The 51,526-nt window shown below is 36.8% G+C and carries 49 protein-coding genes, 1 pseudogene and 2 riboswitches; of the genes and pseudogenes, 25 read left to right on the top strand and 25 right to left on the bottom strand.

Going from position 1 to position 51,526, the window contains the following annotated elements; all coding sequences use genetic code 11:
* From CIL05_RS20110 to CIL05_RS20095, 4 genes are all read left to right on the top strand, one after another.
* A partial coding sequence (locus tag CIL05_RS20110; RefSeq protein WP_133065313.1) for a Cna B-type domain-containing protein occupies positions 1-2,197 on the top strand: 2,197 nt, incomplete at its 5' end.
* Between the two features lie 245 nt (positions 2,198-2,442).
* On the top strand, positions 2,443-3,150 hold the full coding sequence (locus tag CIL05_RS20105) for a response regulator transcription factor (protein WP_095657325.1): 708 nt from the start codon (positions 2,443-2,445) through the stop codon (positions 3,148-3,150).
* Between the two features lie 45 nt (positions 3,151-3,195).
* Entirely contained in the window at positions 3,196-3,360 is a 165-nt protein-coding gene (locus CIL05_RS20100; protein WP_095657324.1) for an aspartyl-phosphate phosphatase Spo0E family protein, read from the top strand.
* Positions 3,361-3,408: 48 nt separating this feature from the next.
* Entirely contained in the window at positions 3,409-3,987 is a 579-nt protein-coding gene (locus CIL05_RS20095; protein ID WP_095657323.1) for a hypothetical protein, read from the top strand.
* 207 nt (positions 3,988-4,194) lie between these two features.
* On the opposite strand, the gene CIL05_RS20090 is transcribed toward CIL05_RS20095, so the two are convergent.
* From CIL05_RS20090 to istA, 4 genes are all read right to left on the bottom strand, one after another.
* The gene (locus tag CIL05_RS20090) at positions 4,195-4,644 is read right to left on the bottom strand and encodes a YndM family protein (RefSeq protein WP_165769183.1); all 450 of its coding nucleotides are present in this window, start codon (positions 4,642-4,644) and stop codon (positions 4,195-4,197) included.
* Positions 4,645-5,086: 442 nt separating this feature from the next.
* Positions 5,087-5,392, bottom strand: coding sequence for a hypothetical protein (locus CIL05_RS20085; RefSeq protein WP_095657321.1), 306 nt, complete (start codon positions 5,390-5,392; stop codon positions 5,087-5,089).
* A gap of 361 nt (positions 5,393-5,753) precedes the next feature.
* On the bottom strand, positions 5,754-6,518 hold the full coding sequence (gene istB, locus CIL05_RS20080; RefSeq protein WP_095657320.1) for an IS21-like element helper ATPase IstB: 765 nt from the start codon (positions 6,516-6,518) through the stop codon (positions 5,754-5,756).
* Positions 6,515-8,101, bottom strand: a complete 1,587-nt coding sequence (gene istA, locus CIL05_RS20075; RefSeq protein ID WP_095657319.1) for an IS21 family transposase — start codon at positions 8,099-8,101, stop codon at positions 6,515-6,517. The genes istB and istA overlap by 4 nt, the downstream gene beginning before the upstream one ends.
* A 171-nt stretch (positions 8,102-8,272) precedes the next feature.
* On the opposite strand from istA, the gene CIL05_RS20070 reads away from it, so the two are divergent.
* The 3 genes from CIL05_RS20070 (at position 8,273) to CIL05_RS20060 (ending at position 11,162) form a co-directional block, all read left to right on the top strand.
* Positions 8,273-9,196, top strand: coding sequence for a DUF3231 family protein (locus tag CIL05_RS20070; protein WP_276245358.1), 924 nt, complete (start codon positions 8,273-8,275; stop codon positions 9,194-9,196).
* 141 nt (positions 9,197-9,337) lie between these two features.
* On the top strand, positions 9,338-10,183 hold the full coding sequence (locus CIL05_RS20065; RefSeq protein WP_095657318.1) for an MBL fold metallo-hydrolase: 846 nt from the start codon (positions 9,338-9,340) through the stop codon (positions 10,181-10,183).
* 238 nt (positions 10,184-10,421) lie between these two features.
* Positions 10,422-11,162 carry a pirin family protein gene (locus CIL05_RS20060; protein ID WP_095657317.1) on the top strand — a complete coding sequence of 247 codons (741 nt, stop codon included), beginning with the start codon at positions 10,422-10,424 and terminating at the stop codon, positions 11,160-11,162.
* A 135-nt stretch (positions 11,163-11,297) separates the two neighbouring features.
* Here CIL05_RS20060 and CIL05_RS20055 read toward each other — a convergent pair whose 3' ends face one another.
* Entirely contained in the window at positions 11,298-11,546 is a 249-nt protein-coding gene (locus CIL05_RS20055) for a hypothetical protein (RefSeq protein WP_095657316.1), read from the bottom strand.
* Positions 11,547-11,715: 169 nt separating this feature from the next.
* Between CIL05_RS20055 and CIL05_RS20050 the strand changes: the two genes are divergently transcribed.
* Positions 11,716-12,012 carry a hypothetical protein gene (locus tag CIL05_RS20050; protein WP_133121096.1) on the top strand — a complete coding sequence of 99 codons (297 nt, stop codon included), beginning with the start codon at positions 11,716-11,718 and terminating at the stop codon, positions 12,010-12,012.
* Positions 12,013-12,072: 60 nt separating this feature from the next.
* Here CIL05_RS20050 and CIL05_RS20045 read toward each other — a convergent pair whose 3' ends face one another.
* The gene (locus tag CIL05_RS20045; protein ID WP_095657314.1) at positions 12,073-12,435 is read right to left on the bottom strand and encodes a hypothetical protein; all 363 of its coding nucleotides are present in this window, start codon (positions 12,433-12,435) and stop codon (positions 12,073-12,075) included.
* A complete protein-coding gene (locus CIL05_RS22370; RefSeq protein WP_165769182.1) occupies positions 12,432-12,584 on the bottom strand; it encodes a hypothetical protein in 153 nt (50 codons plus the stop codon). The genes CIL05_RS20045 and CIL05_RS22370 overlap by 4 nt, the downstream gene beginning before the upstream one ends.
* Before the next feature lie 157 nt (positions 12,585-12,741).
* On the opposite strand from CIL05_RS22370, the gene CIL05_RS20040 reads away from it, so the two are divergent.
* Complete coding sequence (locus CIL05_RS20040) at positions 12,742-12,987, top strand: hypothetical protein (RefSeq protein ID WP_095657313.1); 246 nt, start codon at positions 12,742-12,744, stop codon at positions 12,985-12,987.
* Positions 12,965-13,375 (top strand): AbrB/MazE/SpoVT family DNA-binding domain-containing protein, encoded by a 411-nt coding sequence (locus CIL05_RS20035; RefSeq protein ID WP_095657312.1) that lies wholly within the window; start codon positions 12,965-12,967, stop codon positions 13,373-13,375. Before CIL05_RS20040 ends, CIL05_RS20035 begins: the two co-directional genes overlap by 23 nt.
* A 72-nt stretch (positions 13,376-13,447) precedes the next feature.
* On the opposite strand, the gene opp4C is transcribed toward CIL05_RS20035, so the two are convergent.
* The 8 genes from opp4C to CIL05_RS19995 all read right to left on the bottom strand — a co-directional run bounded on the left by opp4C (position 13,448) and on the right by CIL05_RS19995 (position 22,482).
* On the bottom strand, positions 13,448-14,371 hold the full coding sequence (gene opp4C / locus CIL05_RS20030) for an oligopeptide ABC transporter permease (protein WP_095657311.1): 924 nt from the start codon (positions 14,369-14,371) through the stop codon (positions 13,448-13,450).
* Positions 14,372-14,382: 11 nt separating this feature from the next.
* A complete protein-coding gene (locus CIL05_RS20025; RefSeq protein ID WP_095657310.1) occupies positions 14,383-15,351 on the bottom strand; it encodes an ABC transporter permease in 969 nt (322 codons plus the stop codon).
* Positions 15,352-15,516: 165 nt separating this feature from the next.
* Positions 15,517-17,352 carry a peptide-binding protein gene (locus tag CIL05_RS20020; RefSeq protein WP_095657309.1) on the bottom strand — a complete coding sequence of 612 codons (1,836 nt, stop codon included), beginning with the start codon at positions 17,350-17,352 and terminating at the stop codon, positions 15,517-15,519.
* A 135-nt stretch (positions 17,353-17,487) separates the two neighbouring features.
* Positions 17,488-18,501, bottom strand: a complete 1,014-nt coding sequence (locus tag CIL05_RS20015) for an ABC transporter ATP-binding protein (protein WP_095657308.1) — start codon at positions 18,499-18,501, stop codon at positions 17,488-17,490.
* On the bottom strand, positions 18,498-19,487 hold the full coding sequence (locus CIL05_RS20010; RefSeq protein ID WP_095657307.1) for an ABC transporter ATP-binding protein: 990 nt from the start codon (positions 19,485-19,487) through the stop codon (positions 18,498-18,500). Before CIL05_RS20010 ends, CIL05_RS20015 begins: the two co-directional genes overlap by 4 nt.
* A gap of 458 nt (positions 19,488-19,945) precedes the next feature.
* The gene (locus tag CIL05_RS20005; protein ID WP_095657306.1) at positions 19,946-20,443 is read right to left on the bottom strand and encodes a hypothetical protein; all 498 of its coding nucleotides are present in this window, start codon (positions 20,441-20,443) and stop codon (positions 19,946-19,948) included.
* A 7-nt stretch (positions 20,444-20,450) separates the two neighbouring features.
* Complete coding sequence (locus tag CIL05_RS20000; protein WP_095657305.1) at positions 20,451-21,455, bottom strand: DUF3231 family protein; 1,005 nt, start codon at positions 21,453-21,455, stop codon at positions 20,451-20,453.
* Positions 21,456-21,459: 4 nt separating this feature from the next.
* A complete protein-coding gene (locus CIL05_RS19995; RefSeq protein WP_095657304.1) occupies positions 21,460-22,482 on the bottom strand; it encodes a DUF3231 family protein in 1,023 nt (340 codons plus the stop codon).
* Positions 22,483-22,646: 164 nt separating this feature from the next.
* Between CIL05_RS19995 and CIL05_RS19990 the strand changes: the two genes are divergently transcribed.
* The 4 genes from CIL05_RS19990 to CIL05_RS19975 all read left to right on the top strand — a co-directional run bounded on the left by CIL05_RS19990 (position 22,647) and on the right by CIL05_RS19975 (position 28,431).
* Positions 22,647-24,206 (top strand): spore germination protein, encoded by a 1,560-nt coding sequence (locus CIL05_RS19990; protein ID WP_095657303.1) that lies wholly within the window; start codon positions 22,647-22,649, stop codon positions 24,204-24,206.
* On the top strand, positions 24,203-25,321 hold the full coding sequence (locus CIL05_RS19985) for a GerAB/ArcD/ProY family transporter (RefSeq protein ID WP_095657302.1): 1,119 nt from the start codon (positions 24,203-24,205) through the stop codon (positions 25,319-25,321). The genes CIL05_RS19990 and CIL05_RS19985 overlap by 4 nt, the downstream gene beginning before the upstream one ends.
* Positions 25,302-26,480 carry a Ger(x)C family spore germination protein gene (locus CIL05_RS19980; RefSeq protein ID WP_095657301.1) on the top strand — a complete coding sequence of 393 codons (1,179 nt, stop codon included), beginning with the start codon at positions 25,302-25,304 and terminating at the stop codon, positions 26,478-26,480. Before CIL05_RS19985 ends, CIL05_RS19980 begins: the two co-directional genes overlap by 20 nt.
* Positions 26,481-26,934: 454 nt before the next feature.
* Positions 26,935-28,431: an amidase gene (locus tag CIL05_RS19975; RefSeq protein ID WP_095657300.1), complete on the top strand. Its 1,497-nt coding sequence runs from the start codon at positions 26,935-26,937 to the stop codon at positions 28,429-28,431.
* Between the two features lie 381 nt (positions 28,432-28,812).
* Here CIL05_RS19975 and CIL05_RS19970 read toward each other — a convergent pair whose 3' ends face one another.
* Complete coding sequence (locus CIL05_RS19970; RefSeq protein WP_439144851.1) at positions 28,813-29,754, bottom strand: nuclease-related domain-containing protein; 942 nt, start codon at positions 29,752-29,754, stop codon at positions 28,813-28,815.
* 596 nt (positions 29,755-30,350) lie between these two features.
* On the opposite strand from CIL05_RS19970, the gene CIL05_RS19965 reads away from it, so the two are divergent.
* The 5 genes from CIL05_RS19965 (at position 30,351) to guaA (ending at position 38,570) form a co-directional block, all read left to right on the top strand.
* Positions 30,351-31,889: an AbgT family transporter gene (locus tag CIL05_RS19965; RefSeq protein WP_095657298.1), complete on the top strand. Its 1,539-nt coding sequence runs from the start codon at positions 30,351-30,353 to the stop codon at positions 31,887-31,889.
* 183 nt (positions 31,890-32,072) lie between these two features.
* Entirely contained in the window at positions 32,073-33,032 is a 960-nt protein-coding gene (locus CIL05_RS19960) for an AAA family ATPase (protein ID WP_439144852.1), read from the top strand.
* Positions 33,032-34,300, top strand: a complete 1,269-nt coding sequence (locus CIL05_RS19955) for a DUF58 domain-containing protein (protein WP_095657296.1) — start codon at positions 33,032-33,034, stop codon at positions 34,298-34,300. Before CIL05_RS19960 ends, CIL05_RS19955 begins: the two co-directional genes overlap by 1 nt.
* Entirely contained in the window at positions 34,297-36,495 is a 2,199-nt protein-coding gene (locus CIL05_RS19950; protein WP_095657295.1) for a DUF4129 domain-containing transglutaminase family protein, read from the top strand. Before CIL05_RS19955 ends, CIL05_RS19950 begins: the two co-directional genes overlap by 4 nt.
* A 52-nt stretch (positions 36,496-36,547) precedes the next feature.
* A riboswitch (purine riboswitch) is annotated at positions 36,548-36,651 on the top strand.
* Between the two features lie 383 nt (positions 36,652-37,034).
* Entirely contained in the window at positions 37,035-38,570 is a 1,536-nt protein-coding gene (guaA, locus tag CIL05_RS19945; RefSeq protein ID WP_095657294.1) for a glutamine-hydrolyzing GMP synthase, read from the top strand.
* Between the two features lie 55 nt (positions 38,571-38,625).
* Here guaA and CIL05_RS22715 read toward each other — a convergent pair.
* The 6 genes and pseudogenes from CIL05_RS22715 to CIL05_RS19920 form a co-directional block, all read right to left on the bottom strand.
* Positions 38,626-38,922 (bottom strand): annotated as a pseudogene (locus tag CIL05_RS22715) (site-specific integrase); the annotation flags it as partial.
* Positions 38,923-39,134: 212 nt separating this feature from the next.
* Positions 39,135-39,575, bottom strand: coding sequence for a hypothetical protein (locus CIL05_RS19935; protein WP_095657293.1), 441 nt, complete (start codon positions 39,573-39,575; stop codon positions 39,135-39,137).
* Positions 39,563-39,706 carry a hypothetical protein gene (locus CIL05_RS22365; protein ID WP_165769181.1) on the bottom strand — a complete coding sequence of 48 codons (144 nt, stop codon included), beginning with the start codon at positions 39,704-39,706 and terminating at the stop codon, positions 39,563-39,565. The genes CIL05_RS19935 and CIL05_RS22365 overlap by 13 nt, the downstream gene beginning before the upstream one ends.
* A gap of 416 nt (positions 39,707-40,122) precedes the next feature.
* Complete coding sequence (locus tag CIL05_RS19930; protein ID WP_095657292.1) at positions 40,123-40,575, bottom strand: hypothetical protein; 453 nt, start codon at positions 40,573-40,575, stop codon at positions 40,123-40,125.
* On the bottom strand, positions 40,576-41,637 hold the full coding sequence (locus CIL05_RS19925; protein WP_095657291.1) for a hypothetical protein: 1,062 nt from the start codon (positions 41,635-41,637) through the stop codon (positions 40,576-40,578).
* On the bottom strand, positions 41,624-42,559 hold the full coding sequence (locus CIL05_RS19920; RefSeq protein WP_240510246.1) for an MvdC/MvdD family ATP grasp protein: 936 nt from the start codon (positions 42,557-42,559) through the stop codon (positions 41,624-41,626). The genes CIL05_RS19925 and CIL05_RS19920 overlap by 14 nt, the downstream gene beginning before the upstream one ends.
* 285 nt (positions 42,560-42,844) lie before the next feature.
* Between CIL05_RS19920 and CIL05_RS22965 the strand changes: the two genes are divergently transcribed.
* Positions 42,845-42,985 carry a transposase gene (locus tag CIL05_RS22965; RefSeq protein WP_107505462.1) on the top strand — a complete coding sequence of 47 codons (141 nt, stop codon included), beginning with the start codon at positions 42,845-42,847 and terminating at the stop codon, positions 42,983-42,985.
* 120 nt (positions 42,986-43,105) lie between these two features.
* Here the strand turns inward: CIL05_RS22965 and CIL05_RS19915 are convergent, their stop codons facing one another.
* Positions 43,106-44,569 (bottom strand): SMODS domain-containing nucleotidyltransferase, encoded by a 1,464-nt coding sequence (locus CIL05_RS19915; protein WP_095657290.1) that lies wholly within the window; start codon positions 44,567-44,569, stop codon positions 43,106-43,108.
* A 4-nt stretch (positions 44,570-44,573) separates the two neighbouring features.
* Positions 44,574-45,302: a DUF6602 domain-containing protein gene (locus CIL05_RS19910; protein ID WP_206207816.1), complete on the bottom strand. Its 729-nt coding sequence runs from the start codon at positions 45,300-45,302 to the stop codon at positions 44,574-44,576.
* Between the two features lie 161 nt (positions 45,303-45,463).
* On the opposite strand from CIL05_RS19910, the gene CIL05_RS19905 reads away from it, so the two are divergent.
* The 5 genes from CIL05_RS19905 to CIL05_RS19880 all read left to right on the top strand — a co-directional run bounded on the left by CIL05_RS19905 (position 45,464) and on the right by CIL05_RS19880 (position 50,059).
* Positions 45,464-46,051: a superinfection exclusion B family protein gene (locus CIL05_RS19905; RefSeq protein ID WP_206207815.1), complete on the top strand. Its 588-nt coding sequence runs from the start codon at positions 45,464-45,466 to the stop codon at positions 46,049-46,051.
* A gap of 700 nt (positions 46,052-46,751) precedes the next feature.
* The gene (locus CIL05_RS19900) at positions 46,752-47,036 is read left to right on the top strand and encodes a type II toxin-antitoxin system Phd/YefM family antitoxin (RefSeq protein ID WP_095657289.1); all 285 of its coding nucleotides are present in this window, start codon (positions 46,752-46,754) and stop codon (positions 47,034-47,036) included.
* Entirely contained in the window at positions 47,026-47,334 is a 309-nt protein-coding gene (locus tag CIL05_RS19895; RefSeq protein WP_095657288.1) for a type II toxin-antitoxin system RelE/ParE family toxin, read from the top strand. The genes CIL05_RS19900 and CIL05_RS19895 overlap by 11 nt, the downstream gene beginning before the upstream one ends.
* Before the next feature lie 470 nt (positions 47,335-47,804).
* Positions 47,805-47,905, top strand: a riboswitch (purine riboswitch).
* Between the two features lie 222 nt (positions 47,906-48,127).
* The gene (locus CIL05_RS19885) at positions 48,128-49,432 is read left to right on the top strand and encodes an NCS2 family permease (RefSeq protein ID WP_095657326.1); all 1,305 of its coding nucleotides are present in this window, start codon (positions 48,128-48,130) and stop codon (positions 49,430-49,432) included.
* 123 nt (positions 49,433-49,555) lie between these two features.
* On the top strand, positions 49,556-50,059 hold the full coding sequence (locus tag CIL05_RS19880) for a hypothetical protein (RefSeq protein ID WP_095657286.1): 504 nt from the start codon (positions 49,556-49,558) through the stop codon (positions 50,057-50,059).
* 43 nt (positions 50,060-50,102) lie between these two features.
* On the opposite strand, the gene CIL05_RS19875 is transcribed toward CIL05_RS19880, so the two are convergent.
* A complete protein-coding gene (locus CIL05_RS19875) occupies positions 50,103-51,278 on the bottom strand; it encodes an MFS transporter (RefSeq protein WP_095657285.1) in 1,176 nt (391 codons plus the stop codon).
* Positions 51,279-51,526: the final 248 nt, after the last annotated feature.

The following is a 51,526-nucleotide window of genomic DNA, read 5'->3' as shown; positions in this document are numbered from 1 at the left end:
AGTAAATGACTATACTACTGAAATTGATGGAACGAATATTATCAACCATCATACACCAGAAGTAACAGAAGTATCTGGCATAAAAACATGGGATGATTCAAATAACCAAGACGGTGTTCGTCCAGAGTCAATCACAGTAAATCTCTTAGCGAATGGTGAAGTAGTTGATTCGATTGAAGTAACAGAAGAAGACGAGTGGACGTATAGCTTCACTAACTTAGCGAAATTTAATGCAGGAGAAGAGATTGTTTATACAGTAACTGAGAACTCAGTAAACGACTATACTACTGAAACTGATGGAACGAATATTATCAACCATCATACACCAGGAAAAACAAGTGCAACAGTCACGAAGAATTGGCAAGATGCAAATAATCAAGATGGTAAACGTGTAGATGTTATAGAAGTTCAACTAACTGCTGAAGGAGAAGCGTATGGTGATCCTATAGAGTTATCTTCAGAAAATAAATGGACTTACACATGGGATGGTCTAGACGAAAAAGCAACAGGAGAAACAATTAAGTATTCAGTAGTTGAATTAACAGAAGTACCAGAATATGAAACAACTGTAAATGATACAGATCATGGTAACATCATCATCACAAACGCATATACACCAGAAGTAACAGAAGTATCTGGCATAAAAACATGGGATGATACAAATAACCAAGACGGTGTTCGTCCAGAGTCAATCACAGTAAATCTCTTAGCGAATGGTGAAGTAGTTGATTCGATTGAGGTAACAGAAGAAGACGAGTGGATGTATAGCTTCACTAACTTAGCGAAATTTAATGCAGGAGAAGAGATTGTTTATACAGTAACTGAGAACTTAGTAAATGACTATACTACTGAAATTGATGGAACGAATATTATCAACCATCATACACCAGAAGTAACAGAAGTATCTGGCATAAAAACATGGGACGATACAAATAACCAAGACGGTGTTCGTCCAGAGTCAATCACAGTAAATCTCTTAGCGAATGGTGAAGTAGTTGATTCGATTGAAGTAACAGAAGAAGACGAGTGGACGTATAGCTTCACTAACTTAGCGAAATTTAATGCAGGAGAAGAGATTGTTTATACAGTAACTGAGAACTCAGTAAACGACTATACTACTGAAACTGATGGAACGAATATTATCAACCATCATACACCAGGAAAAACAAGTGCAACAGTCACGAAGAATTGGCAAGATGCAAATAATCAAGATGGTAAACGTGTAGATGTTATAGAAGTTCAACTAACTGCTGAAGGAGAAGCGTATGGTGATCCTATAGAGTTATCTTCAGAAAATAAATGGACTTACACATGGGATGGTCTAGACGAAAAAGCAACAGGAGAAACAATTAAGTATTCAGTAGTTGAATTAACAGAAGTACCAGAATATGAAACAACTGTAAATGATACAGATCATGGTAACATCATCATCACAAACGCTTACACACCAGAAACGGTTGATATTAATGGTGAGAAAACGTGGAAAGACGCTGATAACCAAGATGGTATTCGACCAAATTCAATTACATTGAATCTTTTTGCAGATAATGAATTTGTTGAATCAGTAGAAGTAACAGAGGCAGGCGATTGGAGCTTTAGCTTCACAAATCTACCAAAACATAAAGGTGGAAAAGAAATTGAGTATACAATTTCAGAAGAAAAAGTAGAAGGTTATAAAACAACAATCGATGGCTTTGACATCACCAACGTTCGAGTTGGCACAACATCAGTAGAAGGAACAAAAACGTGGAAAGATGATAACTCAAAAGATCGTCCAGATTCCATCGTTGTAGAACTCCTTCAAAATGGTAACAAGATTCAAGAAGTGAAAGTCTCAGCAGCTGATAGTTGGGCATATAGCTTCACGAATTTACCGGAATTTGACGAGGATGGCGTAGCTTATATTTACACAATTGAAGAACAAGTGGTAGCAGGATATATTTCGACAGTAGAAGGTTATGACTTAATAAACACCCTAATACCTGTCATTTCGGAAGATGAAGTATCAGAAGGAACTACACCTGATTCAAAAGACGATCAAAATGGTCCTGCAAAAGAAGTATCAGGTACAACTGATTCAGGCAGTAAATTACCATCTACAGCAACAAATATGTATAATTTACTTGCTCTTGGAGTTGGATTGTTAATTGTTGGATTTGCTATATTACTAGCTTATCGAAGAAAAAGGGAAATATAGTAGAGGTGCAATGTTATTTATATTTATAAATAATTTATTGCACATGTAAAAATAAGGGGTTATAAAGAGCTTTCGTATACAAATAGGTATGCGAAAGCTCTTTGCTTTGTGTTAATTAGATTGAAGTTATGAATTGTATGGAAATTGTTGAGTTGAAACAATTATACTATTTTACTAGGTACAATTATCCAAAAGTTGATGTTGGAGTACTAAACAGTAGACACAAGGCAACTGGATGATGGGAGTTGGAAGGTATTATAAATATTATTATTGTAGACCAATTGAATGTTCATAGTGAAGGTTTACAATTAATCATTAATAGTGAACAAGACATGAAGGTAATAGATATAGTGAATAACCAAAATGATTTATTTAACAAATTAGTAAAGTCAAATCCAAATGTAATATTATTCCATACCCAATTGATGAATTCAAAAATTGGCGATAGGATCCACGATTTTAAGAAGGAAAATCCTGATGTTAAGTTGCTTTATTTAACTTTTAATTATGATAAATATGTAATCTACGGTGGTATAGAAAATAGAGTGGATGGATTTTTGCTATATAGCTTACCACCAAAAAAGTTCATTAGTGTGATTAGAGATGTTTATAATGGTCAATATGTTCTATCCGGAGAAATTGCCAAAGTTATAGTAAAGGAAATTAAAAATACCAGGTTTTCAGTTAAAGAAGTTTTAAAAGAGAGACTGAATGAACATAATATTTCAGTGTCCCAGCGGGAGTTAGATATTTTATACTTATTGTATCTTAATAAGAAAAATAAAGAAATTGCAGATACAATCCAGGTATCAGAGAAATCGGTGCGAGGCTATGTAAGCAGGGTTTATAAAAAAATAAAAATTAATAATCGAAAACTGGCAATAGAATTTCTCAAAGAAATTGTAGAAAGGAAAGAGGGTGTATATCCAGTATCTCCTAGTATTGATTTTTAATTATCAATACTAACAGTTTTCATTAAAGAAAGGACGTAAAATGGTTTGTCTGATAGCAATGATTTAATAAAAAGGATAGAAGAAACTAGAAAGATAATGTATGAAACCTACGATAGAAGACCGAATGACCCACAACTATTGGATATTTCACAAAAGTTAGATATACTTTTAAATGAGTATGTTCTAGTTTTAGGAAGTTTAAACAAATGATAGGTTGTACTGAAATAAATTATATATATTTAAAGGAAAGGTGTTGCTATGAAAAAAGAAGTAACTTTTAAAGAGAGTCGCATTATTGGAACGACTATTTTGTTAATAGGTATGGGCTTTTTGATGAGTTTTGTACCAGAGGGAAATGTGTTGTTACTACTGTTTAATTCTATATTAGCTTTAGTGTCTTGTCTTTTATTCTATTTATTTTGGAAAAAGACGAGACATAATAGTAAACGATATTTCTCCTTGCTTTCGTATGTAATGGTAAATACATTATCGATTTATTTCGCAATCCCATTACTGCGGATATATTTTTTAACCATAACATTTTGGATTGGCATTATTATGTTGATTGTAATGGTTATATTACCTTATTTATATTCCAGAGAAATAGCTTTTGGAGTCCAAAAACCAAGTAAATCAAAATTAGGGAGAATTTATTTTGTTTTTGCAATACTAATCATTGCTTTTGGTTCAACAGTTTTTATGGGTTCCTTGTACACTTCGAATCCTGATGCTATAGTTTTTGCTGTACTTGGATTTGTAATGGCACTTTTATTTTTATTCATCTCTCCTGTATTTCTAATTAAACCAAAGGAAATGAACGAAATTACTAATACATAATAAGTCGTTACTTGGCGAAGTCAACCTTACAGATAAAAAAAAGGGAACAGACCAATTGAGCATCAAAAAATTTGTTCTCCCTCATGCCGAATTATTTAACCTTCAATGTTGGTGGTGTGTAATGGTGAAGAAACAGACCAGCCTTTATCTAGTTTAACATCTTATATTGACTCACTATAAGATGCAGAGCATAGAACGGTTGAAAAATTATTTGTCCCCGTATTCCTTTTTACCTGCAATCGTTTGTGCATCTGTTTCCTCTGCAAATTCGGTTTGTAATTGCTTTTTAGTTCCAAAGCCTCTTTGATGATCATCTGAAAATTGATTTTGTATATAGATATGAATTAAAGGTTCACCACAGGTCATAAAGAAAGCTGCCGTTAAGGAAAGGAGAATTACAGGCATACCTTCCGCAAGAAATAAATTTCCCAATAGCCATATGGAAAGGAATGCTAAACCAAAATCTGCAATGGTAGCTGTAACATTGCCAAACCTCCGTAGTATAAACAAATCACCAATAAGGTAGGAAATACCTGTGACAAGTAAACTAATCCAGAACAAATTCAACAAAGTAGCATTATAAATAATCCCGAATAAGGAGAAAACCAGAATAGCAATTACAATAAATTTAATCCCTAATACTTTTAAATGAGCCATGAAACTCATCCTTTCTTATTTATTATTAGTAGTATTTGTTAGTTTAGCTAAAATATCATAATTTTTATGTAAGCAACCGAAAAGCTCAACCCTCTCGTCTATTTAACATCCTTATTATTTTCAAATCCCAATAAAGAATTAACAAAATAAACGGGTGAAGCAAAGCCGAATAGCCTAATGCCCAACCATTATAATAAAAATAGTCAATCCATATTTTAAGGAATGAGGTTTTGTTTCCGAAGTTTTTCTTGGCAGATAAGAAAGATAAAATACTTTCTTACTGCATAAGTGCGGGCTTTGAGCTGTCACCTAAAGGCTGGTGACAACCAAGTTTTCTAAAAATAAAAAGGAACCCATTTTGAAGAAAGCTTGACCAAAATGGGTTCCTGTTCATATTTAACTTTAAACCACATGAAGTCCCCTTAAAACAGGGACATGCCTATTATTGATTATTTTGCTGATTTTGAGCTTGCTGGGCTGCTTGGGTCGCTTGAGTTGCTTGTTGTACTTGCTGTGTAGCTTGTTGCAATTGTTGCTGTGCTTGCTGAAGTTGCGGGTTTTGCTGTGCACTTGCTCCAGCTTGCGTTTGCGCACTTTGTAAACCTTGTTGCGCTTGTTGAAGTGCTGCCTGAGCCTGTTGCAACTGCTGCGGATCAGCACTCGCTTGCGCCTGTTGTACCGCCTGTTGTGCTTGCTGAGCTTGTTGCACAGCCTGTTGTATCTGTTGCTGAGAATCTTGTTGTGCCATAATAAAAACCTCCATTTATTTAAATCTATGTTCAGCACTTACACTTCCCTTGTTTCTTTTAATTATGTATTCTAGCTAAACTTATTGTAAAGCTACAGAAAGTTCCCCAGTTACTACCTTATTAAAATGGCATCAATTCTCACTGCTTTATTCTCATATTTTTTCCAAAAAAGGGCATATTATTCTTGGTATATTAAATAGGAGGTTGTTCACATGGAAGATAAAACAAGCATTCGGTTAACGGCTGCAGAAATGTCCACCTTATGGACTCAGTATGTAAATGACACACTAGCAGTCTGTGTTAATACATATTTCTTAGAGAAGGTGTAACCGTCAAGTAAAAAGTTACAGTTTTCGCTAATTAATTTGTTACACTTTCTTCTTCAAAAATAGATGATCTATGTTTCATCCGATAACTATCCCCATTTAAGTGAATGATCTCTGCTCGATGAATAATTCGATCCAATATAGCTGTTGTTATAGCCGGGTCGCCTAACAGCTCTCCCCACTCCTTCGGAGCCTTATTGGAAGTTAGGACAATACTGGCGTTATTATACAAGTCATTAATTAAATGGAAGAATAAGTTTGCTTCGTGTGGGTCCATTGCCATAAACATCAGATCATCAATAATAACGAGATCAGCGTTTCGTATACGCTTCATTCTAGTTTGCGATTTGCGTGTAATTTCCTCGGTTTTCAAGGCATGAATCAGATCTCCCATGGAGGTGAATATAACCTTATAACCTTGATTAATGGCCTGCATCCCCAGCCCAATCGCCAGGTGTGTTTTGCCAACACCCGGCGGTCCAAGCAGGATAATGTTGAATAGCTGCTCAATCCACAATAACTCCTTCAATTTATTAAATTGCTTTTTGCTTATGGACTGTTGCTCACTTACATCGAACGAATCCAACGTTTTCTGATAGGGAAATGTTGCCCATTTCAGTCGTTTTTCTACCTGTTTTTCGTCACGTCTTAGTTGTTCGTAATCCACCATTTTCATAAGCATGCTCGCATATGTTTCATCATTTGACTCAGCCTCCTGTAAGAGTACTGGTAAATGATCTGCCGTTTCCGCAAGGCGAAGGGACTTCAATTTACTCTGTAATGTCGTTAACTGAATCATCGTTTATCCCCCTCTAAAACGGATACGTATTCATTTATATCCCTTATTTGTGTATTTGTTTGAACAATTGAATCACCCAAAGGGTGGAGTGGCCTTGGCGTATTCCCTCGGGAATATATTTTTTCTTCAGTAACTGTTACTCCCCGTTGTCGTTCAAGATAGTGAATGACATCGCTAAAATCTGTTGCACTAAATAGTTGTTTCTTCATACACTCTTCCAAAGCCAAGTCTAACAATCGATGTTCATATTTCTTAATTTGTTTGGCTATCATCTGGAGTTGATCACGAATGTAACGTTGCTTTCGCGTATAGATTTCGTTCAAATACAATCTTGCTTTTTCCTCATCTGTGAATCCTGCTATAACTGTTTCAATAAATGTATCGATACCTTTGGTGCGATCACGCTTATGCTTGTTATTCTGAATCAGTTCTCCTTTTCCAGGGTCTATTTTATGCTTTGCGATGATCGGCCCGCCTTTTGATTCTCGTATACAAAGGTACGCATCATCAGTTGTTTCAATATAAACCTTTTTTGTCTTATGAAATGTCCCTAGAGGGACGCTGTATCGATTGGAATCATACCAAATGACATTGTCCTTACGAACATTTCTTGTTATACTTGATTCATAGTGGTTATCGGCATATTCGTCGATACGTTGAGAGATTGGTCGCAAGTGTTGCTTTTCGAGGGTGAACACTTCTACCGGTCTCTTTTTTGTTGTATGATGAATTTTGTAATTACCAGTGCGCTCTAACCAATCCCAACCTGCTTCATTCCATGCTTCAAGTCCATAATATATTCGGTTTTTCGCAAAGTTATATTTGATATACTTAATTACATTTTCTATTTTTCCCTTGCTCTGCGGATCAGCTTTCCTACACATTCTTATCGTCAAATCTCTATCTTCTTTATAAGTCTGGAATTCATACGTCAGGATTAAGTCCCCACTATTTTCACTGACAAGGATCAGCGCATCCTGGTCATAAACAATCTCGTCTGGAATTCCTCCTTCAAAATAGTGAAAGGCATTCTGGTGGGCACGAACCACATCCCTGGTAGTAAAGGGTCTATCCAACCACTCTTTATATTTATACCGTGAATTAGATAGGACAAACGCTATCACATAAAGTTTTACCTTTTTGCCATCGGGAGTTAATTGCTCCGTTTGCCCAAAATCGACCTGCATTTGTTTTCCCATCGGCAACTCCGGTACAGCCTCATAAGATCGAGGGTTCGATTCCTTTTTAATATCATATTCCCTGCGTAGTTCCCTTACATAGAGTCGTACCGTACTTTCAGCTACTTGCAGCTCCTGATATTTCTCCATAAGCCAATCAAATACTTGGGCAGCTGTCAGGTCAGGGTGTTCACGTAACCAGGAAAGAATCAGTTCTTGATATTCATCCAATTTCTTCTTTCTAGTTTTTGTTTGTGTAACCCATTTCGCCATATCCTGGGGATTACGTTTTAAGTAACGGTATACAGTTACCCTGGATATACCAAGTTTTTCAGCCACCTTTACTTTACTAAAACCTTGTTTTAATAATTGCTTAATTTCCATATACATTTCCCACTTATCCACCTTTTTTGCCTCCATCACTGTTGTAGTCTATCAAACTACCATTATAGCAGTGATGGTTCTTTTATTTTATGCCCATTTTCGCGCCGGACAGTTTTTATATGGCTGCCCTCGGGCAGCCATATAAAAACTGCACTAACATCTGGAAAAGTGTAAACTTTTATCTAGCGGAAACTGTATACTTTAGTTTATCAGTCACAGAAGGTAGAAGATGAAGAAGTACGTCCTATTATTGAATCAACATTGAATGTGGCAAAGAACAATATTTTAATAATGAGCGATATTTTTACCAAGGAAAAATTCCCTATACCTATAGGATTTACGGAGCAAGATGTAAATCCACAAGCCCCAAGATTATTTTCAGATACTTATGTACTCATGTATTTACGGGAAATGTCCATTCTTGCAATGGCAGCAAGTAGTGCAGCATTGGGATTGGTAACTCGATCTGATGTAGTTATATTTCATAAAAGGGTGTTAAATGAAGGGGTTGAATTGCAGGATAAAACACGGGATTTGATGTTAAAACAAGGTACCTATGTAAGACCTCCTTATATATCTATTCCAGATAAAGTGGATTTTGTAGAAAAGCAGCAATTTTTGGCTGGTTTTTTTGGAAACAAAAGAGCAATTACCTCTGTGGAAGTTACTCATTTGTTTTTAAATGTCCAGACTAACTCTATTGGAAAAGTTCTAATGATGGGATTTGCGCAGATAGCCAAAAATGAAGAGGTTAAGCAATTTTTACTAAGAGGGAAAAAAATATCTCAAAAGCATATGGATATATTTAGAAAGTTTTTAACAAATGAGGACTTACCTGCTCCAATGAGTTGGGATTCTGCCGTTTCAGATAGTACAGAAAATGTATTCTCGGATAAGCTAATTATGTTTCATGTATCAGCAATGATAGCAGCAGGTATTGGAAATTACGGAATGGCTATGGCAGCAAGCCCAAGAAGAGATTTAGGATTAAGGTATGCGTCTTTAGTTCCAGAGATTTCCCTTTACGCCGAAGATGGAGCCAATATTATGATTAAACACGGCTGGATGGAGGAACCACCACAGGCAGATGACCATGAAGGTTTGACGAAGGGGTAGAATCAAAAGCTCTTTTCCATATTTTCGAATATGGTCCCAATTTTCCCAAACCGGCTGAATGCCAGTTTTTTCATGCTTTATTACTTTTAAAACAAGGGAAACTATAAAGGTAAAGTTTATGAAGAAAGCAGGTTTTGATCGATGGAAAAAGATATGAACTATGGAAGTGATTATAAATTTATTCCAGCCACTTCAATCGGAACTGGAGTTGGAATGGAATTATTGCCTGATTTATATCAGCATACGATTCAGATTGTTAATATTTGCCTATATGGTGATCCTGATTCGGATGAATTTGTGTTGGTTGATGCAGGAATGCCTGATTCAGCAAATGAAATTATTTCTTTGACGGAAGATCGCTTTGGAAGTAATAGCAAACCGAAAGCAATCATTTTAACACATGGCCATTTTGATCATGTTGGGGCAATTATAGAATTAGTGGAGCATTGGAAAGTCCCTGTTTATGCACATTCGCTAGAGATTCCATTCTTAACTGGACAGAAAAGCTATCCGGAGCCTGATGCAACGGTGGAAGGTGGTATGGTTGCAAAAATGTCCCCATTGTTTCCAAATGAGCCAATTAATTTAGGAAACCATATACAGACTCTTCCTTCAGATGGCACTGTTCCATATATGCCAGGATTTCGTTGGATTCATACTCCAGGACATGCACCTGGTCACGTATCTTTTTTTAGGGACGAGGATCGCACTTTAATAGCTGGTGATGCATTCGTTACTGTAAAACAAGACTCCCTTTATAAGGTATTTACACAGGAAAAAGAAATAAGTGGACCACCAAGATATTTAACGAATGATTGGCAAGCAGCCTGGGATTCAGTAAAAAAATTAGAAGCATTACAACCAGCTATAGCAGTTACTGGACATGGATTACCAATGAATGGTGAAGAATTAACAGATAATCTGCAGAAACTTGTTCAGGAATTTGATAGCATTGCTATCCCTGATTACGGAAAATATATAAATTGATTGAGTAGTAGCAAAGTGACTACCAATAAAAGTAAACCTAAACCCACTTATTTTAAATTGAAGTAAGTGGGTTTTAGACATATTCCTGTAATTTTATAATCAACTAAACTGTGGATTCGAAAGAAATACTAATTGTTCATAGTATGTTAGAATTTACATATAAAAGAAATGAAAGAACAGTTAAAGACTGACCGCTAAATATAGAGATGAATTTTGAAATGAAAAAGGAGAATCTACCATGCTACAAAAACTCCAAGCAGGAAACCACCCACAGCCTTTCAAAGGTCCATTTTCCATTACCAGAATCCAGCCAAGTGATATTTTGAAAGAAGATACAGGTGATACTGCGTTCGGACCGTTAAGTAATATTGATCATGCGGTGATGAAAAAAGGGTTGACAATAAAAATGCATGAACATGTTAATGATGAAATTTTCAGCTATGTGTGGAAGGGAATATCCTATCACAGAGATTCAGCTGGATTTGAAGCACCTATTGCACCAGGTAAGCTGATGATGATGAATGCCGGCTATAGCTTTTGGCATGAGGAAAAGGTTAAAAAAGATGAAGTTGAAATGCTTCAGATTTTCGTTAGACCACGTGAGACGGATCTCGAACCAGCTATCCAATTCCGTGATAAGCCAGTAGATAACAGAGACTGGTACCTTATGGTGGGACCAGAAGAAAGTGATGCGCCTCTTTATGTTAGGCAAAATGTTTTCATTTATGATGCACATCCGAAAGCAGGAGATGAACTGAATATCCCTGTTCATGAAAGCTTAAAACCTTTTCTATATGTCCTGGATGGTGAAATTATCATTGAAGAATTAACTATAAATAGGCTAGAAGCTGTGACCGATTTAGAAAATAAGATGCCTTCATTTACTGCGAATGCTGAGTCAACGGTTGTTTTGTTTTTCGTAGATATGGACGCTCCAATGTCTATAGCGGGAACAATTAGTGGGTTGGGGAGAAAATAAAGCTAATGAAAAAGAATCCAATTCGGTATAGATTCAAATTGGATTCTTTTTGACTCTTTCATTCTTAGTTTATATATTATTGTCCATTCAAATCAATTCCCAGTAAAAATAATTGCACCAATTAATATATCATATTCAGGAAGTAATTTCCTCCAATGTAACAGTTTCGATTGTCTTTATCTTCTCTGCCTCTACTAATAACTGTTTTACAAAAGTACCTAATTCCATTGGCGAAAATGAATCTTGTACTCCCTTAATAAGTTGCAGCATTTCAGCATCTATTCGCTTATCTCTTTCAATATAGTTCAGGTTTTCACCCTTTTCATTATGTACAGCGTTTTCTTTTTTTAATACTTTCACTGCTTGCATTAGTATCTCTTCCATTTTATCCCCCCTTTATATATCCCACTTATTCATATACCCAATTTCGTTTATCCTAAAACGAGTTTTTCCAAAATTACTGCGATTATTAAATTCTATTCTGCCGCTCCTAGATTATTGCAGGTGGCTTTGGGATAGAAGTACTAAAAAATTGGCAGGCTTTTAGACTTATATGATACGAAATTTTAAAACGTTAGGATCAGATAAAGAAGTAATTAAAAGGGGAAGAAAACAAATGTGGGTAAGAAGTCAAAATAAAAAAGAACTAATTAACTGTACATCATTTTCAGTAACAAAAAATATCGGTGGCAGGAAAAAAAGTGCTGTTACTGGTTCGATTTCCAATGGTATTTGGGGGCGAAGAGAGATTCTGCTGGGGTTATATGACACAAGGGATAGCGCGCTAAATGAATTAACCATGCTGCAAGAAGCGTTGGTTAATAATACAAAGGTATATGAAATGAGCTAATTCATTTAAGCGTGGCACAGGGATCACAATGTTGTGACCCCTTTTTATATAGGCCCACTTCTATAAAAATGAAGATTGGCTTCCATTAGATGAGTTACTGTTTACATTTCTTGGTAATTGATGTGTTTTTTCCATGACGAGTAAATAATTTCTATCGATTGCTTTTTTCAATCTGAATAAAATAAAGACTCCAAATGATAGTTGGATAATAGCTAAAGGAATAAGTAGGATGTTTTCAGCGAATTTATCTAAAATAAAAATAGAAATAAACAATACGAGTTGAGTAATAATTACTTTTTTTGATCGTAAAATGATTGATCCGACAAGCGATAAAATAGCGATAATAAAAATAAAATTAAAATCATGAATAAAGTTACTGAATAACAGCTGCGTTGATGAAAATAAAATTGGATATATACTCATGAGTTAACATTTCTTTCTGAAACAGCTTCCCTTTGCTCCAATTTTTCTGCATCATAGTCATAAATGATAAACCCTCCACCAAGACCTTCGTTAATCATTTCATCTATTCCATTGCGACAGCTACAAGCTTCCATTGATTGCTTTTCCATATAAATCTCCTCCTTACTTTCAGTATCCTTCTTTTTAAGTTGTAATTCCTTGACGTACGTCAATTTTTATTACTTTTTTTCATTTTAAATAAGTTAAGGGATGATTGCCGTTACACAAAGGACAAGGCGCTCGTAAACTATTATGGAGGTGTTATTCATGTTTACGGTTTACGATGCTGCTTTAATTCCCTTAATCGTAGGGCTGGTAGAGGTATTAAAAAGGTCTGGACTTCCCAAAAGGTTACTTCCCATTGCAGCATTACTTTTTGGGGTGGCTGCAGGAATATTCTACGTATTTCCCAACGACCTGAAAAGTGGAATAATTGCTGGAATAGTGATGGGGCTTTCCGCAAGTGGATTATATTCGGGAAGTAAAAATATTGTTGAAAAAGAAAAAAAATAATTGCGAAATTGTTGTTTTCTTTTCCGGAAAAGATGGAATACGTATTGGTGAGGTGAATAAAATGTATTGCCTGGAGAATTACAAAACGATAGGCAAGCACGGAATGATAAATTTGCCCAAAAAGTGGCGTTTGAAACTGGGATTTAACTATGGGGAATTAGTCGAGATTCGTCTCCATAACAGGGAAATATGGATCTGCCACACCCAAGAGGAAAACACAGAAAATCAAAGATATATATCTACTAAAGGAACCGTAAATATTCCATCAGAAATTAGAAAACTACTGGAGATAGGGGCAGATACCAGGTTTCGTTTTTATGTGACCCCGGAAGAGAATGCATTCGTGCTTGTACCTATCCACCAAACGAGTGAAGCTCCCGTTCGTTGATTGAAGGGGAGGGACGCTGTTTCATATCATAAGCCTCTCATCGAGCTTTTTTTGAGAGGCTTTACTATAAATTCATCGCCGGTTACTCTTCGGATCAAATGCATCCCTTAATCCATCCCCAATAAAATTGATAGCCAGAACAGTTACCAGTATTCCTAACCCTGGTGGGATCCATGCTTCTGGGTGATTACGTAATATTCTTATGTTTTGAGCCTCAGAGATCATATTACCCCAGGTCGGTGTTGGCTGTGGAATACCAAACCCGATAAAGCTTAAAGCGGATTCAGCAATAATCATGGTTGCCATCATTAAGGTGGCATTAACGATAATTGGGCCAATAGCATTTGGAATAAAGTGTTTGAATATTATTCTAAAATCGCTCGCACCAATCGCCCGTGCGCCAAGAACAAACTCCTGTTCACGCAATGATAAATACATTCCGCGAATAATCCGGGTTAAATTTGGCCATGCCGTTAACGCAATAATCGCTACGAATAAGCCAATTGTCACTTTATCTACAATTGCCATTATCGTCAAAGCAAGCACGAGAAACGGCAGCATCAGCATAATATCTGTTGCGCGCATGATAATGTTATCGATTATTCCACCATAATAACCACCAATTGATCCAAGCACAACACCAATAACCAGTGTGAAAAACATGGCACTTAATCCAACAATTAATGAAATCCGGCCACCATATAACAAGCGGGAAAAGTTATCCTGCCCCATTCCATTTGTACCTAAAATATGCTCCTCACTTGGTCCTTTTTCAATCAATAAAAGATTAGTCTTCTCCGGATCCAGGTCTGTAAATACCGGTGCGAGGATACATAGGATAATAATGATTAACAAAATAAATACACTGATTAAGGCCATTTTATTTTTTAAAAACCTGCGTAATGCTAATTGAAATGGACTATTGCTTTTTTCCTTATTTGCATTCGGATTTGTTTCCGGATTTTCAGGTTGTATTTCCTGTGGATTTGATTGCATATGATTTCACCTCAATCGTATCGGATTCTTGGATCAATAATACTGTAAAAAATATCGGCCAGTAAATTACCTATCAGAATAAGTATGCCAAGTATCATGGCAATCGCCATAACTACCGGATAATCACGGTTTGTGACTGAACTTAAAAACAAGGTTCCAAGCCCCGGATATTGAAAGACTTGTTCAGTAATTACTGCGCCGCCCAGCAATACACCAATTTCAAATCCCATTAATGTAATGATTGGAATAAGCGCATTGCGAAGTGTGTGTTTGTAGAGGACACTGCTGTCAGACATGCCTTTAGCTCTTGCTGTTCGAATATAGTCACTTCCAAGCACATCAAGCACTTCTGAGCGCATGTAGCGCATATATGTTGCTGTACCAGCTAATCCAAGTGTTATTCCAGGTAAAATCATATGGTGAATACGATCAATAAATGCTTCAAAACCAGTGACACCAGGGGCAGACATTGTTCCTTGTGCAGGGAACCAGCCTAATTTAATTGACAGGATATAGATAGCAATCAGTCCAAAAAAGAAATTTGGTATTGCGAGACCGAGAAAGCCAAAACCGGTTGCGCCATAATCCAGTAGAGAATAAGGACGTTTGGCTGAATAAATACCAATCGGAATAGACACGAGAATGGTTATACATAATGAAAAAAATCCTAAATAAAGTGTGTTTGCAAATCGGGATTCAATTAATTCAGCTACAGAACGTCCGTTAAAAACTAATGAATTACCTAAATCTCCTTGTGCAACAGAACTGATCCAGCGACCATATTGAACAGGTATTGGATCATTTAATCCCAAGGCTTCCCTTTGTTGCTCGTATACTTCAGGATCAACATTCGGGTCAGCAAGTGATTGCCCTGTTAAAGCATCCCCTGGGGCTAATTGTGCAAGCCCGAATACCATAATCGTCAAGATAAAAAGCATTGGAATAAAGACAAGAATGCGGCGAATGATATATTTGTACATTTTCTCCCTCCCTTTGGTGATAGGTGTTGGATTGTCTATTCTCTATATTTGGTGAAAAACCGGTGAGAATTCCGGGAAGAGTGCTTCTCTAGGCCCGAAAGCCTGTCAACTACCATTTTAAAAAGAAAGAGCATGCGCCAGAAACGCACGCTCCTCCATCAAAAGTTACTCAGATACCCACCATAAGTGAGGGTCGTTTATGAACCCATATGGCATTGGAGCAACGCCATTTAATCGTTCGTTGAAACCGTAAATTTTATTTTGTGCATACAGGAGAAGTGCTGGTAAGTCTTCAGAGAAGACAGACTGCCATTCACTGTATTTCTCTGCACGGTAATCCTGGTCAAAGGCTTCCGGTGCCTGCATGGCTTCAAGCATTAATTGATCAGATTCCGGATTGTTCCAGCGGCCAAAGTTATAAGCTGCTTCAGATTTCCATAATCCTGATGGATCCGGATCGCCACTACCTAGGCTCCAACCAATCAAGTAAATATCCCAATCGGTATTATCGTTTGTCAAATCTTCCACATATGCTGTCATTTCTTTTGGCTGTCTCAGGTCAACCTGAACCCCGACTTCTTCAATAAACTGTGCAAGAATTGGTGCAGAAGCTTCACGAAGCTGGTTCCCCGTTGGATAGTTAATGTTTACAACCCATTCTTCTCCATCGGGTGTTTCTCTTAATCCATCATCATTTGTATCGACATAGCCTGCTTCATCAAGCAGTGAATTCGCTTTTTCAGGATCATATTCATATGCGGTTACCGCACTTTCATCATATGCCCAGAACTGCTGTGCAATTGGTGCGTTAATCACAGATCCATGTCCGTATAATAAATTATCAACAATCGCCTGACGGTCAATTGCATAGGCAAAAGCCTGCCTTACAAGCTGTTCACTCATATCCTCATTTGGTACCCAGTTATCCGGTTCAATTGTTCCACTTTCAACATCCGCATCTGTTCGGTGATTTGTTTTAAAGCCCATCAACTGATAACCAAAATCGGTTTGCTCAATGATCTCGATATGATCAAGTGCCGCTACTGTTTCATAGTCAGCTGCTGGAACACCATTTGGATCGGCAATAAAGTCAATTTCACCGTTTTCAAGCAGACCGAGCATGACAGACTGATCGACAATACGCCAGACAATCTGATCCAGGTATGGCTCTGCTTTCCAATAATCCGCATTCTTTGTTAGTACATACTGCTCCCGTTCAAGCATTTCTGAAAATACAAATGGCCCTGTTCCGATAACTTCACCGGCATTTAATGTTGCCGGATGTGAAGGTATTTCAGCGACTGGAACGTCTCCAAAGATGTGTTCAGGAATAATCGGGAAGGCTACATCTTTTAAAATAGTAACGTTCGGTTCAGTATATTTAAAGGTAACGGTATAATCATCTTCTACCACAACGCCTTCAAATTCATCTGTCTCTCCACTATTAAATGCTTCATATCCAACTAATCGAACAACATATTCAGTTCGAACTCCACCTGCTTCAACATATCCCGGACTTGCCATAGCTTTATACGTATAAACAACGTCTTCAGCTGTAAAAGGTTCACCGTCATGCCATGTGACACCCTCTTCAAGTGTTAGCGTTATCTCCGTATTATCATCATTAATGGTCCAGTCCTTTGCCAAATTTGCTTCGAATCCAAGGTTTTCGTTTTGACTAAGAAGTGATTCATGGGTAAAGGCTAAAATATTATCTTCATAAGCTTCCTCGTAAAAGATTGGGTTAAACACACCGGCAGGAGCTGTGTCCATTGCCCCTGTGAGTGTGCCGCCTGATTGAGGCTCATCACTTGCTGGTTCTTCTTCCTCTTCCTCTGCACCATCATCTGTTTCTTCTTCAACAGGGTCTTCCGTTTCTTCCGTATTATCAGGTTCCTCTGACTCTGCCTCATCTGTATCACTATTACAGGCTATCAGGACAACACTAAGCAAAAACAACAAAATGAGAATAGCTATACCATTTTTATAATGCTTAAACAAACTATTTCCCCCTTTAAATTTAATATGAATTTTAATTTTAATACAGCCTGCTACGCATTGATCACCTCCTAAATCTATTAGTATATATTCCGAAGCTCCTTGAATTATTCTTTGAAAGGGAATTGCTTATAAACCTTACTTTTCCTGTGTATAGAGATGACAGGAAACAAAATGCCCCTTTTCTAATTCTGTTAATTCAGGGCGTTCCACTGCACAACGATCATGTGCAAGGGGACATCTTGTTCGGAATGTACATCCTGATGGTGGGTTGGCCGGATTTGGCAGATCTCCGGTCAGCTTGATTTTCTCTTCTTTAGGTGCTGGATTTTCATCTGTATCAATGACAGGGATGGATGTAAGCAATGCTTGTGTGTATGGATGAAGGGGGTTGCTGTATAAGGAATGTTTATCGGCAATTTCTACAATTCTCCCTAAGTACATCACAGCCACACGATCACTAATATGTTTAACAACACTCAGGTCATGGGCAATAAATAAATAGGTTAATCCTAGATCTTCCTGCAAATCTTTCATAAGATTTAAAACTTGAGCCTGGATGGAAACATCGAGTGCTGAAACAGGCTCATCACAGATGACAAACTTTGGATTTGTGATCAGTGCCCTGGCTATGCTGATACGCTGTCTTTGTCCTCCTGAAAATTCATGTGGATATTTCAGACGATCTGCAGCACGAAGGCCAACTTTTTCAATGATTTCAATTGCTTTTTCCTTTCTTTCCAATCTAGTAAGAGAGGTTTGCACGAGTAATGGTTCCTCAATTAGTTCTGCAACACTCATTTTTGAATTCAATGAAGCAAAAGGATCCTGAAAAACAATTTGCATATCACGTCTGTATGGACGAAAATGCCTCCGTTTTAAATGGGAAATTTCTGTTCCGCTAAACTGAATGCTTCCTTCAGTTGGATCAAGTAAACGGAGGATAACCCGCCCAAGTGTTGATTTTCCTGAACCTGATTCACCGACAATTCCGAGCGTTTCTCCTTTATGTATATGAAAGGAAACATCATCAACTGCTTTTAAATGGCCGATAGTTCGCTTCAAAATGCCACCTTTGATCGGGAAATATTTTTTAACATTTTGTACATCTACTAGTACATCCTGAGCCGATTCCTTTGAAAGAATAGTCATTCCTGTTCCCCCTCATTCTCATAAAGATAGCACCGGACAAAATGATCTGTTTCAATTTCTTCCAGCTCCGGGTTTGATTGTTTACATTTTTCCATGACAAAAGGACAACGTGCGGAAAAGCGGCATCCAGCCGGAAAATTGTATGCAGGGGGGACGGTGCCTTTAATTGTTCCCAGTCGATCAGCATCTTCGTCCATATTTGGCAGACTTTCCAACAAGCCTTTGGTATAGGGGTGTTTTGTATGTCTTAACAGCTCTTTTGTTTGTGCATGTTCAACGATCTGACCCCCATACATAACCATTACGCGATCAGCATATTCAGAAACAACACCAACATCATGTGTAATGAGCAATAATGCCATATGATATTTTTCTTTCATTTCTGCCATTAAATCGAGAATCTGTGCCTGAATAGTTACATCCAATGCTGTAGTTGGTTCATCGGCAATCAGCAGTTTTGGTTCACAGGATATAGCCATCGCAATCATTACCCGCTGTCTCATCCCACCGGAAAGCTGATGTGGGTACTCTTTCATTATTTCCTCGGCCCTTGGTATGCCAACTGTCTTTAATAGATTAATAGCTTTGTCACGGGCATCTATTTTACTCATTTTCTTATGCTTCCTGAGTATCTCGGTAATTTGATTTCCGATCGTATAAACAGGGTTTAATGCTGTCATTGGTTCCTGGAAAATCATCGCAATTTCATTGCCGCGAATTTTTGTCATTTGCTTTGGATTTAATTGAATAATTTCCTCTCCATCTATTAAAATATTGCCTTCAACTATACGCCCGGGTTTATTAATAAGCTGCATAACGGAAAGGGCTGTGATGCTTTTTCCACTGCCCGATTCCCCAACAAGGGCAACCGTTTCACCAGGATAAATGGAAAATGATATATTATCGACTGCCCTTGCGACTTTGTCATCATCCAGATAAAAATATGTTTTTAATTGTTCGACATCCAATACGGGTTCTTTATTCATAGGAACACTCCATTCATTATAGGAATTAGCGGGATATGTAAGTGTCTTAAAATATAGTTCTACCCAATCTGATAATAGTATTTGCTCGTATATCCTATGAGGGCGGGCTGTTTTATATTCATGTGAAATAGTAAATTTTGCTTATTGGTTAAACAAAATGTGGCTAGGTGAAGGGATTGAAGAAGGCAAAACTGCAATTAGTTATATGTGGGCTAATGTATATTTCTAATAAGCAAGGTATCCGTCCATCGATCCCGTGAAATATATCTGTTCCAGAGTTGAGATATCCGTTCTATTGGACAGTTAACTCATATTTTTGTCAGTACGGTCGTAGAGAGGAGTTCTATTATACAAATCCTTACCCCGTACAAGAATCTAAAAAAATCCATTCATCCAGCGAAGCTTCCTTCCAGGAACAGGAATAGCCTTCAAGGCTTATTTCAAGTCTTGAAGGCTAATCAGGAAGTTCCGGCAGCTTCCTTTTTATATAAATTCAATAAAATCCATCTTATAAATGCACCGACACCTAAACCAATTGGTAAAAACAGGATAGGCAGCCACATTGGACCAATTAAGTATCCGAAAATCGTGAATCCCGGTGAAAAAATTAAGCCCACTGTTACAAAGTAGGCTGAAAAAACAAGTGGCAAATAAGCAAAAGGCCTTTTTCCACCGCCAGCATCCTTGTAAGCATCCCAAATAGCAAAAAAATACAAACATGGATAAAACATGAGCCATAAATAATTTGTTTGTGCTATTGCTTCTTCAATTTTTAAGTTAAAACTTAATACAATAATACGATTAAAATTGCCCATGACATTAACCAGGATTTCCAAACCTACCAGTAGCAATCCTTTTACATATTTATGATTTAATAATTGACCAAACCCGGGAAGAGCAATACTCCACAGCAGAGCTTCCAATTTTTTGCTTTTTTTATTTATCTTTGTCTCCATAGTTGACCTATTTCGCTAAATCTTTCCTGTCAGCTGCCATAGGGGGTTGTTCCATCCAGCCATGGTCAATCAAAATCTTTGCACCTTCATTGGAGTATTTGGCAATTTCTGCTACTAAACGGGCGTAATGAACACCTAAATCATGTCTTGGGCTAACAGACATAGAGGTACCATATTGCCCCATGCCGGTTGCTATCAGTGTCGTAATTAAAAACGTCATTAGTTTATCTGAAAATGGGGAGACAGTGGAATCTGTTACCTCTGATGTCAACAATAATGCCCCATCATGCATATTATCCTCATGTAAAATAGACGAAAAGATTTCCATGTGTTTCAACGATATATCTCGGCCTTTTTCAAAATAGCTGCGAATCTCTTTTGATTTAGCAACCTGACTAAATCCGGTAATAATCGCATGGCCGATTGCATTACGTTTTGCATTAAATACAAGGTTGGTGATCTCCACACCTAGCAGTGGTCTACGGTCAGAAAACCATCCTGCCAGAAAGCTTTTGTTCTTTACAAAGTCTATCTGGTTTGGCTTTGGAATTTGTGGTGTGCGAATAAAAGTACCCTTTGCCTTGGATAATTCCTTTGCCTGTAGATGAAGCTCTATTACTTTTCTTAAATTATCAGCATAATAGTCCATGACATCACCCCGTTCAGCAACGGACAAAGACACGCTATAAACAGCGAGTGACATAATTGTCAGATTGAAAACAAACTCCAAATAAAGTCGATCTGAGAAAAGTCGCGGTGCTGTTAAATCGACATCCTTCTCGGTAAACCCTTGTGGTATAGGATAATTTTCTTTATTAAAAAAGTCCTTTAATGCTGTAGTATTGTCCTCCATAAATTTTTTTGTATCCTCAAGAATGGAGCGGATTTGTTCATCCTCCACATTTGTTAAAAAATGCTTTATTCCACATATTCCCATGGTGTCACTTAGGTAAGCGGTCCAAAGTGTGGAGATTTCTGCAGCTGTAAGCTCAATATGTTCGTGATTTCCCATATGTTTATTCCTTTCTTGTATTAGATTTGGCTAATTCATCCCGGTCGACCATTCGGGGTGGCTCCTCCAGCCATTCATTGTCTATCATCAGGTTTGCACCATCTTCGGAGTATAATGCGATTTCTGCAGTAAGCCGTGTATAATTTGCTACTAAGTCTCTTCTTATATTTGTGGAGATACTAAGACCATAGAATCCAATTCCAAGGGCAATCATTCCAGTAACATGAAACAGCATTAACTTGTCGGAAAAAGGGGCAATATTATTGGAATCCGTTACCATGGAGTCTGACCCCATTGGTGCAGGGACATCTTGTTCATTTAAAATGGAGCTAAACACGTTTACATGCTTTTTTGCAATCTGCATTCCTCTGGAAATATATTCTGTTACTTCTTTCGACTTTGCTACCTGACTAAAGCCTGTCAATGTAGCAACACCCAGACTATTGTGCACGATATTCGAAAACAGACTGGCTATCTCCAAAGCTGTTAACGGTCTGCGTTCCCCGAACCATCCGGTTAGGAAGCTCTGCTTTTTTACGAAGTCTACTTCTTTCGGTGTAGGGATACTGGGTGGACTGTTGTATAATCCTTTCGATTTTGAAACAGATAGAGCAGTTTCATGGAGTTCATTAAACTTCGTAAGTCCTTCTGAGAAAAATTGATAAATATCTTCTCGTGTTGACATACCTACAGCAGCTGAAAACGAAGCCATCCCGAGCATTCCCATTTGGAAAACATATTGTAAAAAGTAGTTATCTGTATATAATCGTGGAGCTTCAAGGTTTACATCTTCATTTGTAAAGCCAATCGGAATTGGCTTGTTTTCTTGTTCGAATATACTGGTAAGCTTTTTTAATTGTGATTGTGATAATGTCTGTGCCTGCTCCAGAACAGGGCTAATATCTTCGTCCTCCACCTTTTCTATAAAATAGGAAAGGACAGTAGATGTTAGACTGGCATTCATATAAGCTCCCCATACTTCAGCTATTTCTGATGCGGTTAAATTTACCTCTTTATTTGATTCCATCGATACCTTACCTCCTATATAGCTGTATAGATTTTTAGTTTCTCGGAAAAACATATTTTTATACAGTCTGTTTGGAACCTGTGGGCCACAATGTTTTTGTATAAAGAGACATAGAAATGGGAAACCAAAGGAGAGCAACTATTTAAATGACTTGAGGGGATTAAATGGCACGGCGTGCTTTTTCTAAGGGAAGAAAAAATCAAGGAAAACAGAAGAATAATGAACAAAGCACAACAACAAAACTGGAAAGTTATTTAGCTGCGAATATCCAGCAGTTAAAGCAACTATTAGATCAACCAGGTGATCTAGTGATTAGGGAATTTACGGTTGGAGAGGCAAACATCACAAGTGCCATTGTTTATATTGATGGATTGATTGATAGACAGTTAGTTCAGGACAGTATATTGGGAAACTTGCAGGATATATCAGTAAAACGGCAGTCACCTGAGGAAAGTACAGAGTTGTTCAATGAAATTTATCAAACATTTATTTCCATTACTTCGATAGAGAAGGGGAACACCCTTGATGATGTAGCAAATGCTATTGTTTCAGGGAAAACTGTCTTTCTTTTAGATGGACAGGAAACCGTTTTAATTATGGATACAAAAGGTGGGGAAACCCGTTCGATTGAACAACCAATTTCGGAAACGGTCGTTCGAGGACCAAGAGCGGCATTTGTTGAAAACCTTGGAACAAATTTATCCTTGCTTAGAAGGTCTATCCAGACCCCGGATCTGCGCTTTAAGACACATCAAATTGGCAAACGAAGTAAGCGAAGTCTTGTCGTTGCATATGTTGATGGTGTTATTAATCCAAAAATTGTTAAAGAAGTGAATCGCCGGTTAGAAATGATTGATATTGATGATGCCCCTGAATCTGGATTCATAGAACAATGGATTGAAGATAGCTTCTTATCCCCATTTCCGCAAATGAATACGACAGAAAGAGCGGATAAGGCTGCCTCAGGGCTTCTGCAGGGAAAAGTGGTGATCCTGTTGGATGGGACACCATTTGTTTTAATTGCACCAGTCACTTTGGGAGATATTTTAAAATCACCAGAGGATTATTACGAGAGGTGGCTTATCGGTTCATTACTCAGGTCTTTACGCTATTTTGCCGCTTTTATCGCACTATTTCTTCCAGCATTATACATTTCATTAGTAACCATACACCCAGGGCTGCTTCCCTCTGAACTGGCATTATCCATCGCTGCATCAAGGCAGGGAGTACCTTTTCCACCGGTCGTGGAGGCATTTCTAATGGTAATCACGATGGAATTATTACAGGAAGCAGGGATTCGACTGCCAACCCCGATTGGGCAGACGATTGGAATCGTTGGCGGGCTGGTGGTAGGAGAGTCGGCGGTGTCTGCGGGGATCGTTAGTCCGATTATGGTAATTGTCGTTGCACTGACGGCGATTGCCGCATATGCAAATCCGTCGTTCAGTATCGGTATAACATTCCGCATCGTCCGCTTCGGATTTATGCTAGCTGCCTCAATTTTGGGCTTGTTTGGTATTATCCTTGTTTACATTATGATTAATATCCATCTGGTTAATTTGAAGAGCTTTGGCATACCATATTCAACACCGTTTGCCCCAACAATGGCGAGAGACTGGAAAGATCTTGTGATACGTGCACCGATGACGATGTTAACGAAACGGCCCAAATTTTTGGAGCCAGAGGACGCTAAATCTGGAAATAAAGGAGCAAAAGATTCATGAGATCTTTCGAATATGGGGATGAGAAGATAGGTGGGAAAGAAATAATGATTGCCATTCCATCAATGGTGATTGGTGTAGGCATTCTCTCATTACCCAGAAGTATTTCTGTCGATACGATTGGTTCTGATGGATGGATTGTTTTAGTAATCGGTGGTCTCATTAGTGTTCTTATGGTTTGGTTGATGGCTAAACTGGCATCTGGTTTTCCGCATCAATCCTTTTTCTCCTACGCTTCAACAATTGTGTCAAAGCCAGTAGCAATCGTACTCACTTTTTTATTTGCAATTCTATTTATCTCTGTAGCGGCCTATGATATACGTACACTTGGGCATATCTCCCAGCAGTATTTATTTGACCACACACCTGTCGAGGTCGTGACCCTGTCATTTTTACTTGTTGTCGTCTATGCAGTTGCAGGATCACGGGCGGGCTTGTTTCGCCTGAATATGCTGTTTTTGCCAATCATTATTTTTATTATAGCGATTGTGTTGGTTATGAATCTAAAATGGCTGGATTTAACTAATTTATTGCCAGTGTTTCAAACAGATGTTAAGGGATATTTAAAAGGGATACATACTAGTAGTCTTTCCTATATGGGTATTAGTATTGTCTTATTTTATATCGCATTCGTTGACCAGCCAAAAAAAGCCCCTAAAATGGTTGTGCTCGGTATGTCGATTCCAATTGTAATGTACGTATTAATTTATTTAACTTGTCTGATGGTATTTGGTTATACTGCTACATCCCACTTACTTTTTCCAACCATTGATTTGGCAAAAAGAGTGGAGCTACCTGGTGGCATTTTGGAAAGAGTTGAAGCAATTTTCTTTGTCGTTTGGACGATGGGTGTTTTTAATACGACCGTAATGGCAGTCGATGTGGCCATTATGGCACTGCATTCTATTTTTAAAAAGATGAAGAAAATGCAGCTCATTTTTATTTTAAGTCCAGTTATTTACTATATTGCATTATTTCCACGTGATACCGGTCAAATTATTTTATTTGGAGACTTCCTAGGTACGTATATGGTTTCATTTGCCTTTATTACAACGATTGTATTAATCGTAATCGCTAAAATAAGAGGGGTGAAGCCAAATGATAAAACGAATGCATAAGCTCTTAAGCTGTTTTCTTGCCGTCATTCTGCTCACAGGTTGCTGGGATGTAACTAATATTGAGGATAGAGGATTTATTATGGGAATAGCAATTGATTTGGCTGAAGAAGGGAAGACAAATGGAAATTACCATTTAACAATGACAAACCAATTTGCTGTACCACCAGGTTTAAGTGCTCCCGGTGGGGGAAGCGGTGGGGGTGGAAAGGCATTTGTGAATTTATCAGCTAGTGGGGAAAGTATCTATGCGATTGGCCAGGAGATGGCTAATAAAATAAATAAACTGCCATTTTTTGAACATTTAAAAGTAGTTATTGTATCTGAAGAAGTTGCAGCTATACCACAGCTTTTTGCAAATGTTATGGATGTTTTTATCCGCAATAGAGATGCACGCAGGGGTATTAAAGTGATCATTGCGAAAGAGAAAGCGAAGGATATTTTAAACATCCAACCGGAAAATGAAAAGCTGCCTGCTCGGTATATCAATCAAATACTTGAAAACAGTATAATAAAAACAGGTGAACTGCGGCCGGTAAGGGTTGGCGAAGTTCATGAACATTTACTTGCGAAGAGCAGCTTTGTGTTGCCTGAGGTAACGAGTGGCGACTCGGAGTTAAACTTTGTGGGAGGGTCTGTCTATAAGGGGGATTCTAATATGCTAATTGGAAGTTTGAAGCCGAGTGAAATGCTTGGATTGCATCTGATAACTGGTGAAAAACTGGGGGGAACAATTGAATTTAATTTTAAAGATCATTTAACAACCTATTCGATCAGGGAAGCAACTAGCAGGGTTAAAGTTAATGCAAAGGATCCTGAAAACATCGATATAGCTGTAACAATTAATATGGAAGGTGAAATCCAGGAAACCTTTGGGACATTCATACTTAAAGAACCTGGAGTAATCACAGCCTTAGAAAAGGAAATTTCCGCTAAAGTGAAGAAAATTGCCGATGAAATGATTAAAAAAGGGCAAAAAGAACTAGAGGCAGACATATTTGGTTTTGCGGATAATTTAAAAAAATTTCATTATCATACATGGGAAAAAATAAAAAAAGACTGGGATCATGGTGAGAATTACTTTGCGAAAAGCAATGTGAGTGTAACGGTGGATGCTCAAGTCCGCTCAGATGGTGTTGTCGACCAGTCGAAGCATAAGTGAGGAGAGTGATGGGAAATGTGGGATGTTTTGCTGGGGTTTTTACCGCAAAAATTAATATTTATTTGTACAGTGCTGGCCTTCGTTGTACCATATTCAGTTTACAAAATTAATCAGAAGCTGCATGAAAATGGTGATCCCCCGTGGAAGAAGGAGGGATATGGTAAGGGGTGATACGGAAAAGAGCGGAGTTTGGCTAGGTGTGGTTTGATTGGAAAGTTGTGCTTTTAGTTGTGTCTGGGATTAGGTAGTGAGTTACTGGGCTCATCTGTCCACGGTCGGGATTTTTAAGGAAGACCAGTTGCTTTCAATTATTCAGATTATTTATTTTCAGATTTCATTCCGCTTGGTTTTACCCATCCGTTTACCCTGTTTTCCTATAATCATATACTGTTCCTTAGTGTTTTAAAGTATGCAATGTTACACTTAATTCAATATCATAAAATGAGGTGTAGCAGTGGATCTTCAAACATATTTAACACTGGATGCAACAGATATGGCAGAATTAATTCGAAGCAAAGAGGTAAAACCGAGCGAGTTGCTTGCGTTAAGTTTTCAGCAATTGGAAAAGGTTAATCCAACACTAAATGCAGTGGTACATAACAGAAAAGAAAAAGTCTTGGCTGAAGCGAATCAGTTAAGTATAGAGAATCGTCCATTCGCAGGTGTTCCTACTTTATTGAAAAATATTTCACAAAGCTTAAAAGGGGAGCCATTGACTTCTGGATCAAAACTATTAAAGGCTTCGGTTGCAGATCATGATTCCAATCTTGTTGGAAAACTACGTGAAGCAGGGTTTTTATTTATGGGACATACGAATACACCGGAATTTGGTTTGAAAAATATTACTGAACCTGAAGTTTATGGTCCAACAAGAAATCCATGGAATTCGGATTATTCACCGGGCGGCTCAAGTGGAGGTTCAGCTACGGCAATTGCCTCAGGAGTTGTTCCATTAGCAGGTGCAAGTGATGGCGGCGGATCGATTCGTATCCCGGCATCTTTCTCCGGTTTATTTGGTCTGAAACCAACACGTGGCCGTACACCGGTAGGACCAGGAGCCGGGCGTCAATGGCAGGGTGCCTCGATTGATTTTGTATTAAGCAGGAGTGTTCGGGATAGTGCTGCAATGCTTGATCTGTTGCAGGTTGTACAGCCTGAAGCCGCATTCCAGACGCCGTTATTTCCGGGAAGCTATAAATCGGAAATGGAGCATGGCTTTGATAAAGCCTTAAAGATTGCCTACATGATTGATTCTCCAGTAGGCACACCGATTTCCAGGGATGCGAAAAGAGCGGTGGAGCGAACAGTCAGATGGCTGGAGCAGCAAGGGCATCATGTAGAAGAAAAGGATAATAATGTAGATGGTATTCAATTAATGAAAAATTACTTTTTGATGAACAGTGGAGAGATCTCTACTGTTGTGAGTCAGCTGGAAACGGGTCTTGGACGGGAAATTACAGCAGAGGATGTAGAGATCGAGACATGGTTATTAAATGTTGCCGGTAAATCTGTTTCTGCAGCAGAATATTCCGGGAGTCTCACGTCCTGGGATAGAGCTGCAGCTCAGATGGAGGAATTGCACCAATCCTATGATTTTTATATAACACCAGCAACGGCTTATACCGCACCAAAAGTTGGTGAGTTAACACATTCCGAGGCAGAGCAGAAACAGCTTCGTGAACAAATTTTAATGGCAGATAAGAAAGAACAGCAAGCAATCATTTATGATATGTTTTTACCAAGTTTAACTTATAGCCCTTATACCCAACTTGCCAATTTAACAGGCCAGCCGGCAATATCCGTTCCGGTTCACTTGTCTGATGATGGAATGCCGCTTGGTGTACAAATAATGGCATCGAAAGGCAAAGAAAATCGGTTATTACAGCTTGCCCATCAGCTGGAACAATCTGAGTTGTGGGTAGGAGTGAAAGGAAATCCATATTTTGATTGATAATTAGGAGCTCCTCACTTTTGGTGGGGGGGGCTTTTTGGTTTGGGAGGGATTTTCTTATTTAATGTGAGTGAGAAATGTATATGAGAGCCCATCTATGTGCCCGACCTGACTGAAGTCTTGAGCACCTGGTCACATAGAAAGATTTAATGTGCCCAATCTGACTGAAATCTGGAGCGCCCGGTCACATAGAAAGATTTAATTTGCCCGACCTGGCTGAAATATGAAGCACCTGGTCACATAGAAAGACTCAATGTGCCCGACCTGACTAAAATCAGAAGCCCCTGGTCACATAGAACAGCTCTCACGTCCAAATGAATCGAACAGAAAGATTAAAATCGGCAATCCTTGCTCGCCAATCCAAGAGTTCCGAAAAAAACACTATTTAAAATAAGCTCCTCTATTTGATCCTGTCATCGTAAAGTTTTGTTTGAGTATCCTTCTTATAATTTTTTTGGATGCTATCGCCTGACACCATTCGTGAATGATACTAGTAGTAATTTTCAGTTCCGGAAATAAGAGCGTAAATTCCTTAACAACCCGCATTACAGCAGATACCTCTTTTTCACCATGCCCACATGCTGCACAAACACACATTCTGCCATCAAAAGTTACAGAAAATGAATTGCATTTTACGCAGGTTATTCCTTTTTTTAGTTGGTTATAACTATAATCCGGTAGCTGAGTAAAGGGAGATTCTTCAATATGAAGTGACATTAACTTATCTGCAATCAACTTATGCTTTCCATTCAATTTGGTAGGGGTTGAATTTATTTTACTTAAATGACGGTTAATCTGATTTGAAAAAATGAAAGGCTTATAAAGAGGTGCTTGATATAAGTTGAATCCGGGATTAATGAGAATAACAGAGGCTTTAATTGGAAGTTTGATCCCTTGCTTGAGGAATAACTGACGGAGTAAGGATTCGCTTCTGCTCAGCTGATGCAAGGGATTAGTGATTTCATAATCGGGAATCTTGTAAAATTTATCTTCATCGTAACCGTAATAATAATCCCCTTCATAATTCTTCACTTCGAAAATATAAATCGTATGTGACGTGATAATAATCGTATCAATTTGAAAATAGGTGTTATTTATTTTCAAAAGCAAATCATTTAATATGATGCAGTCACACTGAAGTTTTTCCGTCAATGAATCGAATTGCACCTCTCCTTCAAAACCCCTTAGCAGATTTAGGTAGTGCTGCTTATTCTTGCCTGGCAAATTCATTCTATAATTTAGGTATTCCAATGTAAGTAGTTCAGTAGATTTTACGCGGGATTTATATGGCATATTCCACAACCTTTCTTTAATTAAATCCATTATACTAAATAAAAAGAAAATTACCATCATATTTTGTAAGTTTATTGGGAAATATTATTAAAAATAGAAAACAGAAGGTCAAAAGAATACTCTTTCAAAGCGAAACCGTCCAAAATGGTCGAATAAGCACCTCCCTACACTCGAAAGTAATCGAAAATCTGTTTCATAGAGAGCATTAATATGTGCCCGCCCCGCCTGAACCCGAGTGCGCCCTGTCGCATAAATTCCATTTATATGCCTGCTCAGCCCGAAATCAGAAGTCCATGGAGTCATAAGGGGCATCAATGTGCCTGTCTCGCATGAAATCAGAAGCCCCCGGTCGAATAGAGCACCTCCCCACGCCCGATCTCCCCAAAATCAGTCAAAAAAAGTCCAATAGATAACTGATAGAACGTCAATTCTCCACATCAACCAAACCCCCAAAATAATAAAGTTATTTCACCAGCGCTAATCTTGTGAAAAATTCTATTATTAGTACTTATTGTTTTACTATTTAAATTTTAGTACTAGCCGTTTATAATGAAAACCTATGTGAAACATCATAAACTATTTTCAGAATATTACCGATTTGACAACAAGGAAGGAGCACATATGTAATGAAGAAAAGGAAAGGCGTCTTTCAACGCTCTCTGGATGGTGTTGAACTGGTAGGGAATAAATTACCGCATCCTGTTACATTATTCGCAATATTAGCATTAGCTGTTTTGGTTTTATCAGCAGTTTTGTCTCCACTGGGAATAAGTGTAGAGCATCCTGGTGAAGAGGGCGGAACGGTTGAAATCAATAACTTATTAAATGCAGAGGGTCTGAAGTATATTTTTGGTAGCATGACAGATAACTTCATTGGCTTTGCGCCACTTGGTGTTGTGCTTGTAACAATGCTCGGGATCGGTGTGGCAGAACGCACAGGCTTAATTAGTGCATTATTACGTGGTTTTGTTCTGTCGGTTCCAAATCGCTTTATTACGATTGGTTTAGTATTTGCAGGTATTATGTCCAGTGTTGCTTCAGATGCAGGGTATGTAGTTCTGCCACCACTTGGTGCATTAATATTTGCGGCATTGGGAAGACATCCACTCGCTGGTTTGGCAGCTGCGTTTGCAGGTGTTTCTGCAGGCTTTAGTGCGAATCTGCTTTTATCAGGAACGGATGTAATGCTTGGTGAGCTGACAATTGCTGCGGCTTCTATTATTGATCCGGCTTATGCAGAGACAATGAACATCGCAATGAACTGGCTCTTTATCGCTGTTTCCGTTTTTGTACTGACATTTATTGGTACATGGGTAACGGAAAGAGTAGTAGAGCCTCGCCTTGGTAAATATACAGGCGAATATAAAGAGGGAAATTTAGAAGGGCTTACTGCAATCGAGAAAAAAGGTCTTATCTTCTCAGGTATTGCTGTAGTTGTTGGACTTATTCTGGCAGCATTGCTTGTACTTCCAGAAAATGCTCCGATGCGTGGTACAGAGGGAGATGCAATGGCTCAGATTATTCAATCGCCATTTATGAGCTCACTTGTACCGATTATAGCAATATTATTCTTTCTCCCTGGACTCGTTTATGGAATAACGACGAAAGCGATTCGAAGTGATAAAGATGTTGCAGGACAAATGACAGACACAATGGCATCAATGGGAATGTTTATTGTTCTTGCATTTACTGCAGGTCAATTCGTCGCCTACTTTAATGAATCCAATATGGGATTAGTGCTTGGAGTATATGGTGCGGAATTTTTAGATAGTATCAATTTAACGGGGATACCGCTAATATTGATGTTTATTCTGATTACTGCATTTATCAATTTGTTCATTGGTAGTGCATCAGCAAAATGGGCGATGATGGCACCGATTTTTGTACCAATCATGATGCAGCTGGGTTATTCACCGGAACTAACACAGATGGCTTATCGTGTGGCAGACTCAACAACAAATATTATTTCACCATTAATGACATACTTCGCAATTATTATTGCATTTGCACAAAAGTATGATAAGAAAATGGGAATTGGTACACTAATTTCCACAATGTTACCATATTCCATCTACTTCCTTGCGGGATGGACAATTATGCTTATAGTTTGGATGTTATTCGGAATACCTCTTGGACCAGGAGGACCACTAGAATATCACCCATAAAAATGAAAAAAGATGCATCTCATCATGTGAGGTGCATCTTTTTTGTATGGGACAATACAAATCTGTTTATACTAATTATAGAATTATACAAAAATTACGCTTTTACTTCATAGTACTTTTTTAGTATAGTAATAGTAGATACTTGAAAAAATTCGCACAGCCTGAGAGGGGTCGGAAAAGTTGATGCAGGAAACAACTTTATATAATGAAAAAATTGAAAGAGTCTTAACAAATATAAATAAAGTAATGATCGGTAAGGAAGATGTAGCAACACTAAGTTTGGTTGCATTATTAGCTCAAGGCCATGTACTACTGGAAGATGTTCCTGGTGTTGGGAAAACAATGCTTGTTCGTACATTGGCAAAATCATTAGATTGTGATTTTAGAAGAATCCAATTTACCCCGGATTTATTACCATCTGATGTGACCGGAATTTCCATTTATAACCCAAAGGAGCTAGAATTTGAGTTTCGTGGAGGTCCTATTCTAGGAAATATTATTCTTGCAGATGAAATAAATCGTACTTCCCCTAAGACACAGTCATCACTTCTAGAAGCAATGGAAGAAAAAAATGTAACGGTAGATGGGCAAACCATTCCACTCGCACGTCCTTTCTTTGTCATGGCAACACAAAACCCGATTGAATATGAAGGAACCTACCCATTACCGGAAGCACAGCTGGACCGGTTTATTTTGAAGCTTAAAATGGGTTACCCATCTTTTTCGGATGAACTGGAAATGCTTGAACGTACATCTAAAAATCACCCGATTGAAACCATTGATGCGGTGATGGATAAAGCAGAATTAGTTGCGATTCAAGAGGAAGTAAAGGATGTATATATTAGTAAAAATGTGCAGCATTATATTATTAATCTAGTAGCTAATACGAGATCCAATGCCTCTATTTTTCTTGGAGTCAGCCCGAGGGGATCTATTTTATTAATGAAAGCAGCAAAAGCATATGCATACATTTATGGAAGGGATTATGTATTACCTGATGATGTGAAATACCTGGCACCATTTGTATTATCCCATCGAATTATATTAACCTCTGAGGCGAAATATGATGGAATGACAGACGAGCAGGTGATAGAATCAATCGTTAAAAATACACATATCCCTATTCGAAGGGAATTTAATTGATGAAAGAGTCACTACGATTTATATTGAATTTTGTATTCATCGTGTTATTATTTCTTATTCTATTTTCTTATGCGATGTTTCAAGGTGGGTTTACGAGCTGGTTTTTGTTTTACAGCTTTCTACCAATCTTTCTTTATCATCTGGGGTTGCTCTTGCACTCTATCCAAAAGTGGGAGGTCAGTCGGAATCTATCAAAACATGTAGTCCGTGCAGGTGATAGTATTACCGTAACTGTACGTATTCAAAGATCCTTCCCTTTTCCGTTATATTATTGTATTTGTGAGGAAATTTACCCAGATTCATTGAAGCGAATTGATAACCGTAAAGATAAATACCTTTATATGAATCAACCGAATAAATTAAATGTTGATCGCAAAATTAAAAAAATTGTATTTCCATCAATACGAAAGGTATTTGAGTTTTCTTACAGGATGGAACAAATCCCCCGTGGAGAGCACCAAATGCAAGCACTGAGGATTAGTACAGGTGATGTATTTGGCTTTGTAAAAAAAGAACATATTTTCAAGCTCCCGGACCAGATTGTTGCTTATCCGAATGAGCGCCCGATTCATATGGCTGAACAAATGAGCAGTTTTGAACAGGGATCGACTTCCTCCTATTCATTAAATTTAAAAAATACAAATATAGCAACAGGTATTCGTGAATATATGCCTGGCGATAAATTTTCCTGGATTGATTGGAAACAAACAGCAAGGAAAAATGAAGTGATGACAAAGGAATTTGAACAGGAAAAAAGTACGGATATTTTACTGATATTGGACAGCTGCAATTACAAAGGAAGCAATCCATTGGAGTTCGAGGCAGCTGTTGAGGTGACTGTATCCTTAATGGAAGCAATTCGCAAACAATCAACCCAAGTGGGGTTGCTGTCAATCGGGGAAAATGTCACGCAATTTCCGATGCATCATGATCCGAGACAGCAGGACTTTATTAGAAAGCATTTGACACAGATTCAACTTTCCGGAAACCAATCATTTGCCGTGAAATTAAAGGAAGAAATGCTGAAAATAGGTAGCGGAAATATTGTTATGATTATTACAACACATATGGACGATGTATTCAGAAAATCGATTCAGCAGGTCAATGGGCGGACAAAACGGGTGATGGTTATATTTATTAAGTCAGCTAAATCGATATCCAAGACAGAACATGCGGTTATTCAGCAGCTTCAATTTGAAGGTATTGGTATTCACGTTCTGACTGAGGAGCAATTAGCGAAAAACCCAATTGAGGTGAACATGACATGAGTTTAACTAAGAATAATATTCCTTTTCTATACACCTCAATCCTATATTTTAGCGGCTTTTTTCTGTTTCTGGAATGGCTCTATCCTGTAAAGGAAATTACAGATACGAGTAATCTATCTATATTTATTATTTATACATTGTTTTGCTTCTTTATCTCCATGTTTCAGATGAAATGGTGGATTGGCTTTTTATTAAAAGGATTTGGGCTGCTTTTTATTATTGATGGTTTGTTTTTTGAATATGGTTTCATGAGCAAGCTATGGTTTGACTATTTATTCATGGAAATTGCTTTTAATTTAGAAGCCCTATTCTCTCAAGCCTGGTATCAATTGACACCAATATTTCGCAGTGTTTTATTTTTATTGTTAATTTGGTTAATGAGTTACTTACTCCATTACTGGTTTGTGGTCATGAAGCGAATCTTTCTATTTGTTTTACTGACATTTATTTACCTAGCCATATTGGATACATTTACGATTTACGATGCGGGCATGCCAATGGTTCGAACATTCATTATTTCATTTATTGCGCTTGGAATAGCTAATTTTATGAAGGAATTGGATAAAGAATCAATTCGATTTACATGGATTAAAAAGACGCCTATTTGGCTGATTCCGTTAGTTGTTATCGTTTTGTTCTCAACAGTAATTGGGTTTGCAGCACCTAAATTGGAACCGCAATGGCCAGATCCTGTACCATTTCTGAAAAGTACTGCTGAAAATGCTGGTAGTGGGAGTGGTTCAGGTGTGCAAAAGGTTGGATATGGCGAGGATGACTCGCAGTTGGGTGGATCATTTGTGCAGGACTATACCCCTGTTTTTCAGGCGGCTGTTGCCGAGGAACATTATTGGCGGATCGAATCAAAGGATGTTTATACAGGAAAAGGCTGGGAAGTTTCCAATGATCCGGATTATCAGCAGCAAACAAACGGCTCTATCTCCCTTGCTACATTCCATCCGGAAGCTGTTGAAACCGAAGAATTTGAGGCAATGATTGAATTTCAAGGGAATACAGATATTGACAAACTGATTTATCCTTATGGGATTCAACAGGTATATGCAGCAGAAGCAGATTATTATCTCGATGGTTTTTCCGAAGCAATCGAGACAAGGGTTAATGGGGAAGCTGTAAGTCTTGATAGTTACACGATATCCTATAATAACCCATCATTTGATCTTACTAAACTCAGAGAACAAACTCAGTCTGAACAACCTGAGTTTCAGGATTATTATACAAAGCTTCCTGAAGGGTTACCTAATCGAGTTGGAGAATTAGCCGAAGAAATTACTTCCGCATATGATACTCGTTATGAAAAGGCAAAGGCAATTGAAGGCTATTTTGGCAGGAATGGTTTCTCATATCAAACAACGGATGTACCTGTACCGGCTGAGGATGAGGACTATGTGGACCAGTTTTTATTCGATTCAAAAGTAGGATATTGTGATAACTACTCCACATCCATGGTTGTCATGCTCAGAACACTCGATATTCCAGCAAGGTGGGTAAAGGGATTTACAAGTGGTGAGATGATAGCTGATGATGTAGCTGAAACTGGGGATTCTTTTGATGTCTATGAAGTAACCAATGCGAATGCGCACTCCTGGGTAGAAGTATATTTTCCGGAATCAGGCTGGGTACCATTTGAACCAACACAAGGATTTGATAACCTGACCGATTTCCATACGGACGTTGAGGATAATACTTCAGAAGAGGCGCAGGATGATGTATTGGAACCAACCCCAGAAATGAATGAGCCAGAACCACCTGAAGTGCCGGAGGAGGAAGCAGTCACCGTTGCAGCTGGAAGCAATCCGGATTCATTTGAATTAAAAGCCTGGCATATTGCGATTGCTGTGGGAGTACTTGCGATAATTGCCCTGATTATTTATAAAACAAGATTTCGCTGGCAAACTTTTATAGTAGAAATGAAGTTTACTAAAAAACAGGATGCAAAAACGTATCAAGATGCCTACCATCATTTGATGAAAATTTTAAACTATAAAGGCATCACTAAAGAGCCTGATCAGACATTAAGGGAATTTGCAGAACGGATTGACGAACGGTTCACTACAAATGAAATGGGGCAATTAACAGCCCATTTTGAGCGGATGCTCTATAAGGATGAAATTAACCATACAAAAGCGAAGGAACTTACCCAATTATGGAAAAATTTAATTAAACGGATAATGGGTTGACCTAGTTGTTGCTGGTTAGTATTATAAGAACATATTAATAATGGAACACTTTTTTTAAAAAAATCATGCCGTTCGTATATCCTCGGGAAATATGGCCCTGAGAGTCTCTACCGGAGCACCGTAAAAGCTCTGACTATGAAGGCAGTAATCTGTTATGTTATACATATAACCTGGATTTCTGCCTTTTTGTAGCTTATTATAGTATACGAAAAGGTGGATGTGCGGGTTATTTTTGTGGATTTTGGAATTGGGCGAGATTGCTCTATGCGACCGATCTCTACTGATTATAGTTAGTTCGGGCATATAGAGGCGTTCTATGTGCCCGGTTGCAACTGATTATATTCAGTTCGGGCTTATAGAAGTGCTCTATGTGCCCGATTGCTATTTATTTTAGTCTGTACGGGCATATAAAGTCACTCTATCGGACATTTCGTACTTGCTTCAGCACGGTTTTGGCTTAGAGAAGAATTGAACAAAAGCATCATACAGTCGAGCAAAAAAATATCTGGTGAAAGATACAATAGATAGGGGCGTAATTCATGGAAAATAATGAAATGATATTAGTATTGGACTTTGGCAGTCAGTACAACCAATTGATTACACGCAGAATTAGGGAGTTTGGTGTTTACAGTGAATTACACTCACATAAGTTAACAGCAGAAACGATCAAAAAAATGAATCCAAAGGGAATTATTTTATCAGGCGGCCCACACAGTGTTTATGATGAAAATAGCTTTCGTTGTGACCCGGAAATTTTTGATCTGGATATTCCGATCTTAGGGATTTGTTATGGGATGCAGCTGATGGCTCTAAACTATGGCGGGAAAGTCGAAAAGTCGAAGAACCGTGAATATGGTAAGGCGCTTATCGATCTGAAAAATGATCCAATTCTATTTAAAGATTCACCAGCCAGTCAAACTGTTTGGATGAGTCATGGTGATAAAGTAATGGCCGAACCGCCATCATTTCAAATTGATGCAACAAGCCCATCCACACCGATTGCGGCAATGAGTAATCCAGAAAAGAAACTTTATGGTGTGCAATTTCATCCAGAGGTTCGCCATTCGGAATATGGTAATAACCTTTTGAAGCAATTTGTTTTTGATGTTTGCCAAAGTGATGGCAACTGGACAATCGAGAACTTCATTGACATGGAAGTAGAAAAAATTCAAAGTAAAGTAGGAGAACGCAAAGTTTTATGTGCACTTAGTGGTGGGGTGGATTCATCCGTTGTTGCGGCATTGATCCATAAAGCAATCGGTGATCAGCTAACATGTATTTTTGTCGACCATGGTCTGCTTCGCAAAAATGAAGCAGATGATGTAATGGAAGTATTTGCTGAAGATTTTCATATGAATATAATCAAAATCGATGCAAAGGATCGCTTTTTATCCAAACTTACAGGAGTGGATGACCCTGAGAAGAAGCGTAAAATAATTGGAAATGAATTTATTTATGTATTTGATGATGAAGCGGCTAAGCTGAAAGATATAGATTTCCTTGCACAAGGAACATTGTATACAGATGTAATTGAAAGTGGAACGGAAACTGCACAAACGATTAAGTCCCATCATAATGTTGGTGGACTTCCAGAGGATATGCAATTTGAGCTTATCGAACCATTAGACACACTTTTCAAGGATGAAGTGCGTGAACTTGGTACACAATTAGGTATCCCGGAACATATTGTCTGGCGTCAGCCTTTCCCGGGACCAGGTCTGGCAATTCGCATTCTGGGTGAAATTACCGAAGAAAAACTTGCTATTGTTCGTGAATCAGATGCTATTTTACGGGAAGAAATCGCTGCAGCCGGGCTGGATCGTGATATCTGGCAGTATTTCACAGTACTCCCGAATATAAGAAGTGTTGGTGTCATGGGAGATGCAAGAACATATGACCACACCATTGGTATTCGTGCGGTTACTTCAATTGATGGAATGACCTCTGATTGGGCTCGTATTCCATGGGATGTATTGGAAAAAATATCAACACGGATTGTAAATGATGTGGAGCATATTAATCGAGTTGTGTATGACATTACGAGTAAGCCGCCTGCGACCATTGAGTGGGAATAGTAACAGGAGCCCTAAAAGCCTTGGTAACACAGGGTTTTTAGGGCTTTTTTATTCTTCATGGCACACTTTGATGCTTTGTCTGCATAAACTGGTTGCTGCTGTAATGTTTAATTTGTGTATCTTCATTTGTTTTTATATGAATGAAGTTGCCCAATTTGTCCGCTACTTGAAAGTTATTGTTTGGATATAAATGTCCATACGTTCCTAAAGTAGTTTGAATATCTTCGTGACCTAGTCTGTCTTTAATGACCAAAGGATTTTCATACATACTGATTAACAGTGAAACATGGGAATGTCTTAGCCTATAAATATTGATTCAATGAATACTAGTAGAATTTGCATATCGTTTGATTATTATTAAATCTACTTTATATATATGTCTTTATATCCCCTGTCATTATAGGGCTCTAATTTAGTGCCATTATCAATTAATTTTCCACGATAGTAAACATTTGCATATTTTTTCTTATTAAGATACGTAGTGACTTTTGAAGTAAGTGGTTTATTTGAAAGCTTATCAATGTTTGAGTGAATTTTTGGTAGTTCACTGTTAAGAAATTTGATTTAAAGCATATTCTCTCCAAATGAAGCAGTTTCTATTAAAGCTTTTCCAAAGAATATTCTCACTTCGTTATAAGGGAAACAAAAATTTTGTGACTTCACAAACAACTCATTTAATGAGATTTTAGATTTACTAATTACCACGAATTGAGAGTCATTATTTACAATATTGTCTTCGTACAGTTCTACAAAACTTGCAATTGAATATAATTGTCTTGATTCAGTCCCTTTCTTTCCATTTGGTCTAGAATTAGAATTTATAAAGTTACTTGTGACGGGTAGGTCTTCTGTCTTTGCTCTGATGTCAGCTTTACTTTTATTGATCGATTCAGTCATTTTAATTAAACCATTTTTGTTGATTGTACTTTTGGCTCCATCTGCTTCTTTTTTGTACTGTTCGCTTGCTTCGCTAGGTGAAATCTCAGTACATCCTACAATATGCAATTCTTCTTTGAAAGAAGGAGTGAAGTAGTATTTTTTTCCATATCTATTCCAGTTCGTGCATGTGAGGTTGATCCTACAATTTTAGCATAGATATTTTTCTGTAACTCTAAACTAAATGCTCTTTCTGACATGATAATTCTCCTAACATTTATTCTTTAGCTATTTTTACCTACTTTGGACTAGTGTATCATGTACTTTTATTAATTTCTGAATAGGGCCACTAGACTTTGCCACCCTCGCCATGTTTTTTTCGAATGTTCGCCAATGTACTTACCAATGAATAAAAACATTAAATAATAAGAGTTTATCGAAGTATACTCGCCTTTAGTGTGATAACATAATAGAAACCGAATATACAGTTGTTGTAATCGATATAACAACTACAAAAAGCGGATGGTAGGTTAAATTATTACCCAATAAAGGGGAGTGGGTTCGTGGTTTGTCCCCTCTCTATTCATACCAATTTTTTTAAAAAAACCATCGTACTATATTGAATTACGATGGTTCTCTTTTATATTGGTTATTGTAAACAGAGTTCTTAAAAAATCTATATGATGGGATACTCATCTGGATCACTGTCTTCTAACGTTTTTGTAATAAGGGTAGAATCTGGTCCCATCATCATTTCATCTTCATCATCATTTTCAACTATAAAAGTTTGTCTCGTAGTGGGTGCACTGGCATTATAATCAATGTCTCCATTTTCGACTGTTTCAGTAATTTTAGTTGTATCTGGACCTAATAGCTGATAGCAATTTTCATCAGTGTTTTCTAATGTAGCAGTTTCTTTTGTAGTATCAGGCCCTACATAACTTTCATCAACATCACTATTTTCAATAACTCTTGTTTCAATTGATTTATCTCGAGGTCCAAAGCAAGCAACGGTTTTTGTTTTTTCTTTATCTAAGTAATTCAACTGTGTAAAATGGTCGTAAACCAAGGTAATATCTTCCTGTAACTGGTATTCTTCAGCATATAAGCTAATATACGGCTTCTTCATCTAATCCTCCTCTATTACTATAATTGAAATCATTTGAGTGTTAGTATCTCTTAATTCTATTATATCAGTGAACCCGTCATTGTACATATCTAAGAATTTCGATAAATCTACCAAGCTAGAGGTTTCTTCATTATACAAAATTATTAGCTTATCAATATTGTTGTAAAGTAATCGGTCTTTTAAGCTAGTTAACTCTAAATCATTGATTTTCATAAAATCGCCGCCATCAGATTGGACCTCAGATAGATGGATAAGGGTTGTTGGAGAACTAATACTATTGTTCAAAACTATACTATTGTCTACTTTTGCAATGTGTTGTTCAGCAGTATGAGAAGTAAGAAGTAAAACGCTAATTATGACAAATCCTATCATATATTTTTCTATATTTTTAATTAAGGTCACTTGGAAAGTACTTTCACTTTTTATTGTAAGCCATTCGTAATAGAGTGATTCAGTAAATTCTTTTAATGGTGTATCGGACTTTCGTATTGAATTGAACCGGGTCCTGTTATATCCTCTAACTCTCATAAAGTCATGAAAAAATAAGAGTAAATTAATTAGAATATAAACGAGAGCAATTAAAAATAATACCTTGTAATCACCAATAAAATTATGAAGTTTACTTAATTGTGCTCCATATAATGGTAATATCAGAGCTATGATTGCTATGTAAGCAACATATTTATTAAATGTTTTATTCTTTGTACCTTCTATTTGACTGATTTTGTACATAAGTGTTTCTTTGTGAATTAAAACTTTATCATCGTTAACTGTTTCAATTTCCTTCTTATAGGAATCATACGCTTTATCCGCTTTATCATTGGGATAATTACATAACTTCTCTAAGTTAATTATATTTAAAAAATTCATTTCTTTTGTTTCAATGTAATAAGTAAAAAAATGAATAATCCTCTTACCAAAATTAAAGCTCAGGAAAGAAATCCGTAATCGTTCTAGGGAGTTATTTTCAATTTTGCCAAATTGCAAATCATCGGTGATTCTTAAAATAGGACTATAGGACAAAAGTTTGCAGAGAAATAATATTATTTTATTTTTCAGCATTCTTATCTCCTCCGGTTAAGTATTCTATAATTTTATCTGATATACCTAGATTTAGTTTTTCCTCAAGCCATTGCCACTGACCATTTGCATTTAGTTCTAAGAAGATATATTCTTGGTCATTTACTATGAAATCAAATGCTGCAAAGTGTATGTTGAGCTTTTTCATCATCTCATTACATTTTTCTTCAATATCTATTGGAACTCTAATCTTGCTGTAACGTATCGTGGCATCACTTTTACGCCAGTCAACCTTATTGGATGATTCAATTTTAACTCCATAACATTCACCATAGACTATGGTTAACCGGACTTCATAGTCTTTTTGCACATAAGATTGAAAATAGGCCGGAGAAAATTCAAGTCCTTTGACGTTACCTGTATCTTTGACAATATTGGTTTGAATGAAATTAACGGTCTGACTTGTATTAATTCTACCTACTGATATAGGTTTTACAATTGAGCTATTTTGGGTCTCTACGAATTTTTGTGCTGATATATTTGAATTGGTAAGTAGAGAGGGGGGAATAGTAAAACCAACTTCTTTAGCAACATGAATTTGAACAATTTTGTTATCGGCTTTTTTTAATATTGATGGTCTTGTTAAAGCTACTTTTCCTGCATTTTCCGCTATTCCTTCTATAATAGTCATCATTTCTTTGTACATTAAATTTCTATATTTTATATCAAATTCTCGAAGATCGGGTAAAGTTATCTTTCTATAATAAACACCATAACAATCATTAATATTAATCGAAACATTTGATATTATATTTGTAATAATTGTATCTTCATTAGAAACCTTTATTTCATAGTCATTAAATTTATCAGTATTAAGACGAAAAAAACAAACTGTATTACTAAATCGATGGATAATACTGTCAACAGTAAGGTCCATCGAATTCGTTATTATTAAAATATACATATTTGATTACCTCCACATGTATTTATAACCATTCAATTGTTCGGAAAAAAGAGAACACACCGTTTGCAAAAAAAGATTCAAAGGATCACTTCCGTATTCTTGGCAAGCGAAAGGATCAGCTTGCCAAAGAGGAGCGAGGCATTTTGAATAGAATACTACAATACGTTTCAGTTTAGCCCCAAGTTTATGATTGGAAAGAAGCATTCATTGACTGGTACGACTGCAGTTCATCGGATAATCAAACGGTCAAGGGATTCCAGCGATCATCCACAAGTCTGAAGTTGTTTGAATACCTTGTACAATTGGCGTGAGGCAATCTGTAATTATCATAAGAGGTGCTTCACCAATGTGGCAGTGGAAGGGAAGAACAGCCTAGTCAAAGACTTACAGCATCGTCACTTTTTCACGCGCAATCCGCAACAATAAAAGGAAATGATTCTACTAGAGTGTAATGCAGAATGGATTTAATACAACTCTTAGTCAAGCACATATTTTGATGAAGAAAAAGATAAACAGAATTCTTTATTGTTGTGTATTTACTGAAAATCATTTTCTATCTTTTTCTAACAGTTTTAATGCTTCTTTGAAGGATTTATTCGTACTAGAATAATCATCATGTTTTATGGCAGCTTTTAAAGAATTTATCAGGGTTATTCTATATGGTGTTTTTTCTATAACATCCTTTACTTCATATATTGATAGATAAAAATTATCCTTCACCATACTACAGATAGAATCATAAAATTTCTCATGAAGTTCAAGAGCTTTATAAATAGTAGCTAAATAGTTGTGTTCATAGCCTCGAAAGCCTCGTCGCTTTTTTTTATTTATTTCTTCTAAAGTTTCAATTTTCTTTATCCAGTATTCTCTACCCGTATCTTTAATTAGTTCTGAAGAGAGGCTATTGCTTGCTTCTTGAATAAAATCTATATAAAGGGTATATTTCAAATCGTCTAATTCTGATTGAATGTTTTTCTTACGATTGGAAATATCTGTTTCCTTTTTTTCTAAATCTTGTTTTTTCTGTTCGTATTCTTTTATATTTATTGCTAGTTCTTGAGATTTTTCGACTACTTCATTTAATAAACAATCTATCTGTGATTTTGCAGTTAATGAATATTCTTCTTGAGTCTCCTCTATACTTTTGGCACTATCCTTTCCAAATATTTTTTTCCAAATATCTACACTAAAATCAGCAGATTTAATTTGTTCTAAATCTTGCTGAATTAGTTCTATAAATACTGTGAAATCCTCAAGAGAATAGTTTTCAGCTAAGTTATTCTCCTGTAAAATAGGATCATTTATAGTAGGGATTATTTTTTTAGCAATATAATCATCTTTAAAGTTATCTACTATATTTTCCAAAGTAGTTATCAAAAGATTTTCCATATCATATTTTGAGTTACCTATATTATCAGCAATTAATTTTTCTAAAAGAATGCCTTTTGGAAGTCTCACTTGTTCTATGTTTTTTCTTTTTCGCCACCACTTTAACAGTTTAACAAGGGGTTTATATTTATTTTCATTATCCGTATTTATTCTAGTTGACCATTCAATATGCTTCTTTGGGTTAGTCAAAATCCATTCATTATTTTCTCTGTTTCCTATCCAAAAATGATTATCTTCAGCGATTAAAGGGACAATATCTATATGATAATTAGCCATATCAATCCCAACAGATTTAGATTGAAGCCTAATATTTTTATATTTTTCACGAATACTTAATACATCTTTCAACTCCGTCAAAATATGTTCTGGAGAAGTTTTTTTATTATAGTTTGTAACAACTACAATATCAACATCTTGCTTATCCTCATTAACTGAAGGACGTATTGCAATATTCTTTGCAAACGATCCAGAAATAAATGTATCGATATGTTTATGTTTATATTGCTCACTATTTTTTAAATACTCTCTTAAATTACTTTGTAGACTACTAACATAGTTTTTTGTTGATTTGCTTGGTTCAATATTAGATAGTAGATTATAGAAGTATTGATAATTCCCCATTAGATTACACTCCTCTATTTAGTTTTATCCCATCCAATGAGAAATCAGCGTAATTTCTAATATCCACTGCAGGAACAGTTCCAATTTTATAAAGTTCATCTAGTATAATAAAGAAAAAAGATAGTATAACTTCATCTTCATTTGATTTTGCAATATCTACAATATTTCTATAGTCATCTTTAATGGTTAAAAATGAGAATTGATTGATTGCACAGCCTAGATCAATAGAAGGATAATGAGTTAAATGACTCTTTATAGAATCAAATGATATTGAGTTTGAAGATAAAATCCCACCAATAACTTTTGTTAGATTACGAGCTTTTACAGGTTTACCTGCCACTATCATAGGTCTTGAGCTTCTGTACAAGTTCTGTACAGACATAATTTTTTTATGTGCATATTCAAGGTATCCTTTATTAAGTTCTTGTTTGACCTCAAATACAGCATACACGCTTTCAGCTGTAATAAATTTTTCTCCTGCTTCAGTTTCAAAAATCAAAGGTGCATATAAAGAGTCATAAATTATTACGTCAATTTGTTCACTCATATTACCAGTTGAATCGAAAACAAACCCTTTATCAACTGCATATTTACTTGGTAAAAAACTTCTAAAAAAGTTAATCCAGGCTCCTTCAGAGTTATCGCCTTTTGAAGTAGGATGATTTATATCAGCTTCTAATTTTGCCATTAATGCTTTTTGTTTATTTTCTAATAGTATTTTTATAGATGTCATGATAAACTCCTTTCAAATATTTGATTTGTAGGATCATTATATCATGAGTACTATTTCCTATTTCCTATCTCCTATCTCCTATCTCCTATCTCCTATCTCATATGTGCCCAACGAATTTGTTATAATAGAATAGAAATTACCTTTAGAAAGGAAGCTAATAAATGAAGTTAGACTTAAATATAACAGATTTACTCAATTTACCTACTAAAATAATGGCTTCAATTGCGCTAGGTATTGGTCTATTATTGTTCTCACCAAATTGGCTTATTGAAAAGCTTTATATGATAAGTTTTAGAGAAGAATATGGTTTTATTCTGGGAATAGTATTTGTCATTTCTTTTGTGATTTTTACTGTTAGTATCAGCATAACTTTTTATTCTTATTTATCAAAGAAAAGAGCTAATAAATGGTTCTTAGAAAGTGCAAGCCAAAGATTAAATGATCTAAGTGATTACCAGAAAACAATTATTTTCGCGCTGTATCAGCAAGATAATCATACAGGAGAACTTCCAATCCATGATGGAGCTATTCACATGCTAGAATATAATATGATGATTCAAAAAGCCACAACACAGTATGCTGTAGCAGATTTAAATAACGCTGTATTCCCTTATTTTTTACAACCATGGGTGATCAATGAACTACAGAAAAACGATAATTTACTGGATTCATTCCAAAAATCTTATGTTACCTTTGAATCCAAAAATGCACATAGTTATCAAAAGAATCGAGATAATTTTACTTGGTAGGAACAACATTTTTTATTCAGCATATAAGGTTGCAAACTTAAATGGATAGTTGTGAGTTTATAAATAAAGTTACCTAATTCTTAACACAATATATTTTGAAAAATTTTCTATAATTTAATCACAATTGTTTCTATAAAAAGCTGAAATGATTTTTCATTTCAGCTTTGTGATTTATTAAAATCTGTGGCACAGTCGTGGCACACTTTATATCAATTTACATGCTTTAATTGTTTTTGACGTTTCCTTAAACCTTTTCATATCAACGATATTGCACTATATTGTATTGGCGAAGTACTGAGTGGGAGTAAAAAAACGCTTAGAATCCTTGTTTTATAAGGGTCCTAAGCTCTTTTTTATTCCTTTACATTTACATTTGAACAGCAAGAAAATGTTTAAAAGAATGAAGAAATAATGTGGTATTAATTAATCAGCTTAATAATAATTTTATTTAATCTAGCAAATTATAAGTAATTGTTCTCTTTGAAGGGCTATCAACTAATGTGTAAGTTATCAAGATGAAAAAACTTCATAATAATTTTAGAAGTGCAATTTTAAATTGAGTTTGCTCCGTGTTAGCCTTTGAGCTTTTAGGAGTGTAGGACATTAAACCCTTTCCTCTGAAAGGGCTCAAATTTAAATTCAATTGCTGGATTAGCGTGATTATGATAAAATTATGATAAGTTAATGGAGGGTTGATAATATGCCACATATTAGACCAATTTCAGATTTACGGAATAGCTTTGCAGATATATCAAGGATGGTACACGAATCGTCAGAACCCATATATTTGACTAAGAATGGTTATGGTGACATGGTGGTAATGAGCATTGAAGCATACGAAAAAAAAATGTTTGAAAGTGAAGTTTATTTCAAGCTAAAAGAAGCGGAACTGGAAGCCAAATCCACGAATAAACGATATACACATGAAGAAGTATTTTCAGATTTAAGGTCAAGGCTTGCTAACAGGGTTGACGATGAGATATAGACTGAAATATTTGCCTTTGGCTTTAGATGATTTAAGGGATATAACGAACTACATTACTGAAACACTTAAAGCACCAAAGGCTGCAATGGATTTATTGGATACTTTGGATGAATCCATATCCAGGCTTGAGCAGTTTCCTTATTCTTGCAAAGTATTTCATCCTATCAAGTCCACGGATAATGAATATAGACTTTTACCAGTTAAGAATTATGCTGTTTTCTATGTAGTTAATGGAGAAGTGGTTGAAATTCACAGAGTTTTATATGCTAAAATGGATATAACCAAGGTTATAAAGTAATCATGAGTGGAAATGAAAATAAGACCTTAGAATCCTTTTTTATAAGGGGTTCTGTTTTTTGTTAGGGTTCAAAGTATTTAACCTCAGTATTGATAAGATTGATCAAAAGAATATTATTTATTTATTTATTTATTCCTTGACATTTTCGAAATTTAACTTACGCTGTAGTGCCGCATTCAATTTAGGCATAGTACTGAGTGGGAATAAGATTAGCAGTACAAATTTGATGGTATTAGTTGGTGGGTCTTGAAGGGCATCAGGTGGAAGCTGAGGAGTTGGTTGTAATACTTGAAAAGACAATTATCACTCAATTAAAGTCTCGCCACTCTCACTTAATCCCTCCATTTTAAGCGCCATCATAGTGACGTTCGCATAGAAACGAATATTATTTAAGTAATACGAACATTAATCTAAAATAATCAATTATCATTCGGATTTCATTGACAATCCATAATAAAAATAGTAATATAAAAATACATTTTAATAAAAAGCGTATAATTTCGGGGATATGGCCCAGAGTTTCTACCAGACTGCCGTAAATAGTCTGACTACGCAGGTATAGTGATTTTTTAAAATAATGTCCATTTGCAAGGTTGCAGATGGCTCCTTTCATTTTTAAAATTACTTTTCCCTGTATAGATAATGTAGCGCTCCTGGATAATAGACCATGAGGGCTTTTATTTTTTTGGCAGTTAAGAAATTACAAAATACTTTCTTACTGCATAAGGCAACTAAGGAATTCGCCCAAAGGCTGGCGAATGCCAAGTTTTCTAACATCGAGGGGGAAGCTGTAATGAAGAAATATTTCCGTTTTGAGGAATTAGGTACAAATTATAAAACAGAATTTATGGCTGGTATGACAACATTTTTAGCGATGGCCTATATTCTTTTTGTAAATCCATCTGTTTTGGGTGAAACAGGCATGGATCAGGGGGCTGTATTTGCAGCCACAGCGATTGCAGCAGCAGTAGGTTCTTTATTTATGGGGGTAATTGCTAAATATCCAATCGTACTTGCACCTGGTATGGGATTAAATGCTTTTTTTGCATACACCGTTGTTCTTGGGTTTGGTATTCCGTGGGAAACTGCGTTAGCTGGGGTTCTGGCATCAGGAATTATTTTTATCATATTAACATTAACAGGAATCAGGGAAATTATTATTAATGCAATTCCAGCTAACTTGAAGATGGCTGTTGGTGCCGGAATTGGTTTATTTATTGCTTTTGTTGGATTACAAAGTGCAGAGATTGTTGTTGCCAATGAAGCTACTTTACTTGGTATTGGTGATTTAACAAGTCCGACTGTTCTACTTGCAATATTTGGTCTTGTTGTATCAGTCATTTTACTTACACTTGGTATAAAAGCAGGTATTTTTTATGGAATGATTATCACTGCTGTTGTCGGCATGATCTTTGGATTGATTGCGACACCTTCAGGATTTGGAGAAATTGTAAGTGGTGCGCCAAGCTTAGCGCCAACATTTGGACAGGCATTTTTACATTTTGGTGATATTTTTACAATCGAAATGCTTGTTGTCATTTTAACGTTTCTATTTGTTGACTTCTTTGATACGGCGGGGACGCTCGTTGCTGTGGCCTCACAAGCAGGACTAATGAAAGATAATAAACTTCCACGTGCGGGAAAAGCATTATTTGCTGATTCAGCAGCAACAGTAGTAGGGGCGAGCATTGGTACATCAACAACAACTTCCTATGTGGAATCAACTGCAGGAGTTGGGGTTGGAGGAAGAACCGGATTTACTGCAATAGTTGCAGCGGGATTCTTCCTTTTGGCCATATTTTTCTCCCCATTATTAAGTGTTGTGACACCGCAAGTAACTGCACCAGCATTGATTATTGTCGGTGTCATGATGGCAGCATCACTGAAAAATATCGAATGGGATCAATTTGAAGTAGCAGTGCCGGCATTTTTTACAGTTTTAATGATGCCACTAACGTATAGTATTGCAACAGGGATTGCGATTGGATTTATTTTCTATCCAATTACGATGATTCTAAAAGGCCGCGCAAAAGAAATACATCCGATTATGTATGGATTGTTTGTCATCTTTGTATTGTATTTTATTTTCTTGAGCTAGCATATGATAAAAAGACTGATGCTGAAACTTTAGCATCGGTCTTTTTATTATCATTAAATGCAGGAATTTTGTCGCTTTAAATAGAAAGATGTAGTAAGGGGTTTTGCCAGGGGGGGTAAATAGATGAGAAAAGGGATAATGATCCTTATTGCATTTGTAGGATTATTAGCTGCCTGCAGTGATACAGAAGAATTGAAAGATAAGCTCCATACATTGGCAATAGATTTTAAGGAAGCACAGTATACGGTGGAGTATGAGCAGACACTAGGGAATTTACCTGAAATGACTGAATTTTCAAAGGAAAGGGTTAAGGAATATTTGACAGAGGATGAGTTGGAGCGTCAGTCAATCAACCGAATGTTGCTTCAACCGATTTTTGAGGCGGAAAACCGTAAAGCCGATGTAGCGGTCAAGGAAATAAAAATGGATTTCATTGATCTTCCCGATAATAGTGAAACAAATAAGAACCTGGAATATCAGATGACGATACAATTTATCCAGAATGATTCTGTAGTGGAGGAGTTCAGCTTTGATGGTAGAATGCGAATTGAAAAAATAAACGATGAATGGAAAATTGACTGGGATGAGGATTCCTTTTTTAAGGAAATAATTCCGTTGAAGCAATAAAAAAGAATGAGAGCAACCATAAGTGGATGCTCTCAGAGACTTCCTATTCAGCTTTTTGTGAAGAAGTCGATTCTTTTCCATATGGCAACACGTGGTAAACCGTAAGCAATATCGTACCAACCAATGCCAGTATTCCCATTCCGAAGTACAGTGTACCACCACCAGAAGTATCTATTAATGCACCACCAGCCAGTGAGCCAATGATTCCTGATATTCCGAAAAATGTTGCAAAAAATATCAGGTGCCCGGTCGATTGCAGTAATTTTGGTATAAGTCTGGATACATAACTGAATGATGCTAAATAAAATAAGCCAAATGATAATCCATGTGTGAATTGCAGGGCAACAATATACATCGGGTTATCTATCGTGGAATAAAGTAACCAGCGGATACTGTAAAGAACTCCTGCGATAATAATAAATATCAACGGATGATATTTTTTGAACCAAAAGCCTGCTGTAGCAAATACTGCTGCTTCTGTAAGAACGCCGACAAACCATGCGAGTCCGACTAATCCTTCACTTCCGCCAAGCTGTGCAATGTATAAGCCCATAAAGCTGTCATTCGCTCGATGCGTAATACTAAGTAGCATAATGAATAAAAGGAAAATAACAAACGGCTTGCTTTTAATGATTGTCGTGACATCTTTTAACTGGACAGGTTCAGAATCCACTTTCACATCAGTAAGTCGAAAGGTTACAATAAGAGCAATCGTACCGAAAAATAAATAGGGAATGATCATATATTGGATTCCGACTCTTGTCAGGATTTCACCAATTACAAGGGATGAGGTGGCAAAGCCGACGGATCCCCACATCCGGATTGTTCCAAAGGAAATACCCAAATCATCTGCTCTTCGCTGTGCCAGACTGTCTCCGAGTGCCCCAATAGGTGTAACGAAAAAGTAGAAAACAGCACCCATTAAAAGAATAGCAATCAATGCATCCATCTGAAAGAATAATACACTGGTAATGAGAAGTCCGACAATACAGATTTGGAGAATTCGTTTTACTGTTTTATATTTATCACTCATATATCCCCAAAATGGTTGGGCGACGATTGAAGCAAGTGGGCCAACTGCTAATACCCAGCCAATTTCAGTACCGTTCAGTCCTTTATATTTTAAATATAATGGCAAGTAACTTAGAATAATTGTATTTGTTGCATGAAAGCTAAATAATAGCATTTTTAATGGTGTTAATGAATTGCTTTTTGACAAAAATATTCTCCCCTAACGCAGATGGCTATCCGTACATATTGTATTAGAACACTATATCATTTTTTCGGTGGTTTGTATGCAAACAGCTTTATGAAAAGGGTGTTTGAACAGAGAGAATTTTAAGACTTGTGGTGATAAGTCAAGTAAAAAATGATAAAAGAAAAAGATAAAAACTGGCATTAAAGGTTAAAAAGAGCGCACTAAACTAAACCCACCCAATTAACTGAAACAATTGTTCGGGCCTGCTG

The organism is Virgibacillus profundi, from assembly GCF_002287375.1.
Classification (GTDB): domain Bacteria; phylum Bacillota; class Bacilli; order Bacillales; family Amphibacillaceae; genus Virgibacillus_K; species Virgibacillus_K profundi.
This window is presented reverse-complemented; position numbering and strand designations above follow the sequence as displayed.

What these genes read in the sequence shown, in the direction of transcription:
- CIL05_RS20095 (WP_095657323.1), top strand. Translation starts at nt 3,409, where the DNA reads ATGAAAAAAGAAGTAACTTTTAAAGAGAGTCGCATTATTGGAACGACT.
- CIL05_RS20090 (WP_165769183.1), bottom strand. Translation starts at nt 4,644, where the DNA reads ATGGCTCATTTAAAAGTATTAGGGATTAAATTTATTGTAATTGCTATT.
- CIL05_RS20085 (WP_095657321.1), bottom strand. Translation starts at nt 5,392, where the DNA reads ATGGCACAACAAGATTCTCAGCAACAGATACAACAGGCTGTGCAACAA.
- istB (WP_095657320.1), bottom strand. Translation starts at nt 6,518, where the DNA reads ATGATTCAGTTAACGACATTACAGAGTAAATTGAAGTCCCTTCGCCTT.
- CIL05_RS20065 (WP_095657318.1), top strand. Translation starts at nt 9,338, where the DNA reads ATGGAAAAAGATATGAACTATGGAAGTGATTATAAATTTATTCCAGCC.
- CIL05_RS20060 (WP_095657317.1), top strand. Translation starts at nt 10,422, where the DNA reads ATGCTACAAAAACTCCAAGCAGGAAACCACCCACAGCCTTTCAAAGGT.
- CIL05_RS20055 (WP_095657316.1), bottom strand. Translation starts at nt 11,546, where the DNA reads ATGGAAGAGATACTAATGCAAGCAGTGAAAGTATTAAAAAAAGAAAAC.
- CIL05_RS20050 (WP_133121096.1), top strand. Translation starts at nt 11,716, where the DNA reads ATGATACGAAATTTTAAAACGTTAGGATCAGATAAAGAAGTAATTAAA.
- CIL05_RS20045 (WP_095657314.1), bottom strand. Translation starts at nt 12,435, where the DNA reads ATGAGTATATATCCAATTTTATTTTCATCAACGCAGCTGTTATTCAGT.
- CIL05_RS22370 (WP_165769182.1), bottom strand. Translation starts at nt 12,584, where the DNA reads ATGGAAAAGCAATCAATGGAAGCTTGTAGCTGTCGCAATGGAATAGAT.
- CIL05_RS20040 (WP_095657313.1), top strand. Translation starts at nt 12,742, where the DNA reads ATGTTTACGGTTTACGATGCTGCTTTAATTCCCTTAATCGTAGGGCTG.
- opp4C (WP_095657311.1), bottom strand. Translation starts at nt 14,371, where the DNA reads ATGCAATCAAATCCACAGGAAATACAACCTGAAAATCCGGAAACAAAT.
- CIL05_RS20025 (WP_095657310.1), bottom strand. Translation starts at nt 15,351, where the DNA reads ATGTACAAATATATCATTCGCCGCATTCTTGTCTTTATTCCAATGCTT.
- CIL05_RS20015 (WP_095657308.1), bottom strand. Translation starts at nt 18,501, where the DNA reads ATGACTATTCTTTCAAAGGAATCGGCTCAGGATGTACTAGTAGATGTA.
- CIL05_RS20010 (WP_095657307.1), bottom strand. Translation starts at nt 19,487, where the DNA reads ATGAATAAAGAACCCGTATTGGATGTCGAACAATTAAAAACATATTTT.
- CIL05_RS20005 (WP_095657306.1), bottom strand. Translation starts at nt 20,443, where the DNA reads ATGGAGACAAAGATAAATAAAAAAAGCAAAAAATTGGAAGCTCTGCTG.
- CIL05_RS20000 (WP_095657305.1), bottom strand. Translation starts at nt 21,455, where the DNA reads ATGGGAAATCACGAACATATTGAGCTTACAGCTGCAGAAATCTCCACA.
- CIL05_RS19995 (WP_095657304.1), bottom strand. Translation starts at nt 22,482, where the DNA reads ATGGAATCAAATAAAGAGGTAAATTTAACCGCATCAGAAATAGCTGAA.
- CIL05_RS19990 (WP_095657303.1), top strand. Translation starts at nt 22,647, where the DNA reads ATGGCACGGCGTGCTTTTTCTAAGGGAAGAAAAAATCAAGGAAAACAG.
- CIL05_RS19985 (WP_095657302.1), top strand. Translation starts at nt 24,203, where the DNA reads ATGAGATCTTTCGAATATGGGGATGAGAAGATAGGTGGGAAAGAAATA.
- CIL05_RS19980 (WP_095657301.1), top strand. Translation starts at nt 25,302, where the DNA reads ATGATAAAACGAATGCATAAGCTCTTAAGCTGTTTTCTTGCCGTCATT.
- CIL05_RS19970 (WP_439144851.1), bottom strand. Translation starts at nt 29,754, where the DNA reads ATGGATTTAATTAAAGAAAGGTTGTGGAATATGCCATATAAATCCCGC.
- CIL05_RS19965 (WP_095657298.1), top strand. Translation starts at nt 30,351, where the DNA reads ATGAAGAAAAGGAAAGGCGTCTTTCAACGCTCTCTGGATGGTGTTGAA.
- CIL05_RS19960 (WP_439144852.1), top strand. Translation starts at nt 32,073, where the DNA reads ATGCAGGAAACAACTTTATATAATGAAAAAATTGAAAGAGTCTTAACA.
- CIL05_RS19955 (WP_095657296.1), top strand. Translation starts at nt 33,032, where the DNA reads ATGAAAGAGTCACTACGATTTATATTGAATTTTGTATTCATCGTGTTA.
- CIL05_RS19950 (WP_095657295.1), top strand. Translation starts at nt 34,297, where the DNA reads ATGAGTTTAACTAAGAATAATATTCCTTTTCTATACACCTCAATCCTA.
- guaA (WP_095657294.1), top strand. Translation starts at nt 37,035, where the DNA reads ATGGAAAATAATGAAATGATATTAGTATTGGACTTTGGCAGTCAGTAC.
- CIL05_RS22365 (WP_165769181.1), bottom strand. Translation starts at nt 39,706, where the DNA reads ATGTCAGAAAGAGCATTTAGTTTAGAGTTACAGAAAAATATCTATGCT.
- CIL05_RS19930 (WP_095657292.1), bottom strand. Translation starts at nt 40,575, where the DNA reads ATGAAGAAGCCGTATATTAGCTTATATGCTGAAGAATACCAGTTACAG.
- CIL05_RS19925 (WP_095657291.1), bottom strand. Translation starts at nt 41,637, where the DNA reads ATGCTGAAAAATAAAATAATATTATTTCTCTGCAAACTTTTGTCCTAT.
- CIL05_RS19920 (WP_240510246.1), bottom strand. Translation starts at nt 42,559, where the DNA reads ATGTATATTTTAATAATAACGAATTCGATGGACCTTACTGTTGACAGT.
- CIL05_RS19915 (WP_095657290.1), bottom strand. Translation starts at nt 44,569, where the DNA reads ATGGGGAATTATCAATACTTCTATAATCTACTATCTAATATTGAACCA.
- CIL05_RS19910 (WP_206207816.1), bottom strand. Translation starts at nt 45,302, where the DNA reads ATGACATCTATAAAAATACTATTAGAAAATAAACAAAAAGCATTAATG.
- CIL05_RS19905 (WP_206207815.1), top strand. Translation starts at nt 45,464, where the DNA reads ATGAAGTTAGACTTAAATATAACAGATTTACTCAATTTACCTACTAAA.
- CIL05_RS19900 (WP_095657289.1), top strand. Translation starts at nt 46,752, where the DNA reads ATGCCACATATTAGACCAATTTCAGATTTACGGAATAGCTTTGCAGAT.
- CIL05_RS19895 (WP_095657288.1), top strand. Translation starts at nt 47,026, where the DNA reads ATGAGATATAGACTGAAATATTTGCCTTTGGCTTTAGATGATTTAAGG.
- CIL05_RS19885 (WP_095657326.1), top strand. Translation starts at nt 48,128, where the DNA reads ATGAAGAAATATTTCCGTTTTGAGGAATTAGGTACAAATTATAAAACA.
- CIL05_RS19880 (WP_095657286.1), top strand. Translation starts at nt 49,556, where the DNA reads ATGAGAAAAGGGATAATGATCCTTATTGCATTTGTAGGATTATTAGCT.